50 protein-coding genes and 3 pseudogenes (1 of these 53 cut by a window edge) are annotated in these 56,593 nt (G+C 72.6%); 31 read left to right on the top strand and 22 right to left on the bottom strand.

The features are described 5' to 3' along the window. On the bottom strand, positions 1-49 hold the start of the coding sequence (locus ACFY15_RS34525; protein ID WP_390690941.1) for a hypothetical protein. The gene continues 206 nt to the left of window position 1, outside the view; the window shows 49 of its 255 coding nt (coding positions 1-49); its start codon is at positions 47-49; the stop codon falls past the left edge of the window. Between the two features lie 309 nt (positions 50-358). Between ACFY15_RS34525 and ACFY15_RS34520 the strand changes: the two genes are divergently transcribed. Continuing rightward, positions 359-1,912 carry a helix-turn-helix domain-containing protein gene (locus ACFY15_RS34520; RefSeq protein ID WP_390690942.1) on the top strand — a complete coding sequence of 518 codons (1,554 nt, stop codon included), beginning with the start codon at positions 359-361 and terminating at the stop codon, positions 1,910-1,912. Between the two features lie 200 nt (positions 1,913-2,112). Here the strand turns inward: ACFY15_RS34520 and ACFY15_RS34515 are convergent, their stop codons facing one another. Then, complete coding sequence (locus ACFY15_RS34515) at positions 2,113-2,604, bottom strand: hypothetical protein (RefSeq protein ID WP_390690943.1); 492 nt, start codon at positions 2,602-2,604, stop codon at positions 2,113-2,115. Positions 2,605-2,768: 164 nt separating this feature from the next. Further along, entirely contained in the window at positions 2,769-3,629 is an 861-nt protein-coding gene (locus tag ACFY15_RS34510) for a TIGR03619 family F420-dependent LLM class oxidoreductase (RefSeq protein ID WP_390690944.1), read from the bottom strand. Positions 3,630-3,774: 145 nt separating this feature from the next. Between ACFY15_RS34510 and ACFY15_RS34505 the strand changes: the two genes are divergently transcribed. After that, positions 3,775-4,602 carry a hypothetical protein gene (locus ACFY15_RS34505; RefSeq protein WP_390826817.1) on the top strand — a complete coding sequence of 276 codons (828 nt, stop codon included), beginning with the start codon at positions 3,775-3,777 and terminating at the stop codon, positions 4,600-4,602. Between the two features lie 139 nt (positions 4,603-4,741). Here ACFY15_RS34505 and ACFY15_RS34500 read toward each other — a convergent pair whose 3' ends face one another. After that, the gene (locus ACFY15_RS34500) at positions 4,742-6,121 is read right to left on the bottom strand and encodes an ADP-ribosylglycohydrolase family protein (RefSeq protein ID WP_390826816.1); all 1,380 of its coding nucleotides are present in this window, start codon (positions 6,119-6,121) and stop codon (positions 4,742-4,744) included. Between the two features lie 222 nt (positions 6,122-6,343). Here ACFY15_RS34500 and ACFY15_RS34495 point away from each other — a divergent pair, with 222 nt between their 5' ends. After that, positions 6,344-7,423 carry a tyrosine-protein phosphatase gene (locus ACFY15_RS34495; RefSeq protein ID WP_390826815.1) on the top strand — a complete coding sequence of 360 codons (1,080 nt, stop codon included), beginning with the start codon at positions 6,344-6,346 and terminating at the stop codon, positions 7,421-7,423. A 69-nt stretch (positions 7,424-7,492) separates the two neighbouring features. Here ACFY15_RS34495 and ACFY15_RS34490 read toward each other — a convergent pair whose 3' ends face one another. The 5 genes and pseudogenes from ACFY15_RS34490 to ACFY15_RS34470 form a co-directional block, all read right to left on the bottom strand. Next, on the bottom strand, positions 7,493-10,084 hold the full coding sequence (locus tag ACFY15_RS34490) for a bifunctional FO biosynthesis protein CofGH (RefSeq protein WP_390690948.1): 2,592 nt from the start codon (positions 10,082-10,084) through the stop codon (positions 7,493-7,495). A gap of 40 nt (positions 10,085-10,124) precedes the next feature. Then, complete coding sequence (locus tag ACFY15_RS34485) at positions 10,125-10,910, bottom strand: SDR family oxidoreductase (protein ID WP_390690949.1); 786 nt, start codon at positions 10,908-10,910, stop codon at positions 10,125-10,127. 103 nt (positions 10,911-11,013) lie between these two features. Next, positions 11,014-11,682, bottom strand: a complete 669-nt coding sequence (locus tag ACFY15_RS34480) for a hypothetical protein (RefSeq protein WP_390690950.1) — start codon at positions 11,680-11,682, stop codon at positions 11,014-11,016. Positions 11,683-11,882: 200 nt separating this feature from the next. Then, complete coding sequence (locus ACFY15_RS34475; protein WP_390690985.1) at positions 11,883-12,095, bottom strand: hypothetical protein; 213 nt, start codon at positions 12,093-12,095, stop codon at positions 11,883-11,885. 52 nt (positions 12,096-12,147) lie between these two features. Next, positions 12,148-12,846, bottom strand: a pseudogene (locus ACFY15_RS34470) (thioredoxin domain-containing protein); the annotation flags it as partial. 111 nt (positions 12,847-12,957) lie between these two features. Between ACFY15_RS34470 and ACFY15_RS34465 the strand changes: the two are divergent. Next, positions 12,958-14,634 (top strand): lytic transglycosylase domain-containing protein, encoded by a 1,677-nt coding sequence (locus ACFY15_RS34465; protein WP_390690951.1) that lies wholly within the window; start codon positions 12,958-12,960, stop codon positions 14,632-14,634. A gap of 82 nt (positions 14,635-14,716) precedes the next feature. On the opposite strand, the gene ACFY15_RS34460 is transcribed toward ACFY15_RS34465, so the two are convergent. Continuing rightward, a complete protein-coding gene (locus ACFY15_RS34460; protein WP_390690952.1) occupies positions 14,717-15,286 on the bottom strand; it encodes a hypothetical protein in 570 nt (189 codons plus the stop codon). A 233-nt stretch (positions 15,287-15,519) separates the two neighbouring features. Further along, positions 15,520-15,723, bottom strand: a complete 204-nt coding sequence (locus tag ACFY15_RS34455) for a cold-shock protein (protein WP_007265804.1) — start codon at positions 15,721-15,723, stop codon at positions 15,520-15,522. A 236-nt stretch (positions 15,724-15,959) separates the two neighbouring features. Between ACFY15_RS34455 and ACFY15_RS34450 the strand changes: the two genes are divergently transcribed. The 7 genes from ACFY15_RS34450 (at position 15,960) to ACFY15_RS34420 (ending at position 23,026) form a co-directional block, all read left to right on the top strand. Beyond that, entirely contained in the window at positions 15,960-16,823 is an 864-nt protein-coding gene (locus ACFY15_RS34450) for a menaquinone biosynthetic enzyme MqnA/MqnD family protein (protein ID WP_390690953.1), read from the top strand. A gap of 433 nt (positions 16,824-17,256) precedes the next feature. After that, positions 17,257-17,388 carry a hypothetical protein gene (locus ACFY15_RS34445; RefSeq protein ID WP_390690954.1) on the top strand — a complete coding sequence of 44 codons (132 nt, stop codon included), beginning with the start codon at positions 17,257-17,259 and terminating at the stop codon, positions 17,386-17,388. A 55-nt stretch (positions 17,389-17,443) separates the two neighbouring features. After that, positions 17,444-19,288 (top strand): serine/threonine-protein kinase, encoded by a 1,845-nt coding sequence (locus tag ACFY15_RS34440; RefSeq protein WP_390826814.1) that lies wholly within the window; start codon positions 17,444-17,446, stop codon positions 19,286-19,288. A gap of 95 nt (positions 19,289-19,383) precedes the next feature. After that, positions 19,384-20,583 carry a cyclic dehypoxanthinyl futalosine synthase gene (gene mqnC / locus ACFY15_RS34435; protein WP_390690956.1) on the top strand — a complete coding sequence of 400 codons (1,200 nt, stop codon included), beginning with the start codon at positions 19,384-19,386 and terminating at the stop codon, positions 20,581-20,583. A 16-nt stretch (positions 20,584-20,599) separates the two neighbouring features. Next, positions 20,600-21,244: a hypothetical protein gene (locus ACFY15_RS34430; RefSeq protein ID WP_390690957.1), complete on the top strand. Its 645-nt coding sequence runs from the start codon at positions 20,600-20,602 to the stop codon at positions 21,242-21,244. A gap of 159 nt (positions 21,245-21,403) precedes the next feature. Further along, positions 21,404-22,099 carry a demethylmenaquinone methyltransferase gene (locus tag ACFY15_RS34425; protein ID WP_390690958.1) on the top strand — a complete coding sequence of 232 codons (696 nt, stop codon included), beginning with the start codon at positions 21,404-21,406 and terminating at the stop codon, positions 22,097-22,099. A 15-nt stretch (positions 22,100-22,114) separates the two neighbouring features. Further along, entirely contained in the window at positions 22,115-23,026 is a 912-nt protein-coding gene (locus ACFY15_RS34420) for a glutaminase (RefSeq protein WP_390690959.1), read from the top strand. Between the two features lie 61 nt (positions 23,027-23,087). Here the strand turns inward: ACFY15_RS34420 and ACFY15_RS34415 are convergent, their stop codons facing one another. After that, entirely contained in the window at positions 23,088-23,630 is a 543-nt protein-coding gene (locus ACFY15_RS34415) for a GNAT family N-acetyltransferase (RefSeq protein ID WP_390690960.1), read from the bottom strand. A gap of 98 nt (positions 23,631-23,728) precedes the next feature. On the opposite strand from ACFY15_RS34415, the gene ACFY15_RS34410 reads away from it, so the two are divergent. Next, entirely contained in the window at positions 23,729-25,021 is a 1,293-nt protein-coding gene (locus ACFY15_RS34410; RefSeq protein ID WP_042814020.1) for a geranylgeranyl reductase family protein, read from the top strand. A gap of 48 nt (positions 25,022-25,069) precedes the next feature. Here the strand turns inward: ACFY15_RS34410 and ACFY15_RS34405 are convergent, their stop codons facing one another. After that, on the bottom strand, positions 25,070-25,324 hold the full coding sequence (locus tag ACFY15_RS34405; RefSeq protein ID WP_390690961.1) for a hypothetical protein: 255 nt from the start codon (positions 25,322-25,324) through the stop codon (positions 25,070-25,072). Between the two features lie 197 nt (positions 25,325-25,521). Continuing rightward, a complete protein-coding gene (locus ACFY15_RS34400) occupies positions 25,522-26,382 on the bottom strand; it encodes a C40 family peptidase (protein WP_390690962.1) in 861 nt (286 codons plus the stop codon). Between the two features lie 816 nt (positions 26,383-27,198). Between ACFY15_RS34400 and ACFY15_RS34395 the strand changes: the two genes are divergently transcribed. Genes ACFY15_RS34395 through nuoN form a run of 14 tightly spaced genes read left to right on the top strand, consistent with a single transcriptional unit; the run spans position 27,199 to position 43,186 of the window. Beyond that, positions 27,199-27,558 carry an NADH-quinone oxidoreductase subunit A gene (locus tag ACFY15_RS34395; protein WP_045946775.1) on the top strand — a complete coding sequence of 120 codons (360 nt, stop codon included), beginning with the start codon at positions 27,199-27,201 and terminating at the stop codon, positions 27,556-27,558. A 15-nt stretch (positions 27,559-27,573) separates the two neighbouring features. Then, positions 27,574-28,128, top strand: a complete 555-nt coding sequence (locus ACFY15_RS34390; protein ID WP_045946776.1) for an NADH-quinone oxidoreductase subunit B family protein — start codon at positions 27,574-27,576, stop codon at positions 28,126-28,128. After that, positions 28,125-28,856 carry an NADH-quinone oxidoreductase subunit C gene (locus ACFY15_RS34385; protein WP_390690963.1) on the top strand — a complete coding sequence of 244 codons (732 nt, stop codon included), beginning with the start codon at positions 28,125-28,127 and terminating at the stop codon, positions 28,854-28,856. The genes ACFY15_RS34390 and ACFY15_RS34385 overlap by 4 nt, the downstream gene beginning before the upstream one ends. Next, positions 28,856-30,193: an NADH-quinone oxidoreductase subunit D gene (locus ACFY15_RS34380; RefSeq protein WP_390690964.1), complete on the top strand. Its 1,338-nt coding sequence runs from the start codon at positions 28,856-28,858 to the stop codon at positions 30,191-30,193. The genes ACFY15_RS34385 and ACFY15_RS34380 overlap by 1 nt, the downstream gene beginning before the upstream one ends. Beyond that, positions 30,190-30,945, top strand: a complete 756-nt coding sequence (gene nuoE / locus ACFY15_RS34375) for an NADH-quinone oxidoreductase subunit NuoE (RefSeq protein WP_390826813.1) — start codon at positions 30,190-30,192, stop codon at positions 30,943-30,945. Before ACFY15_RS34380 ends, nuoE begins: the two co-directional genes overlap by 4 nt. Further along, positions 30,945-32,336 carry an NADH-quinone oxidoreductase subunit NuoF gene (gene nuoF, locus ACFY15_RS34370; protein ID WP_390690966.1) on the top strand — a complete coding sequence of 464 codons (1,392 nt, stop codon included), beginning with the start codon at positions 30,945-30,947 and terminating at the stop codon, positions 32,334-32,336. The genes nuoE and nuoF overlap by 1 nt, the downstream gene beginning before the upstream one ends. Beyond that, on the top strand, positions 32,333-34,843 hold the full coding sequence (locus ACFY15_RS34365; RefSeq protein WP_390690967.1) for an NADH-quinone oxidoreductase subunit G: 2,511 nt from the start codon (positions 32,333-32,335) through the stop codon (positions 34,841-34,843). Before nuoF ends, ACFY15_RS34365 begins: the two co-directional genes overlap by 4 nt. Beyond that, positions 34,840-36,225, top strand: coding sequence for an NADH-quinone oxidoreductase subunit NuoH (gene nuoH, locus ACFY15_RS34360; protein WP_390690968.1), 1,386 nt, complete (start codon positions 34,840-34,842; stop codon positions 36,223-36,225). Before ACFY15_RS34365 ends, nuoH begins: the two co-directional genes overlap by 4 nt. Positions 36,226-36,228: 3 nt before the next feature. Continuing rightward, positions 36,229-36,849, top strand: a complete 621-nt coding sequence (gene nuoI, locus ACFY15_RS34355; RefSeq protein WP_390690969.1) for an NADH-quinone oxidoreductase subunit NuoI — start codon at positions 36,229-36,231, stop codon at positions 36,847-36,849. Beyond that, a complete protein-coding gene (locus ACFY15_RS34350; protein WP_390690970.1) occupies positions 36,846-37,676 on the top strand; it encodes an NADH-quinone oxidoreductase subunit J in 831 nt (276 codons plus the stop codon). The genes nuoI and ACFY15_RS34350 overlap by 4 nt, the downstream gene beginning before the upstream one ends. Continuing rightward, positions 37,673-37,972, top strand: coding sequence for an NADH-quinone oxidoreductase subunit NuoK (gene nuoK / locus ACFY15_RS34345; RefSeq protein ID WP_390690971.1), 300 nt, complete (start codon positions 37,673-37,675; stop codon positions 37,970-37,972). The genes ACFY15_RS34350 and nuoK overlap by 4 nt, the downstream gene beginning before the upstream one ends. Positions 37,973-37,984: 12 nt before the next feature. Continuing rightward, complete coding sequence (gene nuoL / locus ACFY15_RS34340) at positions 37,985-39,931, top strand: NADH-quinone oxidoreductase subunit L (protein ID WP_390690972.1); 1,947 nt, start codon at positions 37,985-37,987, stop codon at positions 39,929-39,931. A gap of 1 nt (position 39,932) precedes the next feature. After that, on the top strand, positions 39,933-41,534 hold the full coding sequence (locus tag ACFY15_RS34335; RefSeq protein ID WP_390690973.1) for an NADH-quinone oxidoreductase subunit M: 1,602 nt from the start codon (positions 39,933-39,935) through the stop codon (positions 41,532-41,534). Between the two features lie 23 nt (positions 41,535-41,557). After that, positions 41,558-43,186: an NADH-quinone oxidoreductase subunit NuoN gene (nuoN, locus tag ACFY15_RS34330; protein ID WP_390690984.1), complete on the top strand. Its 1,629-nt coding sequence runs from the start codon at positions 41,558-41,560 to the stop codon at positions 43,184-43,186. Between the two features lie 60 nt (positions 43,187-43,246). Here nuoN and ACFY15_RS34325 read toward each other — a convergent pair whose 3' ends face one another. The 3 genes from ACFY15_RS34325 to fahA all read right to left on the bottom strand — a co-directional run bounded on the left by ACFY15_RS34325 (position 43,247) and on the right by fahA (position 46,040). After that, positions 43,247-43,861, bottom strand: a complete 615-nt coding sequence (locus tag ACFY15_RS34325) for a hypothetical protein (protein WP_390690974.1) — start codon at positions 43,859-43,861, stop codon at positions 43,247-43,249. Positions 43,862-43,970: 109 nt separating this feature from the next. Then, the gene (locus tag ACFY15_RS34320) at positions 43,971-44,612 is read right to left on the bottom strand and encodes a hypothetical protein (RefSeq protein ID WP_390690975.1); all 642 of its coding nucleotides are present in this window, start codon (positions 44,610-44,612) and stop codon (positions 43,971-43,973) included. Between the two features lie 201 nt (positions 44,613-44,813). After that, the gene (gene fahA / locus ACFY15_RS34315; protein WP_390690976.1) at positions 44,814-46,040 is read right to left on the bottom strand and encodes a fumarylacetoacetase; all 1,227 of its coding nucleotides are present in this window, start codon (positions 46,038-46,040) and stop codon (positions 44,814-44,816) included. Between the two features lie 141 nt (positions 46,041-46,181). On the opposite strand from fahA, the gene ACFY15_RS34310 reads away from it, so the two are divergent. Beyond that, positions 46,182-46,988: a Cof-type HAD-IIB family hydrolase gene (locus ACFY15_RS34310; protein ID WP_390690977.1), complete on the top strand. Its 807-nt coding sequence runs from the start codon at positions 46,182-46,184 to the stop codon at positions 46,986-46,988. 57 nt (positions 46,989-47,045) lie between these two features. Here ACFY15_RS34310 and ACFY15_RS34305 read toward each other — a convergent pair whose 3' ends face one another. Further along, positions 47,046-49,046 (bottom strand): CocE/NonD family hydrolase, encoded by a 2,001-nt coding sequence (locus tag ACFY15_RS34305; RefSeq protein ID WP_390690978.1) that lies wholly within the window; start codon positions 49,044-49,046, stop codon positions 47,046-47,048. Between the two features lie 260 nt (positions 49,047-49,306). On the opposite strand from ACFY15_RS34305, the gene ACFY15_RS34300 reads away from it, so the two are divergent. From ACFY15_RS34300 to ACFY15_RS34285, 4 genes are all read left to right on the top strand, one after another. Next, positions 49,307-50,317 carry a polyprenyl synthetase family protein gene (locus ACFY15_RS34300; RefSeq protein ID WP_390690979.1) on the top strand — a complete coding sequence of 337 codons (1,011 nt, stop codon included), beginning with the start codon at positions 49,307-49,309 and terminating at the stop codon, positions 50,315-50,317. A 227-nt stretch (positions 50,318-50,544) separates the two neighbouring features. Beyond that, entirely contained in the window at positions 50,545-51,753 is a 1,209-nt protein-coding gene (locus ACFY15_RS34295; RefSeq protein ID WP_390690980.1) for an outer membrane lipoprotein carrier protein LolA, read from the top strand. Between the two features lie 98 nt (positions 51,754-51,851). After that, positions 51,852-52,055 (top strand): ribbon-helix-helix domain-containing protein, encoded by a 204-nt coding sequence (locus tag ACFY15_RS34290; RefSeq protein ID WP_237293031.1) that lies wholly within the window; start codon positions 51,852-51,854, stop codon positions 52,053-52,055. Next, on the top strand, positions 52,052-52,441 hold the full coding sequence (locus tag ACFY15_RS34285) for a hypothetical protein (RefSeq protein WP_366455699.1): 390 nt from the start codon (positions 52,052-52,054) through the stop codon (positions 52,439-52,441). The genes ACFY15_RS34290 and ACFY15_RS34285 overlap by 4 nt, the downstream gene beginning before the upstream one ends. On the opposite strand, the gene ACFY15_RS34280 is transcribed toward ACFY15_RS34285, so the two are convergent. The 4 genes and pseudogenes from ACFY15_RS34280 to ACFY15_RS34265 all read right to left on the bottom strand — a co-directional run. After that, on the bottom strand, positions 52,431-53,786 hold the full coding sequence (locus ACFY15_RS34280) for a M28 family metallopeptidase (RefSeq protein ID WP_390690981.1): 1,356 nt from the start codon (positions 53,784-53,786) through the stop codon (positions 52,431-52,433). The genes ACFY15_RS34285 and ACFY15_RS34280 overlap by 11 nt on opposite strands. Positions 53,787-54,022: 236 nt before the next feature. Then, positions 54,023-55,003, bottom strand: a complete 981-nt coding sequence (gene rarD / locus ACFY15_RS34275) for an EamA family transporter RarD (protein WP_390690982.1) — start codon at positions 55,001-55,003, stop codon at positions 54,023-54,025. Between the two features lie 123 nt (positions 55,004-55,126). After that, positions 55,127-55,981, bottom strand: a pseudogene (locus ACFY15_RS34270) (SDR family oxidoreductase). Positions 55,982-56,125: 144 nt separating this feature from the next. Next, positions 56,126-56,593: pseudogene (locus ACFY15_RS34265) on the bottom strand (2-oxoacid:ferredoxin oxidoreductase subunit beta); the annotation flags it as partial.

Genomic DNA, 56,593 nt, shown 5'->3' with positions numbered 1-56,593 from the left:
CGTCGGCCTCCCGGCGGCGTTGTGCCTTCCGCTTGCGCTGGCCCGGCATCGGGTCCTCCCGTCGGCTCCCCGGCGGCCGCTGTCCGTGGCGGTCGCTACCGTGGCGGTAAGTATCAGGCAGATCTGGGCGGTGGCGGCATGGCCGGGGCGGCGACGGCGGGCACGGAGGTGACCTGCCCCGTGCGGGTGGGGCGTTCCGAGGACGCAGAGGCGGTGGGGGTCGTGGTGCCGTTGGACGGGATGCCCGAGCTCCTCTGAGGCGGCCCGGGGCCGTTCCCGTGGCGGCCTCCACAGCCGCCCCAGGTCAGGGGACTAGCATGCGCGCCGGAGGCCGGTGGACCGGGAAGGCGGGGTGGCGGTGACCGACGTGGTCGGGTGGGGAGTCGGTGCGGTCCGGGAGGCCGAGACGGTCGCCGGGCTGCTCAGGGCCGCCCGTGTCGGGCCCGACGGGAGCCGGGTCGCCGTGCGCAGGGTGCTCGGCTGGCTCGGCCGGGCCGTCGGGGGGTCCGCGCGGATCGGGGGCGGGGAGGGTGGCGGGGGCCGGGAGGCCGTGCTGGTCCGGGACGTCGCCGCCGGGCGCCCCCGTTCCGCCGGGGTCGCGGAGCCCGGGCGGCACCTGCGGGTGCTGGCGCTCGGGCAGGAACGGCCCCATCCGGTGCTGGTCGTCACCCGCCCGTCTCCCTACGACGAGACGGCCGCCGCCCTCGTCGCCCACGCCGCGACCGTCCTGGAGCTGCTCCTGCGGGCCGGTGAGGCCGAGGGGGAGCGGCGCCGGCTGGCCGAGGCGGGGGCGGGGGTGCGGCTGTCGGTGCTCCAACTGCTGATGGGCGGGCAGGTGGCCCTCGCCCAGCGGACGATGGCCGGGTTGCGGCCCGGGCTGCTGGACGCGGACCGCGCGGTGGTGTGTGTGCTGGAGACCCCCCACGGTGAGCGGCGCGAGGTGGCGCGGGCCTGTGAGGGGCTGCTCGCCGGACGGGCACTGGTCGTGCGATGTCCCGCGGACGACGGACACGTCATCGTGGTCGTGCCCGTCACCGGCGACGGCGACACACGCGGCACCGAGGCGGCCCTGCGAGGGTTCGTCGCCGGGCGGGACGGGGTGTTCCTGGGGGTCGGCGACCGGCACCCCCTCTCCCGTGTCGCGGCGGGCTACGACGACGCCGTCCGGAGCCTGGCGGCCGCGCGGCTGGTGCCCGGCCGGGTGGCCGGGCACTCCGCCCGGATCCGGCTGTCGGACGTGCTGGACGCGGGCGCGGCGGCGGGCTGGGCGGCGGGGTTCCTGCGGCCGCTGGCCGGCGTGCCGCCACAGGAGCGCGGCCAGTTGACGGCCACCCTACGGCTCGGACTGGAGTTCACCGCGGTGAACGCGGCCCGGCTGCTCGGGATCAGCCGCAACACCGTGCGGGCGCGGATGGACCGGGCGGCCGCGCTGCTCGGTGTCGATCTGGGTGACGTACGGGACCGGGCGGCGCTCGATCTGGCCCTGAGGTTCCAGGACGAGGTATCCGACCCGGGCCGGGGGTCCGTCGGCCTGGGCCGGCTCCTGGCCGCGGCCCCCGTCGGGGCGTGGGCCCGCGACCTGCTCGCACCGCTGGGCTCCGACGAGCGGGACCTGGGGCGGACCCTGCGGGACTGGGTCGGCGAGAACTGCGCGGTGGGGCCCGCGGCCCGGCGCCGGGGCGTGCATCCGCAGACGGTGCGCGAGCATCTGCGCGGGGTGGAGGGGTTGTTGCGTCGGCAGCTCGTCGCGGGCGGGGGCGGGCTCTACGAGGTGGTCCTCGCGCTCGCGGCGGAAGCCGAGGCGGGCGGCGAGGCGGGCGGCGAGGTCCTGTCCGGGGGGTGTTCGGGCCGGTCAGAGCGGGTGCACCGTGCACCCGTGACAGCCTCCTGTCCCGCGACCGTGCATCCGTGAGGTGGCGGAGGTTCCACCCGGGCTCTAGTTTTCCCCTCAGCGGCGCTCTGAGATCGGTGCCGTCAACGGGGGGATCGGAACCTCAGGTTCCGATCCAGCACGCGGGAGCGTGACGCCGAACCGGGCCCGGAGCCGCTGCTGCGCTCCGGGCCCGGTTCGTCATACCGGGCGGGCGGCCGGGTGGGCCGCCCGGCCCGCGGCTACTTCTTCGTCGGCAGCGCCGGCAGCGACGGGAGCTTGCCCGCCTCGCTCCGCTGGAAGGTGTCCTGGCCCGCGCCCTCCCAGGTGACCTTCAGGGTGGTGGCGTCGACGGAGTCGACCTTGCCCTTGGAACGGGTCGCGCCCGGAGGGCACTTCAGGTCGAGGGAGGTACCCGTCGCGCTGCCCTCGCAGGTCAGGCCGGTGGCGGCCTCGACCACGAGCGCCTTCTGGCCCTTGACCGTGAGCACCACGCCCTTGCCCGGGGTCTGCATCGAGATCCAGCCGCCGTCCAGGGTGCCGGAGCCCGCGCCCGCGCCCGTGTCCGCACCGGCGGTCGGGGCGGTGGTCGGGGTGGAGGCGGTCGGGGCCGAGGCGGCGGGGCTGGGCTTCGCGTCCGCCTTCGGGGAACCGCTGCTGCCGCAGGCGGTCAGGGTCAGGGCGGCGGCCAGGCCGGCGGCGGCGAAGGCGGTGGAGCGCAGGGTGCTGTGCACGGGAAGGTCCCCCAGGAAAGCGAGTTGATCGAGCGACGGAACGCGCCAAAGTACCAGCCGTGCGGGCGGGCCGAGGCACCCGAGGACACGCCCCGCCGCGCCGGTACGGTTCCGGCCGCCGTGTCCCGAAGGGGTCTCGGAATCGTCCCGGGGCGGTGTCCGGATCAGAGGTACCGGGCGTAGTCGTCCAGGGTGCGCAGGACCTCCTCCTCCCGGGCGGAGGGGAGTTGCAGGACGACCTCGTCGATGCCCAGCTCGGCGTAGTGGGCGAGCTTGCCGGGGTTGGGCAGGACGGCGTACGGGACCACCCGGAGGGCCTTCGGGTCGCGCCCTGCGTCCTCCCAGACCCGGCGCAGCACCGGGAGGCTCTCGGTCAGGCCGCCGCCCCCGATGGGGAGCCAGCCGTCGGCGTGGCCGGCGACGGCGGCGAAGAGCTTCGGGCCGGCCGCGCCGCCGATGAGGGTGCGGGGGCCGTACAGCCGCTCGCCGGACGGGAGTTCGCGCGGGGGCGTGGCCGGCTTGGGGTAGGCGAGGCTGGCCTGGACGGAGCCGTACGGGCCCTCGTACGCCGTGGGCTTCGGGGACCACAGGGCGCGCATGAGTGCCATGTGCGCGCCGACCCGTTCGCGCCGGGTGGGCCAGTCGACGCCGTGGTCGGCGGCCTCTTCGACGTTCCAGCCGTAGCCGATGCCGAGGGTGAGGCGTCCGCCGCTGAGGTGGTCGAGGGTGGCGGCCTGCTTGGCGAGGCCGATGGGGTCGTGCTGGGCGACGAGCGTGATGCCGGTTCCGAGATGGAGGCGGCGGGTGACGGCGGCGGCCTGGGCGAGGGCGACGAAGGGGTCGAGGGTGCGGCCGTACTGCTCGGGGAGTTCGCCGCCCATGGGGGCGGCGGTGGTGCGGCTGACCGGGATGTGGGTGTGCTCGGGGAGGTAGAGGCCGGCGAAGCCGCGCTCTTCGAGGGAGTGGGCGAGACGGGTGGGGGAGACGGTGCGGTCGGTGAGGAAGGTGGTCGTGGCGATCCGCATGGGTGGGCACCTCCGAGTCGTCGGGAGGGCCAAGGTACGGGGTCCGGGGTGCGGGTGGCACGGGCTCGGGGCGGGGTGTCCCGGGGGCGGGTGTCCCGCGGCGGGGGTGTGGTGGGCGCGGGGCGCGTGTGGTGGGGTGGTCCGTATGGACGCGATGGAGTCAATGGAGACGATCACCGTTCCGGAGAGCCTGCACGGCTACCCCGGTGTGGCCTTCGGCGGGTACGTGGCCGGGCTGTTGGCGGCCCGGGTGCCGGGCGGGGGCGGCGGGGCCGTGCGGGTGGACTTCCGCCGGCCCGTGCCGACCCGGACCGAGGTACGGCTGGGGCCCGGGGAGGGCGGGACCGGTCCCGGGGCCGTGCTGCTCGGCGCGGACGGGGTGCTGCTGGCCGCCGCGGCGCCGGCGGCCGTGCCCGGTGCGCCCGGCGCTCCCGGCGCTCTCGGCGGGGAGGTGCCGGTGGCGCCCTCCTGGGCGGAGGCCGTGAAGGCCGCCGAGGCCTATCGGGCGGACCCGCCGGACGGGCAGGTCGACTGCTTCGGCTGCGGGCTCGGGCGGACCGCGGCGACGGGGCTGCGGCTGCACTGCGGGGTGGTGCCGGGGCGGGAGCTGGTTGCGGCCGCCTGGACGCCGGACGCGGGGCTGCTGGACCGGGACGGGGCGCTGCCGGCGGAACTGGTGTGGGGGGCGCTGGACTGTCCGGGGAACGCGGCGGGGCGGCTGCTGGCGGGCGGTCCGGCCGGAGCCGTCACCGCTGCGCTGACGGCGCGGGTGTCGGGGGGCGTGCCGGGGGCCGGGTCGGGGTTGGTGTCGTACTCGTGGTTGGTGGGGGTCGAGGGGCGGAAGTGCGTGGTGGGTACCGCCCTTGCCACGGTGGAGGGGGAGGTGTGCGCGGTGGCCGAGGCGCTGTGGGTGCGGCCTCGGGGGGTGGACGGGGGGCATGCGCAGCCGAACGGGGTCCGGTCGCGCGGGTAGGCAGGAGCGGCGGGGCCCGTGCGGGCGGCCGGTGTTCCGGTGTGCCCACCCTCCCCCGGGCTCTCGGCGTCGCGAGCAGGGGCCCCCATGCCCTGCGGAACGATTGCCCGCACCGGGGTGGGCACACCGGGGCGGGCGGTCAGCCCCGGGGGTAGCGGGTGAGCCAGGCCGGGGCTGAGGCCGAGGGGCCGTGGAGGGTGGGGCCCTGGGTCATCTCCAGGGCGAAGTCGTCGGCCAGCTCCAGGATCGTGGCCCGGCCCTCCAGGTCGGCGATCCAGGCCGCCGGGAGGGCGGTCTCGCCGTGGAGGGCGCCGAGCAGGGCCCCGCACAGGGCGCCGGTGGCCGTGGAGTCGCCGCCGTGGTTGACGGCCAGACGCAGCCCGTGCGGCACGTCCTCCGCGACGAGGGCGCAGTAGACGGCGACGGCGAGGCTGTCCTCGGCGTCGTGGCCCTCGCCGGGGGAGAGGGACTCGACGGCGGCGGGGCCCGGCGTGGCCTCCGCGACGGCGGCGAGGGCCCGCCGCAGGGCGTCGGTGACGGGCTGGTGGCCGGGGCGGGCGGCGAGGAGGGCCAGGGCGCGCCGGACGGCGGCGTCGAGGGTTTCGCCCCGGGTCAGTGCGTGGACGACGACGGCGAGGGCCCCGGCGGACAAGTAGGCGGTGGGGTGCCCGTGGCTCTGGGCGGCGCACTCGACGGCGAGCTGGAGCACCAGGGAGGGCTCCCAGCCGACGAGGAGGCCGAAGGGGGCCGAGCGCACGGTGGCGGCGGCGTCGCGGGCGGTGGGGTTCTTGGGATGGTCCAGGGTGCCGAGGGTGTCGTCGGCGAAGCCGGTCAGGCAGGCCAGGCCGGGGCCGCGCCGGGCGTAGAGCCACTCCTCGCGGGCGAGCCAGCCGTCGTCCTTGCGGCGTTCGTCGGGGCCCCAGTCGTGCTGGGTGGCCGCCCAACGGAGGTAGGCGCGGTGGACGTCGGTCGGAGGGTGCCAGGCGCCGGTGTCCCGGCGCACGTGGGCCCGGATCAGGCCGTCGACGGTGAACAGGGTGAGCTGGGTGGACGCCGTGACGGTGCCGCGGCGGCCGTGGGCGGGCGCGGGCTCGGTGAGGCCGGCCGGGCCGTGGGCCTCGCGGATGCCCTCCAGGGAGAGGCCTGCGACCGGGGCGCCGAGGGCGTCGCCGATGGCGGAGCCGAGGAGGGTGCCGCGCACCCGGCTGCGGAAGTCCTGCTGTTCGGCGCGGCCCCACAGCGCGGTGGCCAGGCTGATGATCGGCCCGGTGGTCGGCCCGGTGGTCGGCCCGGTGGTCGGCCCGGTGGTCGGCCCGGTGGTCGTTCCGGTGGTCGTTCCCGTGGTCGGACCGGCGTCCTGGCCGTCGGTGGCGCCTGCCGGGGTGGTGGCGCTCGCCGGGGTGGTGGCGCGGGCGGGTTCGGGCGCGGGCGGTTCCGCCGCCCCGGCCGGCCCGGCCGTCACCGCCGCCGTGGACGTGCTCGCGGGCGTGCTCGTTGACGCGGTCGTCGTCGTATCCATGCCGTTCCCCCCAGAGTCTGGCGGGCACTGTAGTGGACACGTTCGGTCCGATTCGGACGGAGTCCGTCAGGTCGCCCGTAAGTGACCGGAGAACGGCCGGAATGCGCGCGATCCGGCCAGGGAAATGATCAATGGCACATTTTGCCACGTGTCTTCGCGGTGGCTGGTTCCCGCCATGTCCCGTTCATGCGCGGTTCGCCGGCGGCCCGGAGCCTCGACGCCATGAAGAAGGCTCTCCTTGCCGCGACCGCCGCCGTCGCCTCCGCCCTCACCGCCTCCCTGGTCGTGGCCCCCGCCGCCTCCGCCTCCGGCTGGGAATGGCCCGGCCGGCACCACGACCGCACCTCCGTCCCCTTCACCGAGGCCACCGTCACAGCCGCCGCGGACGGCTCGTACACCCTGAAGTGGAACGCCAAGGGCACCCGGCACGTCGAGATCAAGGCGAACGGCAAGGTCGTCGCCAAGGGCGGCTCCCAGGGGCGGGCCACGGTCAAGGGGCTGCCCGCCGCCGACCGCCAGTGGTTCGACTTCAAGGCCGACCACGGCCAGGGCCTGCACCTCGCCGACCGCCAGGTCACGCTGGAGGGCGCGGTCAACTTCCGCGACGTCGGCGGATACCGCACCACCACCGGCCAGTGGGTCAGGATGGGCGAGGTCTACCGCTCCGACGCCCTCGACAAGCTCACGGCCGCCGACCGGGCCAAGCTCCGGCGGTTGCGCGTGAAGACGGTCTTCGACCTGCGCACCCAGGACGAGCGCACCAAGGACGCCGACCGGGTCCCGGACGGCGCCCGCTACGTCGTCGCCGACGTCTTCGCCGGATCCGGCTCGTTCCAGACCCTGCCCAAGTCCCCCGACGAGGCCGTCCAGGCCATGATCGGCGCCGAGCGCGGCATGGTCGGCGGCCAGGGCGGCAAGAAGGCCTACACCCAGGTGCTCGACGGGGTCCGCGACGACCGCGCCCACGCCGTCCTCTTCCACTGCACCGCCGGCAAGGACCGCACCGGCTGGGCCGACGCCACGCTGCTGACCGCCCTCGGCGTCCCGCAGGAGACGGTGATGGCCGACTACCTGGCCAGCAACGACTACCGCAAGGCCGCCAACGGGGCGATCCTCTCCCACCTGCCGGCCCCGCAGGCCGCCGTCTACAAGCCGCTGCTCGACGTCCGCCCCGAGTACCTGAACGCGGGCTACGACGAGGTCAAGGCCACGTACGGCACCTTCGACCGCTACCTCAAGGACGGCCTCGGCCTGGACGCCCGCGAGCTGCGCGACCTGAAGCGGGACCTCCTCGTCGGCTGACCCCTCCCGCGGCGGACGGAGGAACGCGAGCGGGGCCCGTGGCCGCCACGGGCCCCGCTCCCGTGCGTCTCAGTCCAGGACCGGCAGCAGCTCCGGCAGGTGCCCGTCCGAGGCCCGGGCCGCGTCCTGGCGCTCCTGCGGCACCTCCCCGTACAGGGTCGTCCGGGCCTTGGCGGGCCGGCCCGCCGCCTCCGCGACCGCGACCAGGTCCCGCACGGACTTGTACGAGCCGTAACTCGACCCCGCCATGCGGGAGATGGTCTCCTCCATGAGGGTGCCGCCCAGGTCGTTGGCGCCGGAGCGGAGCATCTCGGCCGCGCCCTCCGTGCCCAGCTTCACCCAGCTCGTCTGGATGTTGCGGATGTGCGGGTGCAGCAGCAGACGGGCCATCGCCGTCACCGCCCGGTTGTCGCGGACCGTCGGGCCGGGCCGGGCGATGCCCGCCAGGTAGACGGGGGCGTTGGTGTGGATGAAGGGCAGCGTCACGAACTCCGTGAACCCCTCCACGCCCTTGGCGAGGGCGGTCTCCTGGATGCGGGCCAGGGTGCGGAAGTGGCCGAGCCAGTGCCGGGGCTGGTCCACGTGTCCGTACATCATCGTGGACGAGGAGCGGATGCCCAGCTCGTGCGCGGTCGTGACGACCTCGGTCCAGTCCTTCGTGGGCAGCTTGCCTTTGGTGAGCACCCAGCGGACCTCGTCGTCCAGGATCTCCGCCGCCGTGCCCGGGATCGAGTCCAGCCCGGCCTCCTTGGCGGCCGTCAGCCAGTCCCGTACGGACATCCCGGTGCGGGTGGCGCCGTTGACGACCTCCATCGGGGAGAAGGCGTGCACGTGCATGCCCGGCACCCGCCGCTTCACCGCCCGCGCGATGTCGAAGTACGCCGTCCCCGGCAGGTCCGGGTGGATGCCGCCCTGCATGCACACCTCGACGGCGCCCACGTCCCAGGCCTGAGCGGCCCGGTCGGCGACCTGCTCCAGGGAGAGGGTGTACGCGTCGGCGTCGGTGCGGCGCTGCGCGAAGGCGCAGAAACGGCAGCCGGTGTAGCAGACGTTCGTGAAGTTGATGTTCCGCGTGACGATGTAGGTGACGTCCTCGCCCACCACCGAGCGGCGCAGGTCGTCCGCGATCCGGCACAGGGCGTCCAGCGCCGGGCCGTCCGCGTGCAGCAGCGCCAGGGCCTGCTCGTCGGTGAGCCGCTCGGGGTCGTCGGCGGCCTGCGCCAGCGCGGCCCGTACGTCGGTGTCGATCCGCTCGGGGACCATGCCGGGGGCGGCCGCCTCGCGCAGGGCCTCCCAGTCGCCGTAGACGTGGTCGAAGTCCTCGCGGCGGTCGCCGGTGCGGCCCTCGGTGTCGACGGCGGTGTGCAGGTCGGTGCGCCCGCTGGCGGTGAAGGCCTCCTCGGGCTCCTGCCACGGGCGCCCCTCGACGGTGGCGCCGGGGCGGGCCAGGCCGGTCTCCGGGTCGGCCAGCGCCCGTACGTGGGGCAGCAGGCGGGGGTCCAGCCAGGGCTCGCCGCGCCGTACGAACTCCGGGTACACGCACAGCCGTTCGCGCAGCTCGAACCCGGCCTCCGCCGACCGCTCGGCCAGCAGGTCGATCTGCGGCCAGGGCCGCTCGGGGTTGACGTGGTCCGGGGTGAGGGGGGAGACCCCGCCCCAGTCGTCGATGCCGGCGCCGATCAGGCGGGCGTACTCGCCGTCGACCAGGTTGGGCGGGGCCTGGAGGCAGGCGGAGGGGCCCATGATGTGCCGGGCGACGGCGACCGTGGCGACCAGGTCGTCCAGTTCGGCGTCCGGCATGCCGCGCATCGCCGTGTCCGGCTTTGCGCGGAAGTTCTGGATGATCAGTTCCTGGATGCCGTGGTAGGCGCGGGAGATCCGGCGCAGCGCGAACAGCGACTCGGCGCGCTCCTCGTAGGTCTCGCCGATGCCGATCAGCAGCCCGGAGGTGAAGGGGACCGAGGAGCGGCCGGCGTCCTCCAGGACGCGCAGGCGGACGGCCGGCTCCTTGTCGGGGGAGCCGTGGTGCGGGCCGCCGGGCTCGGACCACAGCCGGGTGGCGGTGGTCTCCAGCATCATGCCCATGGACGGGGCGACCGGCTTGAGGCGTTGGAAGTCCGCCCAGGACAGCACGCCGGGGTTGAGGTGGGGCAGCAGCCCGGTCTCTTCCAGGATCCGCACGGAGATGGCGCGGACGTAGGAGATCGTGTCGTCGTAGCCCTCCGCCTCCAGCCACTCGCGGGCCTCGGGCCAGCGGTCCTCGGGCTTGTCCCCGAGGGTGATGAGGGCTTCCTTGCAGCCGAGGGCCGCGCCCCTGCGGGCGATGTCGAGGACCTCGTCCGGGGACATGAACATCCCGTGGCCCGCGCGGCGCAGTCTGCCGGGGACGGTGGCGAAGGTGCAGTAGTGGCACTTGTCGCGGCACAGCCGGGTGAGGGGGATGAACACGCTCTTCGAGTACGTGATCACGCCAGGGCGGCCGGCGGCCGCCAGGCCCGCGTCGCGGACCCGGGCGGCGGAGGCGGCGAGGTCCTCCAGGGCCTCGCCGCGGGCCTGGAGCAGTACGGCCGCCTCGGTCGCGTCGAGCGCGACGCCGTCGCGGGCCCGCCGGAGCGCGCGGCGCATCGCGTTGTCGGTCGGAGCGTCACTCGGAGTGGTCATACGGGGAGCATACGATCCGTGCTTCCGGGGCCGGGGCGGGTCACCGCATCAGCTCACCGGCGTTGACCAGCAGGGACTGGCCGGTTATCGCCCGCGCCCGGTCGGAGGCGAGGAAGGCGGCGGCGTCCGCGACGTCCCCGTCGGTGGCGAGGTCGGGCAGGGCCATCCGGTCGGTGAGGCGGGCGAGGACCTCGGCCTCGGGGACGTTCTCGGTGTGGGCGGTGAAGGTCACGAAGGCCTGGACCGGCGGCCCCCACATCCAGCCGGGCAGGACGGTGTTGACGCGGATCCGGTGCGGGCCGAGCTCGCGGGCCAGGGAGTACATGGCGGAGGTCAGCGCGCCCTTGGATGCGGCGTAGGCGGCCTGGCGGACCTCGCTCGGGGCGGCGACGGCGGACTGGGTGCCGATGAGGACGACGGAGCCGCCGCCCCCGGCCTTGAGGGCGGGCAGGCAGGCCCGGGTCATGCGCAGGGTGCCGAGCAGGTTGACGTCCAGGATCTGCTGCCAGGTGCCGAAGTCGGCGTCCTCCAGGCCGCCGAAGTAGGAGTCCCAGGCGGCGACGTGCACGACGGCGTCGATGCCGCCGAAGCGCGCGGTGGCGAGGGCGGCGAGGGCCTCGCACTGCCGCTCGTCGGTGATGTCGGTGGGGAGGTGGGCGGTGTGCGTGCCGTCGGGGTCGATCTCGGCGGCGGACTTGGCCAGGTTGGCCGGGGTGCGCGCCCCGAGGACGGCGTTCCCGCCGTCGCGGACCACGGCGGCGGCCACCTGGTGGCCGAGCCCGGCCCCCACGCCGGAGACGACGACGGTCTTCCCTCGCAGCAGCATGGCGCGCTCCCGTGTGACGGCATCATGTCTGACGGTGCGTCAGGGTAGGCGGGAGCGGCCGCGGTGGGAAGGGGTGTGGGGGCCCGGGCCGGGCGCGGGCGGCTCAGCGGCGGCCGGAGGCGTCCAGGTAGATGTTCACGGCGACCCAGGTGAACCACAGCAGCGGGACGATCGCCACGTAGGCGAGCGGCCGGGCGTGCACCGGCGGGCCCTCCTCCAGCGGCTGGCGGCCCGGCGCGGGGGTGGGGTGCGGGAGCTTCCCGAACCTGATCGAGGCGATCAGGTTCCAGAGCAGCGTGAACGGCGTGAAGATCACCAGGGAGATGGGGCTCCACCAGCCCTGGCACAGGGTCTTCGTGGTCATGATCCGGACCAGCGCCCGGCCGCACTGCCGGCAGAAGGGCCCGTTGAGGGTGTGGAAGCGCATCAGGATCAGCACGCCGACGTGGGCGCGGACCGCGAAGTTCGCCGCCTCCGGAGCCCCGCAGTTGCGGCAGCCGGGCGCGGGCGCGTGGGCGTACGGGGGCGCGTACGCGGGGTCGTGGGGCACGGCGCCCGGGGGTACGGCGCCCGGAGCGGCCGGGTAGCCCATCGGCGGCTGGCCGGGCTGGCCGGGCTGGCCGGGCTGGCCGGGCCGGCCCGTCGGCGGCCCTCCGGCCGGCTGGGCGTACGGGTTCGGCTGCTGGGCGGCGGTGCCCGCGTACGGGTTCGGCGGGACCGGGGGGCCGGAGTACGGGTTCGGTATGGGCTGCTGCGGCGGCGGGGTGGTCATGGCAGGCCTTCGGGATCGGCGGCGCGGGCTTCGAGAGCGGCGGCCGGCGGGCGGAGGCAGGGCGGCGAACGGCCCGGACCACGGCCCGCTCCTCTTTTCGGATGTCCGCACGGAAGGAGGAGGAGTCGCACACCGGCGCTCTCGTCTGGCCCGAAGCTACCAGCAGCAGACGCGACTTCAGATCACCCGGCCCCGGGCTGTCACGGCCTCCGGTTCGAGGCGGCCAGCTGCCCGAAGGCCTCCGGGGTGATCGTCTCCAGGCCCTTGCCCGTCAGCACGTCCACCTTCTTGCCGTTGACCTCCACCACCGGCGTGCCCTTCTTGCCGCCGCCGTAGAAGGCCTGCGAGACCCGGTCCACCCACGGCATGTACGTCAGCTCCTTGACCGCCTTGTCGAAGCCGGGGTTCCGCACCCGGCACCTGGTCGGCGAGGTCCAGCAGCGTGGCCGTGGAGCCGAACGTGTCGTCCGACTCCTTCTGCGGGTGGTTCTTGTAGAGCACCTGGAGGTAGTCCATGAACTTCTCCGGGCTCTCGTTCACCGCCGCCCCCAGCGCGTTCAGCGCGCGCTTGGAGCCCTTGCCGCCGAGGGCCCCGTCCAGGAAGGTGGCGAAGTGGTACTCGACCCGGTAGTCCCCGGCGCCCGCTCGCTCCTTGAAGGCCGGCCCGAGGCCCGTCTCCACGCCCGCGCAGAACGGACAGCGCGGATCCAGCCAGACCGACACGAGGTCCTTCGCGCCCTCCTTGCCGTACGGGACGACCACCCCGTCCGCGCCGACGGTGTGCGCGGGCCGGACGAACGGCCTGTCGCCCGCCTCGCTGCCGCCCGAACCCGCCGACCCCGACGCGCGGATCCCCACCCCGGCCGCGACCGCGAGCACGGCGGTCAGCGCCCCGCCGACGAGCAGCCGCCCGCGGCCGCCGGGCGCGCCGTGCCTGCGCCTCCCGCCGGGCCGCGAGCCGTTCACGGGTTTCGCGCCGCTGGTCCTTCTTGCCACCCTTCGCCATGCAAACAGGCTAAATTCCAACAATCCATGCCGGTACGGGCCTTTGGGAAGTTCCGGACAGGGCCGGAAGTCCCGTTCGGGCCGGGCCGGAGGGCCGCAGGAGGCGGGCTGGACATCCTGGGTCACAGACGGGTGAAGCCGAGACGAATGGTGCGTCATATCTGCGGGGGTGACGGCGAGTCGGATCCGAATACCTGATAGACAGAACAATCACGGCCCGACCGGCCGTGCGTCTGACTTCGCCGGCCGCCTTGGGGGGATCGCCGCACCGTGAAGCCGCTTCACCGTCATGTAGTCAACACCTCGCGGAAGGTGCTGTGCACGGCTGCCCTCGCCGCCAGCCTCACCACGGCCGCCGTCGTGACCAACACACCGGTCGCCGGCGCGGGCGAGGCCGACCCCACCCCGGACAGCCCGCAGGCCGCCGAGCGCGGTGACGCCCGCCTCGACCTGCCGGGCCAGCTCGCCGACCCCGTGGTCCCGCCCGCCGCGGGCGCGGGGGGAACGGCCGCCGAGGGGGCCGCCGGCATCCCCGCGACCGCACTCGACGCCTACAAGCGCGCCGAGCTCGCCGTCGCCGCCGCGCTCCCCAAGTGCAAGCTGCCCTGGCAGCTGATCGCGGGCATAGGCCGCATCGAGTCCGTGCACGCCTCCGGCTACGGGCTCAAGGAGGACGGCACCACCGAGCGGCCGATCCGCGGCCCGCGCCTCGACGGCAACGGCTTCGCGAAGATCCTCGACACCGACAAGGGCGAGTTCGACGGCGACACCGAGTACGACCGCGCCTTCGGCCCGCTCCAGTTCATCCCCTCCACCTGGGCCACCTGGAAGGCCGACGGCAACGGGGACGGCAAGCGCGACGCGAACAACATCTACGACGCGGCCCTCGGCGCGGGCCTCTACCTCTGCGCGGGCGGCAAGGACCTCTCCAACCCCGCCGACCTCGACAAGGCGATCCTCAGCTACAACCAGTCGCGCGAGTACGTGAACAGCGTGCTCGGCTACATGCGCCAGTACCAGCAGGACGGCACCGCCGGGATCCCGAACCCGCCCGTCGGCACCTACCCGACCCCGCCGACGCCGACCGTGCCCACCCCGCCGCACGTCCCGGTCCCGAATCCGCAGGCGCCGAAGCCGACGCCCAAGCCGGACCCGAAGCCCACCCCGAAGCCCACCCCCGAGCCGTCGAAGCCCACGCCGGAGCCGTCCAAGCCGACCCCGGCGCCCGCGACGCTGGCCAAGCTGGAGCGGGTCGGCGACGGCGCGCTGGAGGCGGAGGCCGGCAGCACGTTCGCGGACGGTACCCGCTTCAAGGCGGTGCTCAGCGACGGCAAGCCGGCCGTCGGCCAGGCTGTCGTCGTCGCCGTGGAGCAGGACACCACCGGCGGGACGGGCTTCGTCTTCGGCGACCAGTCGAGCGTGGTCGTCCGTACCGACGCCCAGGGCGTCGCGACCGCGCCGCGGCTCAAGGCGGGCCCGAAGGCGGGCACCTTCACCCTGCGGGCCACGGCCTATGACGCCAAGGGCCAGTTCACCGTGGCGCTGGACGGCAAGGTCACCGCGAAGCCGGTCGAGCAGCCCCTGGCGCTGACCCGGACGGACGGCACCAAGGCCGTCGAGGTCGAGGCCGGAACGCCGGTCAAGGGCCTCGAGTTCCTGGCCGCCCGCGGCGGCACGGCGCAGACCGGCGTCCAGGTCACCGCGGCGCTGGTCACCGGCAAGCCCGGCGCCTGGGTCCCGGTGGACCCGAAGACGGCGAAGGGCCCGTTCTTCAAGGGCGCGACGGCCGACCAGAAGCTGTTCACCCTGGAGCTGCCCAAGACCAAGGCCGACGGGAAGGTCTCCCTGCCGGAGCTGCTGACGGCGGGCGTGCCGGCGGGCACGTACCACCTGCGGCTGACCACGGCCGACGGGGCCGAGCTGGTCCTGGACGTCAAGGTGGTCTGACCCGCTCCCGCACGTACGACGGCACGGCCGGTCGCCCAGGGCGACCGGCCGTGCCGTCGTGTACGGGATCCCGAGGGGCCCCTTATACGGGGGTGTCCTGGAGGGGGGAGAAGCCGGCGCCGCAGGCGGCCGCCAGGTTCGCCGGGGTGAACGGCGTGTCCGAGGTGGTGCACCGGGCCTCGTGGACCACCCCGTCCTTGCCCAGCAGGTCGACGTAGAGGTAGCCGGGGTTGCTTTCGGTGACCGTGGCGTCGGCGTCCGTGACGCACTGGGGCGCGTTGGGGAGGATCCCCAGGTTGATCCAGACGCCCGGGTTGCGGCTGTCGTTGAGGAACGCGTGCCCGTGCCGGTCGGTCGCGAGGTGGAAGGTCACGCCGGCGGGGAAGTTGACGTAGTCCGGCGCGGTGATGCTGATGTCGCGCGAGGTGGAGCACTTCTTCTTGTGCTCGTCGTACCGGTCGTCCTCGGACCTGGCCTGCTTGGCCTGCTTGGCCTGCATGGCGGCCTTGGCGGAATGGGAGGCCTTCTTCTTGTGCTGGGGGTCGTGGTCCGCGCCGCCGCCGGCGGCCGCGGACGGCGCCATGAGCGCGCCGAGGAGCACCGCCCCCGACACTGCCGAAATCCCCCGCGCGGCCCAAGCGAGCTTCGTCATCTGATCCTCCGTGAGTTCGGGCCTGGTGTTCGCGTTCGAACATCCCCGACCCGCTCCCGGAGTGCACGTAACGTCACCGGTACATCACTCAGGGGGACCATGACTCGACCCCGAACGGCGGTGGGGCACTGCTCCGGAGGGAAAGGGCAGGAGCCCCGCCCCTTCCGTTCGCACGGAGGGGCAGGGCTCCTTGGGTACTGCGATATCCGACCGCGATCCGGTCGGCCTGGCGACTAGGCCGGGGTGACGTTCTCCGCCTGCGGGCCCTTCGGACCCTGCGTGACGTCGAAGTTCACCTGCTGGTTCTCCTCGAGGGAGCGGAAGCCAGAGGCGTTGATCGCGGAGTAGTGGACGAAGACATCCGGGCCGCCGCCGTCCTGGGCGATGAAGCCGAAGCCCTTTTCAGCGTTGAACCACTTCACGGTTCCGGTAGCCATGAGCCCTCCTATGGGCCAAAGGGTCGCCCTGCTCCAGAACCTGCTAAGAAGTCTGAAAACTACAAAAGCCTGCGGGTTACATGCTCCGCAGGCCTCGTACTGCAAGGGAAACCAAACTGCAACTTGCGTCGAGCCTAGCACGCACCATCGGGGCGAGACCAGAGGGAAAGATCACGTCACCCGGACGTTTGAGACCCGCTCGATCGCTGACGGAGAAGCGCGGCTAGTCTCGCGATGTGGACGTCTATCGCAGCCGGCCCCGGGTCGGCCACATCCAGTTCCTGAACTGCATGCCCCTCTACTGGGGGCTCGCGCGCACCGGCACGCTGCTGGACATGGAGCTGACCAAGGACACCCCCGAGAAGCTCAGCGAGCGCCTCGTGCAGGGCGACCTGGACATCGCGCCGATCACCCTCGTGGAGTTCCTCCGCAACGCCGACCAGCTCGTGGCCTTCCCCGACCTGGCGGTCGGCTGCGACGGCCCCGTGATGTCCTGCGTGATCGTCTCGCAGGTCCCGCTGGAGCGGCTGGACGGGGCCCGGGTGGCCCTCGGCTCGACCTCGCGCACCTCCGTGCGCCTCGCCCAGCTGCTGCTCGCCGAGCAGTACGGGGTGCGGCCCGACTACTACACCTGCCCCCCTGACCTGGGGCTGATGATGCAGGAGGCCGACGCGGCGGTGCTGATCGGGGACACCGCGCTGCGTGCCTCGCTGCACGACGCGCCCCGGCTGGGGCTGGCCGTGCACGACCTCGGCCAGATGTGGAAGGACTGGACGGGACTGCCGTTCGTCTTCGCCGTCTGGGCCGCCCGCAAGGACTACCTGGCCCGCGAACCCGAGATCGTGCGCGAGGCCCACGAGGCCTTCCTCGCCTCCCGGGACCTCTCCCTGGAGGAGGTCGTGAAGGTCGCCGAGCAGGCGGCCCGCTGGGAGGACTTCGACGCCGGGCTGCTCCAGCGCTACTTCACCACCCTCGACTTCCGCTTCGGCCCGGAACAACTCGCAGGGGTCAGGGAATTCGCGCGCCGTACGGGAGCGGACACGGGCTACGCGGCAGATGTGACCGTGGAGTTGCTGAAGGCGGGCGCTCCCGAACGTTGATCACCAATACCCCGGGGATCTTCCCGGGGATCTTCCGCTTCACGGCACGGGAATGTTCCGTTTGCCGGTAATTCGTTCGCCTTTCGTATTTCCGTCGCACACGTCCGAAGAAGCGGAACAAGATGTGCCGCGGGGAATGCGGGCGGGAGGGCGGGGAAGCGGACGGCATTCGGCAGGAACACGACCGGCGAGTCCTTTGGGCCGGTGCCCTGGGAGGAGATCAGCGCGGTGGCCCGGGACGGCGCCGGCGGCGACCGCCAGCGGGTGACCGACGCGTCCGGGCGCGCGGCCGGCACCGTCCACCGCACTCCGGCGGCCCAGCGGCCGGTCCGGCACGGCTGGTGGCTGGAGCAGCCCGGCCGCCCCGAGGTGGCCGCCGCGCGCCGCTGGGCCGAGGGGGAGCCGGGCGGATCGCCGGGCGGGGGAGGGGACCGTGCTCTCCTTCCGGCCCTCCCAGGGCCCCCGCTGGTACACGGTCGAGCGGGACGGCCGGCCGGACAGGCGGCCGGCCTTCGCCCTCGCGGTCCTGCGGGAGAGCGAGGTGTGGGGCGCGGACCGCCGTTGACGCCTAAGGTGCTGCTGTCCGGGCGGCCACGGAGCCCGGGGGACAGGGGGACCCGATGCAGGCGCTCGAAGACGGTGAACCGCGGACGATCGGCGCGTACCGGCTGCTCGGCCGGCTCGGCGCGGGCGGCATGGGCCGGGTCTACCTGGGGCGCAGCGCGGGCGGCCGGACCGTCGCCGTGAAGGTCGTGCACCCCCACTTCGCCTCCGACGCGGAGTTCCGCACCCGCTTCCGCCGCGAGGTCGAGGCCGCCCGCCGGGTGGGCGGGGAGTGGACGGCGCCCGTGCTGGACGCCGACCCGGAGGCGGCCGTGCCGTGGGTGGCGACCGGGTACGTGGCGGGGCCCGCGCTGGACCGGGCGGTCGCCGGGCACGGGCCGCTGCCGGAGGCCTCGGTGCGGGCGGTGGGCGCGGGGCTGGCCCGGGCCCTGGTGGCGGTGCACGCGCTGGGCCTCGTCCACCGTGACGTGAAGCCCTCCAACGTGATGCTGACGCTCGACGGGCCGCGGCTGATCGACTTCGGGATCGCGCGGGCCACGGACGGCACGGCCTCGCTGACCTCCACCGGGGTGTCGATCGGCTCGCCCGGCTACATGTCCCCCGAGCAGATCCTCGGCAAGGGGGTCACCGGGGCGTCGGACGTGTTCTCGCTGGGGGCGGTCCTGGCCTTCGCGGCGACCGGCCGGCCGCCGTTCAGCGGGGACAACTCCGCGACCCTCCTCTACAAGGTGGTGCACGAGCCGCCGGAGCTGGACGCCCTCCCGGACGGCGAGCTGCGCGGGCTGATCGCCGCCTGTCTGGCGAAGGCGGCGTCCGAGCGCCCGTCGCCCGAGGCGCTGGCGGCCGCGCTGGGCGGGGCGCTGGGCGCTCCGGGGTGGCTGCCGGCTCCGCTGGTGGAGGAGGCGAGCCGGGCGGCGGTGGCGCTGCTGGACCTGGACGCCGAGACCTCCGGCGGCGGGGCCCTGCCGGGTTCCGGGCCCGCCGCGTCCGGGTCCGGGTCCGGGTTCGGGCCCGGGTCGGTGTCCGGGTCCGGGCCGGCGGCGTTCACCGGCGGGTCCTTCGGGGGGCCGGCCGGGGTCGGGTTCGGGACGCCGGACCCCTCGTACGGGACCCCGCCCGGGTACGCCGCGACCGCGGGCCCCTACGGCTCCGGCGCGGGCGGTCCCGGAGCGGGGGCCGGGTTCGGCGGCGGGGCGTACGGGTCGGGCCCCGGCTCCACGGGCCCCGGCTCCACGGGCGGCGGGGTGTACGGGGCGCCCACCGAGACGGCGGGGCGCGGCGGGGTGCCGGGGCCGCGGACCGGTCCGGTGGACGAGCGGCGCGGGGTCACCGTCAGCGCGGCCGGCCGCCGCTTCAGCTGCACCCTGGTGCTCGGCGCGGCGGCCGCCCTGGTGGCGCTGTCCGGCGGGCTGTACGGGATGGGGCTGCTGCCCGGTCAGGGGGACGCCCGGGACGCGGCGGTGGGCAGGCCCCCGACGGCCTCGACCCCGGAGCCCGCCGCCTCCGCCCCCTCGTCCTCCGCCTCCGCGCCGAAGGGGTCCCGCAAGGACGTGCCCCAGCAGTTCATCGGCACGTGGAAGGGCAGCGTCACCACCAGCATCAAGGCCACCACCGAGTTCGAGATCACCATCAGGGCCGGCGGAATCGGCGAGGTCGTCGCCCGGGACAAGTCGGTCCTGCCCGTGCTCGGCACCGATTGCAGCGGCGACTGGAGGCTCTCCTCGGCCACCGACGGCTCCCTGGTCCTGGACAGCTCGGCCGGCTCCAATCCGGCCCCGGGCATCTGTTCCGGCGGCTCCGCCGACGAGCGCTTCACCCTCAACCCCGGCGGCACGCTGCACTACCGGTCGGGCGACCGGGGGGCCGGCAACCCCGAGGGCGACCTCGTCCGCAGCCCCTGACACGGGTCCCCGCCCCCTGGCGGAGCCGGTCCGGGGCGCTGGCGTAGGCTGGATCGGTCCGGACCCTTGACACACCGCCGAAAGGTGACCCACCGGTGACCGACCTGGCCGCACTCCAGTCCGTCCTCGACCGCGCCGCCGAGGGGGGCCGGATCACCAAGGAAGAGGCGCTCGACCTCTACCGGCACGCTCCCCTCCACGCCCTCGGCCAGGCCGCCGACGCGGTCCGCCGGCGCCGCTACGCGGGTACGGAGCACATCGCGACGTACATCATCGAGCGCAACATCAACTACACCAACGTGTGCGTCACGGCCTGCAAGTTCTGCGCCTTCTACGCGGCCCCGAAGGACACCGAGAAGGGCTGGACCCGCGGCCTCGACGACATCCTGCGCCGCTGCGCGGAGACCGTCGAGCTCGGCGGCACGCAGGTGATGTTCCAGGGCGGGCACCACCCGGACTTCGGCGTGGAGTACTATGAGGAGCACTTCTCCGCCATCAAGAAGGCCTTCCCGCAGCTGGTCATCCACTCCCTCGGCGCGTCCGAGGTCGAGCACATGGCCCGTATCTCGGGGGTCTCGGCGGAGGAGGCCATCCGGCGGATCCACGCGGCCGGCCTCGACTCCTTCGCGGGTGCCGGCGCCGAACTCCTGCCGGAGCGGCCGCGCAAGGCGATCGCCCCGCTGAAGGAGTCCGGCGAGCGCTGGCTGGAGATCATGGAGATCGCCCACAAGCTGGGCGTGGAGTCCACCTCCACCATGCTGATGGGCACCGGCGAGACCAACGCCGAGCGCATCGAGCACATCGCGATGATCCGCGACACGCAGGACCGCACGGGCGGCTTCCGCGCGTTCATCCCGTACACGTACCAGCCCGAGAACAACCACCTCAAGGGCCGGACGCAGGCGACGGTGTTCGAGTACCTGCGCATGATCGCCATCGCGCGGCTCTTCCTCGACAACGTCGCGCACATCCAGGGCTCCTGGCTGACCGTCGGCAAGGAGGCGGGCCAGCTCGCCCTGCACTACGGTGCCGACGACCTCGGTTCGATCATGCTGGAGGAGAACGTCGTCTCCTCCGCCGGTGCCAAGCACCGCTCCAACCGCCAGGAGATCATCGACCTGATCCGCAAGGCGGGCCGCGTCCCGGCGCAGCGGGCGACGACGTACGAGCACCTCGTCGTCCACGAGGACCCGGCGAACGACCCCGTCGACGACCGCGTCGTCTCGCACATCTCCTCGACCGCCATCGAGGGGGGCACCGCCCACCCCGAGCTGAAGCTCATCTCCGCGAACTGACGCGGACCGGTCCCCGATGCTGACGCTGCACACCGCCGACCTCCTCGTGACCGGCCCGGGCGCCGCACCGCTGGAGGCCGGCGCCGTTCTGGTGGAGGGTGACCGGATCGTCCGAGCGGGCCCGTACGGGGAGCTCGGCGCGGCCGCGCCGCACGCCCGCGTGCGGCGCTGGCCCGGGGTGCTGACACCGGGGCTGCTGGCGCGCGGGGCGGACGTGCTGCTGGAGGGGACGTACTACCCGGACGACCCGTACGAGGTCACCGAGCTCGGCGCCGCCCCGATCACCGGTGCCGCGGCGCTCGACGCCCTGAAGCTGACCGAGTCCCGCTGGGGCAACAGCGCCCGGCGCGGCACGCAGAAGCTGCTGGCGCGCGGGGTGGTGGCGGTCGCGGGGCGGTTCACGGTCCCGGCGGTGCGTACGGCGGTGGTCCGCTCGGGCCTGACCGTCCTCCCGCCCGCCCCCTACGAGGGCGCGCCTTCGCTGGACCCGCTCACCGGGCGGGAGAGCGCCGGGCAGGCCTTCCACGGGGTGCTGGAGGCGGGGGCCGCGGCCCGGTTCGCGGTGTTCGCGGTGGCGGACGAGGCCGAGCTGCTGGAGCGCGGGGCGACCACCTGCGTGGCGACGGTCATCGGCGGCCGGCTGCTGCACCGGCGGCGGTAGGGGCTCCGGGCGGGGGCTCCGCGGCGGGGGCCGCGGCCGCGGGAGCGCCGCCGCCCCGGCCGGGTGAGGGCACCGCTCCGCTCCGGGGGCGGGCCTGAGAGGATGGCCCCGTACGAGCCGACCGACCGGCAGACACCGAGCAGCGAGGGGCCACCGCCAGTGACAAGGGCTTCCCTGGACAAGCAGCCGCACGAAGTCGCCTCCATGTTCGACGGCGTGGCGGAGAAGTACGACCTCACCAACGACGTCCTCTCCCTCGGCCAGGCCCGCCTGTGGCGCAAGGAGGCCGCGAAGGCGGTCGCCGCCCGCCCGGGCCACAAGGTGCTCGACCTGGCCGCCGGCACCGCGACCTCGTCCCTCCCGTACGCCGCGACCGGCGCCTACGTCGTCCCCTGTGACTTCTCCCTGGGCATGCTCCGCGAGGGCAAGAAGCGCAACCCGTGGCTCCCGCTGACGGCGGGCGACGCGACCCGGCTCCCCTTCAAGGACGACGTCTTCGACACCGTGACGATCTCCTTCGGGCTGCGCAACGTCCAGGACACGGACGCCGCGCTGCGCGAGCTGTACCGGGTGACCAAGCCCGGCGGGCAGGTCGTCATCAGCGAGTTCTCGCAGCCGACCTGGGCGCCGTTCCGCACGGTCTACACCGAGTACCTGATGCGCGCCCTGCCGCCGGTGGCCCGCGCGGTCTCCTCGAACCCCGACGCGTACGTGTACCTCGCCGAGTCCATCCGCGAGTGGCCGGACCAGCCGGCGCTGGCCGGACTGCTGCAGAAGGCCGGCTGGAGCAAGGTCGCCTGGCGCAACCTCAGCGGCGGCATCGTGGCCCTGCACCGCGGCGTCAAGGCCCAGTAGCGTCCGTTGGCTCCCGTGGACTACCAGCACCTCCTGGAACGCATCGCGGCGGACGTCGCCCCGCTGATCGGCAGCGGCACCCCGGCCGAGTACATCCCGGCGCTGGCGGGGGTGGACCCGCGGCGGTTCGGGATGGCGGTCGCCGACCTCGACGGCAACGTCTTCGGCACCGGTGACTGGCAGGTCCCCTTCTCCACCCAGTCGATCACCAAGGTGTTCGCGCTGGCCCTCGCCCTCGCCGAGGGCGGGGACAGCCTGTGGGAGCGGGTGGGGCGGGAGCCGTCCGGCAACCCGTTCAACTCCCTGGTGCAGCTGGAGTACGAGAACGGCATCCCGCGCAACCCCTTCATCAACGCGGGCGCGCTCGTCGTCACGGACCGGCTCCAGACCCTGACGGGTGACGCGAGCAGCGAACTCCTGGACTTCCTGCGGCAGGAGAGCGGGAACCCGGACGTCGGCTTCGACCCGGAGGTCGCCGCGTCCGAGCAGGAACACGGCGACCGGAACGCGGCCGTCGCGCACTTCATGGCCTCGTACGGCAACATCGACAACCCCGTTCCGGCGCTGCTCGACCACTACTTCTGGCAGTGCTCGATCGAGATGACCTGCGCGGACCTGGCCCTGGCCGGCAGCTTCCTGGCCCGCCACGGGCTGCGCGCGGACGGCTCGCGGCTGCTGACGCGCAGCGAGGCGAAGCAGGTCAACGCGGTGATGCTGACCTGCGGGACCTACGACGCGGCCGGGGAGTTCGCCTACCGGGTGGGGCTGCCGGGCAAGAGCGGGGTCGGCGGCGGCATCATCGCGGTCGTCCCCGGCCGGTGCACCCTCGCGGTGTGGAGCCCGGGCCTGGACGCCCAGGGCAACTCGGTCGCGGGCGTGGCCGCCCTGGACCGCTTCACGACCCTGACGGGCCTCAGCGTCTTCTGACCCGGCCCGGCGGGACCCAGCCGGCGGGTCCCGCCGGGCCGGGTCCCGCCGGGCGGCAGGGCTACGGGCGGCCGAGCGCGAGCTCGTAGCGCAGGGCGCGGCGGTCGGGCGGGGCCGGGAACTCCTCCGCCAGCGTCATGCCGAGCCGCTCCGCCACCGCCACCGAACGCAGGTTGCGGGCGTCGATCACCGCGCAGACCCGCTCGACCCCGACCTCCCGCAGCCGCTCCAGCGTGGCCAGCGCGGCGGCGTACGCGTACCCCTTGCCCCACGCGGCCCGCCCCAGCCGCCACCCGATCTCGATCCGGCCCACCGGCCCCCACTCCTTGTGCGCCGGCCACGGCTGCGCCCCCGCGAAGCCGAGGACCTCGCCCTCCTCGTCCAGCAGGGTCCACAGGCAGTGCCCCAGCTGGGCGTCGTGCATCCGCTGCCGGGCGGTGATCTCCTCGTACGCGGACAGCTCCGCGGGTCCGCCGAGGAACTCCATCACGTCCGCGTCGTCGAAGACGCGGTGCCAGGCCCGCGCGTCCTCGTCGATCGGTACGCGGAGCCGGACCGCCGGCAGCGGCGGCAGCGGCGGCAGGGTCGTGGGGGAGGTCGTCATCGGGGCAGCCCTTCGGATCGCGATCTCTCTCGCTGCATAGACTGCGTCATGTCCTGTGCCGTTGGGCACCCCTTATCGAGCCTTCGGGAGACCCCGCAGTGACCGAGCGCACCGAGCCCCTCTCCGAACACTCCGCGGACGTGATCGTCGTCGGGGCCGGGCCCGCCGGCTCGACGACCGCCTACTACCTCGCCAAGGCGGGGCTCGACGTCCTGCTCCTGGAGAAGACGGCGTTCCCGCGCGAGAAGGTCTGCGGCGACGGTCTGACCCCGCGCGCCACCAAGCAGCTGGTGGCGATGGGCATCGACATCTCCGAAGAGGCCGGCTGGCTGCGCAACAAGGGGCTGCGCATCATCGGCGGCGGGCAGCGGCTCCAGCTGGACTGGCCGGAACTCGCCTCGTTCCCGGACTACGGACTCGTGCGCAAGCGCGACGACTTCGACGAGATCCTGGCCCGTCAGGCGCAGAAGGCCGGGGCCCGCCTGTACGAGCGCTGCAACGTCGGCGAGCCCGTCCGCGACCCGCGCACCGGGCACATCACCGGCGTGCAGGCGAAGCTCGGCGAGGAGAAGACCCCGGCCACCTTCCACGCCCCGCTCGTCATCGCGGCCGACGGCAACTCCTCGCGCCTGTCCCTCGCGATGGGCCTGCACCGGCGCGAGGACCGGCCGATGGGCGTGGCGGTGCGCACGTACTTCACCTCGCCCCGGCACGACGACGACTACCTGGAGTCCTGGCTGGAGCTGTGGGACCGGCGCGGCCCGCAGGACCGGCTGCTGCCCGGCTACGGCTGGATCTTCGGCATGGGCGACGGCACGTCCAACGTCGGCCTCGGCATCCTCAACTCCTCCTCCGCGTTCAAGGAGCTGGACTGGCGCGAGGTCCTCAAGGCCTGGTGCGCGTCCATGCCGGAGGACTGGGGCTACACCCCCGAGAACATGACGCAGCCGATCCGCGGGGCGGCCCTGCCGATGGCCTTCAACCGGCAGCCGCACTACACCAAGGGCCTGCTGCTGGTCGGTGACGCGGGCGGCCTCGTCAACCCGTTCAACGGCGAGGGCATCGCCTACGCGATGGAGTCGGGCCGGATCGCGGCGGACGTCGTCGTGCAGGCCCACGCCCGCGCCACCCCGGCGCAGCGGGAGCTGGCGCTGCACAACTACCCGAAGGTGCTGAAGGAGACCTACGGCGGTTACTACTCGCTGGGCCGCGCCTTCGTGAAGCTGATCGGCAACCCGAAGGTCATGAAGATCGCCGCCCAGCGGGGCCTGACGCACCCGGTGCTGATGCGCTTCACGCTGAAGATGCTGGCGAACCTGACGGACCCGACGGGCGGCGACGCGATGGACCGCATCATCAACGGCCTCTCGAAGGTGGCCCCGAAGGCCTGAGCCGGCCCCGGACGCCCCTGAGCCGCCCCCGGGTCCCCCGCGGGCGGCTCAGCCGTCCGCGGGCTCCTCGGCGCCCTCCGGGGCACCGTGGACGGCGCGCACGCAGCGGGCCATGAGGATGAGGCCGGTCAGCAGGAGGGCGCAGGAGACGGTCCAGCCGAGACCCAGGGTCAGGGGGGTGCCGGGCTTGCGCCAGGGGCGGGCGATGGTCAACAGCCAGCCGCCGACCGACAGGAGGCACAGGCCGAGGGCGGCGGGCAGGCCGGTGGTGTCGCCTGGCTCCTCGCACGAGGTTCCGCTCACGGGATCACCACCTCAGGGAAACGCAACGGGCGCACGGGTACGCCGTCTATCTTCGCAGGGCCCCGGAGGGTTCCGCACGGGCCCTCCGCCGGGCGGGATTCCGGGCATGCCGAAGGCCCGGTACTCCGCCCCCTGGGGGCACCTCCCAGCGGTAGCTGGGGGAAGGGGAGTACCGGACCTCGTGGAGACCGGGTGGGTCAGAGGACGCGGACCGCGCCCGTCGGCATGTCGTAGCTCATCGTGCGCTCGACGATGCCCGCGCTGGGGTTCTGCGCGCCGACGAACTTGCCGCCGCCGACGTAGATGGCGACGTGGTAGGCGCTGCCCTTGGGACCCCAGTACAGGATGTCGCCCGGCTGGAGGTTGCTCAGCGAGACCGAGGTGCCGGCCATGGACTGGTCCTGCGAGACGCGGTCCAGGGTGATGCCCGCCTGGCGGTAGGCGGCCTGCACGAGGCCCGAGCAGTCGTACGCGGAGGGGCCGGTGGCGCCCATGACGTACGCCTTGCCGACCTGGGCGTAGACGAAGTTGACGATGGCCGCGGCGGAGCCGGTGGCGGAGGAGCGGCCGCTGCTGGAGCCGCCCTTGACGACGGCACCGCTGCCGTCGTCGGAGGCGGAGGCGCTGGTCAGGGAGGAGCGGCCGCCGTTGCGGGTGGCGCGCTCGGCGTCGGCCTTGCGGTCGGCCTCCTGCTTGGCCTTCTGCTCGGCGACCTTCTGGGCGTCTTCCTTGGCCTGCTTCGCCTCGGCGGCGGCACCCGTACGGGCGCTCTCCTCCTGGGCGTTCAGCTCGCCGGTGACGGCGGCCTCGACGGCGGCGACGCGGGTGTTCTCGGCGGCCGTGTTGACCGCGTTGGAGACCTCGGTGCCGAGGTCCAGGCTGAGGACCGGCATCTCCAGCGTCGTCTCGGCCACGGGCTCGGTGGACGGGGTCGCGCTCGCGGTGCCGGCCATGGCCAGGGTGCTGAGGACGCCACCGGCAACTCCGGCGCGGACCGCGAGCTTCGAGGCGCTGCGGCGGGGCTTCCGGTGGCTGGGTATGTGAGCGGTGTGGGACATGGGACAACCGCTATCAGGGGTGCAGGGTCACCTTCAAGAAACGTGGTCTGCGCCACAGTTGCCGAAAACGGCGGGCAACCGGGCGCGCCGCGACCCTTATTGACGCCGTAACGGACGAATCGGACACCCCTTCGCAAGCCTGTGATCATGGGGTTTCAGTAATAAGTCCGAATTGATCCACGCCTACCATCCCCCCGTACAGATGGCCAAGCCTCCTTTCTGCGGGCCCTCCCGGGTGTGTCGCAGGTCACAGTGACCCGTCGTCGTGAGGGCGCCGTGGCCGGTCCGTGATCCGACCGTGAGGTGTCCGCGCGTTTCGCGGCGCGGCGGGGGTGTGCGGGTTCGTGAACCGGTGCACATCCTCCCGGCGCCGGGAGGGCCGTCCACTTCCGTACCGGCGGGCTCCCCCGGGCGGGGGAGGCGGATTCCCTTACCACCCGGGCCATCCCGTCGCCAATTTGCTCCTAGCGCCCGTTGTTTGATAGTGCAAGGCCGCCTTCACCTGCGATGACAGGGCCGGATGTCACCTTTGGTGATCATGTGGATGCCTTGCGTATGAAGATCTCCACTCGTTGGGCTTCATGATCGTTCGTCAGGTGGTGGAGATCACAAACTCGGTGTTGTTACCCGTGTCGCAGATCACAGACCGGCGGGCATAAGATGCGCACCAGTCCGGCTTGTGAACTGCCTCACATGCGATCGCCCCCGCTCCAGCGGCCGCGGTCTCCCGGGGCGGCTCCCCCCGGCCACCGCTGGGGGCCCCCAACGCCGGCGCAGCGGTCCAACGGTCAAGGACGACTGGAAGGAGCGAGGAGCGTGAATGCCTACGCACCCATCCTCGTGCTCGGCGCCATCGGCGCAGGGTTTGCGATCTTCTCCGTGGTCATGGCCACGCTGATCGGCCCAAAACGGTACAACCGGGCGAAGCTCGAGGCCTACGAGTGCGGCATCGAGCCCACCCCGATGCCCGCGGGCGGCGGCCGCTTCCCCATCAAGTACTACCTCACGGCGATGCTCTTCATCGTCTTCGACATCGAGATCGTCTTCCTCTACCCCTGGGCCGTCACCTTCGACTCCCTGGGGATCTTCGGGCTCGTCGAGATGCTGCTCTTCGTGCTCACCGTCTTCGTCGCCTACGCATACGTCTGGCGCCGCGGCGGGCTGGAATGGGACTGAGGGGCTGAATTTTCCATGGGACTGGAAGAGAAGCTGCCGAGCGGCTTCCTGCTGACCACCGTCGAACAGGCCGCGGGCTGGGTGCGCAAGGCATCCGTCTTCCCCGCCACCTTCGGCCTCGCGTGCTGCGCCATCGAGATGATGACCACCGGCGCCGGCCGCTACGACCTCGCCCGCTTCGGCATGGAGGTCTTCCGCGGCTCCCCGCGCCAGGCCGACCTGATGATCGTCGCCGGCCGGGTCAGCCAGAAGATGGCGCCGGTGCTGCGGCAGGTGTACGACCAGATGCCCGCTCCCAAGTGGGTCATCTCCATGGGCGTCTGCGCCTCCTCGGGCGGCATGTTCAACAACTACGCGATCGTCCAGGGCGTCGACCACATCGTCCCGGTGGACATCTACCTCCCCGGCTGCCCGCCGCGCCCCGAGATGCTCATGGACGCGATCCTCAAGCTCCACCAGAAGATCCAGGGCTCCAAGCTCGGCGTGAACCGGGAAGAGGCGGCGCGCGAGGCGGAGGAGGCGGCCCTCAAGGCCCTCCCCACCATCGAGATGAAGGGGCTCCTGCGGTGAGCGACGAACCCGCCGTGGAGAACGGCAACGGCAACAACGTCCCCGCCCCCCGGGGGGCCGCCCCCGGACCCGAGGTGATCGGCGTCCGCAAGGGCATGTTCGGCGCCCGGGACGGCGGCGACACCAGCGGCTACGGCGGCCTCGTCCGCACGGTGGCCCTGCCCGGCGCGAGCTCGCGCCCCTACGGTTCCTACTTCGACGAGGTCGCCGACGAACTCGAAGGCGCCCTGGAGGAGCAGGACCTGCTCCCGGAGAACGCGATCGAGAAGGTCGTCGTCGACCGCGGCGAGATGACCCTCCACATCGCCCGCGAGCACCTCCTGCGGGTCGCCTCCACCCTGCGCGACGACCCCGCGCTGCGCTTCGAGCTGTGCACCGGCGTCTCGGGCGTGCACTTCCCCGACGACAAGGGGCGCGAGCTGCACGCCGTCTACCACCTGCGCTCGCTCACCCACGGCCGGATCGTCCGGCTGGAGGTGTCGGTGCCCGACGGCGACCCGCACGTCCCCTCGCTCGTCACGGTCTACCCGACCAACGACTGGCACGAGCGCGAGGCCTACGACTTCTTCGGCCTGGTCTTCGACGGCCACCCGGCGCTCACGCGGATCATGATGCCGGACGACTGGCAGGGCTTCCCGCAGCGCAAGGACTACCCGCTCGGCGGCATCCCCATCGAGTACAAGGGCGCCCAGATCCCGGCTCCCGACCAGCGGAGGTCGTACAGCTGATGTCGAACACCCCCAGCAGCGCCGACCACGCTGCCTCCCGCGAGACCACCGAGGGCACCGTCTACACCGTCACCGGCGGCGACTGGGACGAGATCGTCCAGTCGGCCGCCAAGGCGGACGACGAGCGCATCGTCGTCAACATGGGCCCGCAGCACCCCTCCACCCACGGGGTGCTCCGCCTGATCCTGGAGATCGACGGCGAGACGGTCACCGAGGCCCGCTGCGGCATCGGCTACCTGCACACCGGCATCGAGAAGAACCTCGAATTCCGGAACTGGACGCAGGGCACCACCTTCGTGACGCGCATGGACTACCTGACGCCCTTCTTCAACGAGACGGCCTACTGCCTCGGCGTCGAGAAGCTCCTCGGCATCACCGACCAGATCCCGGACCGCGCCACCGTCATCCGCGTCCTGCTGATGGAGCTCAACCGGCTCTCCTCGCACCTGGTGTGCATCGCCACCGGCGGCATGGAGCTCGGTGCGACCACGATCATGATCTACGGGTTCCGGGACCGCGAGCTGATCCTCGACGTCTTCGAGCTGATCACCGGCCTGCGCATGAACCACGCCTTCGTCCGCCCCGGCGGCCTCGCCCAGGACCTGCCCCCGGGCGCGGTCGACCAGCTGCGCGAGTTCGTCAGGACGATGAAGAAGAACCTGCCGGAGTACGACAAGCTCGCCACCGGCAACCCCATCTTCAAGGCCCGCATGCAGGACGTCGGCTACCTCGACCTCGCCGGCTGCATGGCCCTCGGCGCCACAGGCCCGATCCTGCGCTCGGCCGGCCTGCCGCACGACCTGCGCAAGACCGACCCCTACTGCGGCTACGACACCTACGAGTTCGACGTCCCCACCACCGAGAGCTGCGACTCCTACGGCCGGTTCCTGATCCGCCTGGAGGAGATGCGCCAGTCGCTGCGGATCGTCGAGCAGTGCCTGGACCGGCTGGAGCCCGGCCCGGTGATGGTCGCCGACAAGAAGATCGCCTGGCCGGCGCAGCTCGCGATGGGTCCCGACGGCCTCGGCAACTCCCTCGACCACATCAAGAACATCATGGGCACCTCCATGGAGGCCCTCATCCACCACTTCAAGCTGGTGACCGAGGGCTTCCGGGTTCCCGCCGGACAGGCGTACGCGGCCGTCGAGTCCCCCAAGGGCGAACTCGGCGTCCACGTGGTCTCCGACGGCGGCACCCGCCCCTACCGGGTCCACTTCCGCGACCCGTCCTTCACCAACCTTCAGGCCATGGCGGCGATGTGCGAGGGCGGCCAGGTCGCCGACGTGATCGTCGCCGTCGCCTCCATCGACCCCGTGATGGGAGGCGTCGACCGATGACGGCCGATGCAGTGAATACGGGCGTCAGCCTCGGGATGCCGCAGCTGCCCGCCCCCGACTTCCCCGCCGAGGTGCGCGCCCGGCTGGAAGCGGACGCACAGGAGGTCATCGCCCGCTACCCCGACAGCCGCTCCGCGCTGCTGCCGCTGCTGCACCTGACGCAGTCCGAGGAGGGCTACGTCTCCCGCACCGGCATCCGCTTCTGCGCCGAGGTCCTCGGGCTGACCACCGCCGAGGTCACGGCGGTCGCCACCTTCTACACGATGTACCGGCGCGGGCCCAGCGGTGACTACCAGGTCGGCGTCTGCACGAACACCCTGTGCGCGGTGATGGGCGGCGACGCCATCTTCGACGAGCTCAAGCAGCACCTCGGGGTCGGCAACAACGAGACCACCCCCGACGGCAAGGTCACGCTGGAGCACATCGAGTGCAACGCGGCCTGCGACTACGCCCCGGTGGTGATGGTCAACTGGGAGTTCTTCGACAACCAGACCCCCGAGTCCGCCAAGGCGCTCGTGGACGACCTGCGCGCCGGACGCCCCGTCGAGCCGACCCGGGGCGCGCCGCTGTGCACGTACAAGGAAACCGCCCGGATCCTGGCGGGCTTCCCCGACGCGCGCGAGGGCGCGGTCGCGGCGAGCGGCGGAGCGGGCCCCGCGTCCCTGATCGGCCTGCGCGTCGCCCGCGGCGAATCCCCGCACGCGCCGATCGTGCGCCCGCGGGCCGAGACCGGTGGCGAGGGAGGGGAGTGATGTCCGTGTCGTCCAAGGAAAGTCATGGGGGTACCTCCCAGCCTGAGGCCGGGGGAGGGACGAGTCCGGAGAAGCTGCTCTCCCCCGTCCTGTCGGCGTTCTGGGACGAGCCCGAGTCGTGGACGCTGGAGACCTACCGGCGCCACGAGGGCTACGAGGGCCTGCGCAAGGCACTCGCGATGACCCCGGACGAGGTGATCGCCTACGTCAAGGACTCCGGTCTGCGCGGTCGCGGCGGCGCGGGCTTCCCCACCGGGATGAAGTGGCAGTTCATCCCGCAGGGTGACGGCAAGCCGCACTACCTCGTCGTCAACGCGGACGAGTCGGAACCGGGAACCTGCAAGGACATCCCCCTCCTGTTCGCCAACCCCCACTCCCTCATCGAGGGAATGATCATCGCCTGCTACGCGATCCGCTCGGAGCACGCCTTCATCTACCTGCGCGGCGAGGCGGTCCCCGTGCTGCGGCGGCTGCACGAGGCCGTGCGCGAGGCGTACGCGGCCGGATACCTCGGCAAGGACATCGACGGCAGCGGGCGCAACCTCGACATCACCGTGCACGCGGGAGCGGGCGCGTACATCTGCGGCGAGGAGACGGCACTGCTCGACTCCCTCGAAGGCCGGCGCGGTCAGCCCCGGCTGCGTCCCCCCTTCCCCGCGGTCGAGGGGCTCTACGCGTGCCCCACTGTCGTGAACAACGTCGAGTCCATCGCCTCGGTTCCCGCGATCCTGGGCAAGGGCAAGGACTGGTTCAAGGCGATGGGGACGGAGAAGTCCCCCGGCTTCACCCTCTACTCCCTCTCCGGGCACGTCGCCGGCCCCGGCCAGTACGAGGCCCCCCTCGGCATCACGTTGCGCCAGCTCCTCGACATGAGCGGCGGCATGCGCCCCGGGCACCGGCTGAAGTTCTGGACCCCCGGAGGCTCCTCCACCCCCATGTTCACCGACGAGCACCTCGACGTCCCGCTCGACTACGAGGGCGTCGGCGCCGCCGGCTCGATGCTCGGCACCAAGGCGCTCCAGTGCTTCGACGAGACCACCTGCGTGGTCCGCGCCGTCACCCGCTGGACCGAGTTCTACGCCCACGAGTCCTGCGGCAAGTGCACCCCCTGCCGCGAGGGCACGTACTGGCTGGTCCAGCTGCTGCGCGACATCGAGGCCGGCAAGGGCGTCGTGTCCGACCTCGACAAGCTGAACGACATCGCCGACAACATCAACGGCAAGTCCTTCTGCGCGCTCGGCGACGGCGCAGCCAGCCCGATCTTCTCCTCGCTGAAGTACTTCCGAGCGGAGTACGAGCAGCACATCACGGGAAAGCGCTGCCCCTTCGACCCCAGGAAGTCGACCCTCTGGGCTGACGGTCCTTCTCTGAACTCCGAGGTGAACGCATGACCGTCAGCACGAACGCCCCGGCGGGCGGCGGCGAGGCGGCGAAGCCGGCGCCGGACGCCGAGAACACGGTCACCCTGACCATCGACGGCGCCGAACTGTCCGTACCCAAGGGAACCCTGGTCATCCGGGCCGCCGAACAGCTCGGCATCGAGATCCCCCGGTTCTGCGACCACCCCCTCCTCGACCCGGCCGGCGCCTGCCGCCAGTGCATCGTCGAGGTCGAGGGCCAGCGCAAGCCGATGGCCTCCTGCACCATCACCTGCACCGACGGCATGGTCGTCCGCACCCAGCTGACCTCCGAGGCCGCCGACAAGGCCCAGCGCGGGGTGATGGAGCTGCTGCTCATCAACCACCCGCTGGACTGCCCCGTCTGCGACAAGGGCGGCGAGTGCCCGCTCCAGAACCAGGCGATGTCGCACGGGAACGCGGAGTCCCGGTTCGAGGGGCACAAGCGGACCTACGAGAAGCCCGTCGCGATCTCCACCCAGGTGCTGCTGGACCGTGAGCGGTGCGTGCTGTGCGCGCGCTGCACCCGCTTCTCCAACCAGGTCGCGGGGGACCCGATGATCGAGCTGCTCGAGCGCGGCGCGCTCCAGCAGGTCGGCACCGGCGAGGGCGACCCGTTCGAGTCGTACTTCTCCGGCAACACCATCCAGATCTGCCCCGTCGGCGCCCTCACCTCGGCCGCCTACCGGTTCCGCTCCCGCCCCTTCGACCTCGTCTCCTCCCCGAGCGTGTGCGAGCACTGCGCGGGCGGCTGCGCGACCCGCACGGACCACCGGCGCGGGAAGGTGATGCGCCGCCTCGCCGCCGAGGACCCCGAGGTCAACGAGGAGTGGATCTGCGACAAGGGCCGCTTCGCGTTCCGTTACGCGCAGCGCCCGGACCGGCTGACCACCCCGCTCGTGCGCGGGGCGGACGGGGTCCTCGCCCCCGCGAGCTGGCCCGAGGCCCTGGAGGCCGCGGCCGCCGGGCTCACCGCCGCGCGCGGCCGCGCCGGGGTCCTGACCGGCGGTCGGCTGACCGTCGAGGACGCCTACGCGTACGCCAAGTTCGCCCGGGTGGTGCTCGACACCAACGACATCGACTTCCGGGCCCGCGTCCACAGCGCGGAGGAGACCGAGTTCCTGGCCGCCTCCGTCGCCGGCACCGGCAAGGACCTCGACGGCACCGGCGTCACCTACGCCTCCCTGGAAGCGGCCCCGGCCGTCCTGCTGGCCGGCATCGAGGCCGAGGAGGAGGCCCCCGGGGTCTTCCTGCGGCTGCGCAAGGCCCACCGCAAGCGCGGCCAGAAGACGTACGCGCTGGCGCCCTTCGCCACCCGGGGGCTCACCAAGGCCGGCGGCACCCTGCTGGCCGCCGCCCCCGGCACCGAACCCGAGTGGCTGGACGCCCTGGCCGCCCGCACCGGCCTGGAGGCCGGCGGCGCCGAGGCCGCCGAGGCACTGCGCCGGCCCGGCGCGGTCCTCGTCGTCGGCGAGCGGCTCGCCGGGGTGCCCGGCGCGCTGACCGCCGCCGTACGGGCGGCCACCGCGACCGGGGCCCGGCTGGTGTGGATCCCGCGCCGGGCCGGGGAGCGGGCCGCGGTCGAGGCGGGCGCCCTGCCGTCGCTGCTGCCCGGCGGCCGCCCGGCCACCGACCCGCGAGCCCGCGACGAGGTCGCCGCCGCCTGGGGGCTGGACGCGCTGCCGCACCGCTACGGCCGCGACACCGGGCAGATCGTCGAGGCCGCCGCGACCCGCGAGCTCTCCGCGCTGCTGGTCGCGGGCGTCGAGGTCGGCGACCTGCCCGACCCGCGGCGGGCACGCATCGCGCTGGAGGAGGCCTTCGTGGTCTCCCTGGAGCTGCGGCCCGGCGAGGTCACCGACCACGCGGACGTGGTCCTGCCGGTCGCCGCCGTCGCGGAGAAGGCGGGCACGTTCATCAACTGGGAGGGCCGGGTCCGGCCGTTCGAGGCCGCCCTCAAGCCCGACCAGATGACCCGCAGGCTCGCCCCGGCCGACGCCCGCGTGCTGCACATGCTGGCCGACGCCGCCGACCGGCCGATCGCGCTGCCCGACGTGCACGCCGTCCGGCGGGAGCTGGAGCGGCTCGGCCCCTGGGAGGGCGACCTCGCCCCCGAGCGGTCCACCGACCCGGTGCCGGCGCCCCGGCCCGGCGCGGGCGAGGCCGTACTCGCCGGGCACCGCCTGCTGCTGGACCTGGGCCGGCTCCAGGAGGGCGACGAGGCCCTGGCCGGGACCCGGCACGAGGCCGCGGCCCGCCTCTCGGCCTCCACGGCCGCCGAGACCGGAGTCAAGGACGGCGACCTCCTCGCCGTCACCGGCCCGGCCGGCTCGGTGGAACTCCCGCTGCGGATCACCGAGATGCCCGACCGGGTCGTGTGGCTCCCCCTGAACTCCACCGGCGCCGGCGTCACCGCCGGCACCGGCGCACTGCCCGGCACCCTCGTCCGCATCGGACCGGCGCCGGCCCCGGCCGCCCCCGCCAAGGAGGTGCGAGCATGACCGGCCTCGCCCACATCGCGGCGCACCAGCCGCACGTCCTCGCCGCCGAGGACCTGAGCCTGTTCGGCAAGGACGTCTGGTGGCTCGTCCTGCTGAAGGCGGTGTTCTGCTTCGCCTTCCTGATGGTGACCGTGCTCTTCTCCATCGTGTGGGAGCGCAAGGTCGTCGCCTGGATGCAGCTGCGCATCGGCCCCAACCGGCACGGGCCCTGGGGCATGCTCCAGTCGCTCGCCGACGGCGTGAAGCTGATGCTGAAGGAGGACGTGGTCGTCAAGCGGGCCGACAAGGTGGTCTACGTCCTGGCGCCGATCATCGCGGCGATCCCGGCGTTCATGGCCATCGCGGTGATCCCCTTCGGACCGGCCGACGACGAGGTCTCCATCTTCGGCCAGCGCACCACGATGCAGCTGACCGACCTGCCCATCGCGATGCTGTACGTCCTGGCCGTGGCCTCCGTCGGCATCTACGGCATCGTCCTGGCGGGCTGGTCCTCCGGCTCCACCTACCCGCTGCTCGGCGGCCTGCGCTCCTGCGCCCAGATGATCTCGTACGAGATCGCGATGGGCGCGGCCTTCGCCTCCGTCTTCCTCTACTCCGGGTCGATGTCGACCTCGGCGATCGTGGAGGCGCAGGCCGACCGCTGGTACATCCTGCTACTGCCGGTGTCCTTCATCATCTACGTGATCACGATGGTCGGCGAGACCAACCGAGCGCCCTTCGACATGCCGGAGTCCGAGGGCGACCTGGTCGGCGGCTTCAACACCGAGTACTCCTCCATCAAGTTCGCGCTGTTCATGCTGGCCGAGTACGTCAACATGGTCACCGTCTCGGCGGTCTCCGTCACCCTCTTCCTGGGCGGCTGGCGGGCCCCGTACCCGATCAGCCACTTCTGGGAGGGCGCGAACCACGGCTGGTGGCCGATGCTCTGGTTCGTCATCAAGGTGCAGCTGCTGCTGTTCTTCTTCATCTGGCTGCGCGGCACGCTGCCGCGCGTGCGCTACGACCAGCTGATGAAGCTCGGCTGGAAGGTGCTGATCCCGGTCTCCGTCGTCTGGCTGATGCTGGTCGCCACCGTCCGGGCGCTGCGCAACGAGCGCTACGACTTCTCGGAGATCGTGCTCTACGTCGGCGGGGCCGTCGTGGCGATCCTGCTGCTGACCTCCGTCGCCGACCACTTCCGCGACAAGCGGGAGAAGACGGCGGCCGAGCGGGCCGGGAAGGCCGCGGCCGCCGAGCCCTTCGACCCGATGGCGGGCGGGTTCCCCGTACCGCCCAAGCCCGGCCAGCACCTGGCACCCGTGCCGCGCAGGCGGCCCCGCGCAGAGCGGGAGCTGATCGCCAGCGGCGGGACGCACACCGACAGTGACCGAGAGGAGGGTTGAGACGTGTCTGACGAGAAGTCCGAGAAGTGGCAGAACCCGGTGGCCGGCTTCGGCGTGACCTTCAAGGCCATGTTCAAGAAGCGCCTCACCGAGCAGTACCCGGAGCAGGAGAAGACCACCGCCCCGCGGTTCCACGGACGGCACCAGCTCAACCGGCACCCCGACGGTCTGGAGAAGTGCATCGGCTGCGAGCTGTGCGCCTGGGCCTGTCCCGCCGACGCGATCTACGTGGAGGGCGCGGACAACACCGACGAGGAGCGCTACTCCCCGGGCGAGCGGTACGGGCGGGTCTACCAGATCAACTACGCCCGCTGCATCCTGTGCGGGCTCTGCATCGAGGCGTGCCCGACCCGGGCGCTGACCATGACGAACGAGTTCGAACTGGCCGACGCCAGCCGCGAGTCGCTGATCTACACCAAGGAGCAGCTCCTCGCGGGGCTGACCGAGGGCATGGTCGACAGCCCGCACTCGATCTTCCCGGGCATGGACGAGCAGGACTACTACCGGGGTCTGGTGACGGGCGCGGCGCCCGGGACCGAGCGGCAGGTGGCGGTCTCCAAGGGCGAGGTCCCGCCGGAGTCCGCTGCATCCGGACCCGCTCCCGAGAAGGCGGCCGGCCGATGAGCGTCCTCCTGACCACCGCGGCCTCCGCCAGCACGACGTCCACGGGCGAGGCCGTCCAGTTCTGGGTGCTGGGCACCGTCGCCGTCGTCGGCGCGCTGTGCACCATCCTGATGAGGAAGGCCGTGCACAGCGCCCTGTGCCTGGCGGGGACGATGATCGTCCTGGCGGTCTTCTACCTCGCGAACGGGGCGTACTTCCTGGGCGTGGTCCAGGTCATCGTCTACACCGGCGCCATCATGATGCTGTTCCTCTTCGTGGTCATGCTCGTCGGCGTCACGGCGGCGGACTCGCTGAAGGAGACCATCAAGGGGCAGCGCTGGATGGCCGCCCTGTGCGGGCTCGGCTTCGGCATCCTGCTGATCGCCGGCCTCGCCAACGCCGGGCTGACCCACTTCAACGGCCTCGGCCGGGTCAACTCCGCGGGGCACGTCGAGGGTCTGGCCCAGCTGATCTTCACCCGCTACATCTTCGCCTTCGAGATCACCGGCGCCCTGCTGATCACGGCGGCCGTCGGCGCGATGGTCCTCACCCACCGCGAGCGCACCGAGCGGGCCGCCACCCAGCGCGAGCTCTCCGAGCGGCGCGTGCGCGAGGGCGTTCAGGTCCCGCCGCTGCCGGCCCCCGGCGTCTACGCCCGGCACAACGCCGTGGACATCGCCGGCCTGCTCCCGGACGGCTCCCCGTCCGAGCTGACCGTCAGCAGGACGCTGCGCGCCCGCGGCCAGATCCGCGACGTGTCCAGCCAGGCCCTGGACGACCTCAAGGTGCTGGAGCAGCGCTCCGCGGAGCGCCTGGGCCGCGACTCCCGTGAGGAGGCCTCGAAGTGAATCCGGTCAACTACCTGTACCTGGCCGCCCTGCTGTTCACCATCGGCGCGGTCGGCGTGCTCATCCGGCGGAACGCGATCGTGCTGTTCATGTGCATCGAGCTCATGCTCAACGCCTGCAACCTCGCGTTCGTGGCCTTCTCCCGGATGCACGGCAACCTCGACGGCCAGGTCATCGCCTTCTTCACGATGGTCGTCGCCGCCGCGGAGGTCGTGGTGGGCCTCGCGATCATCGTGTCGCTGTTCCGTACCCGCCACTCGGCCTCGGTCGACGACGCCAGCCTGATGAAGCTGTAAGGGGCCCTCACAGTGGAGAATCTGATTGCGCTGCTGGTGGCGGCGCCCCTGTTCGGAGCGGCGGTGCTGCTCTGCGGCGGCCGGCGCCTGGACAAGGCCGGCCACTGGCTGGGGACCCTGTTCGCCGCGGTCGCCTTCGTCATCGCCGTGGTCCTCTTCGTCGACATGCTGGGTCGCGGCGCCGACGACCGGACGCTTCACCAGTTCCTGTACACCTGGGTGCCGGTGGAGGGCTTCCAGGCGGACATGGCCTTCCGGCTCGACCAGCTGTCGATGACCTTCGTCCTGCTGATCTCCGGGGTGGGTACGCTCATCCACGTGTACTCGATCGGGTACATGGAGCACGACGAGCGCCGCCGGCGCTTCTTCGGCTACCTCAACCTGTTCCTCGCGGCGATGCTGCTGCTCGTCCTCGCCGACAACTACCTGCTGCTGTACTTCGGCTGGGAGGGCGTCGGCCTCGCCTCGTACCTCCTGATCGGGTTCTGGCAGCACAAGCCCAGCGCGGCCACCGCCGCGAAGAAGGCCTTCCTGGTCAACCGGGTCGGCGACATGGGCCTCTCGATCGCCATCATGCTGATGTTCACCACCTTCGGGACCTTCGCCTTCGGGCCGGTCTTCGCGAACACCGGCAAGGCCTCCGAGGGCATGCTGACGGCGATCGGCCTGATGCTGCTGCTGGCGGCCTGCGGCAAGTCGGCGCAGGTGCCGCTGCAGTCCTGGCTCGGTGACGCGATGGAGGGCCCGACCCCGGTCTCGGCCCTGATCCACGCCGCGACCATGGTGACGGCGGGCGTGTACCTGATCGTCCGCTCCGGCGCCGTCTTCAACGGGGCGCCCGACGCCCAGCTGGTGGTCGCCGTCGTCGGCGCCGTCACGCTGCTCTTCGGTGCGATCGTCGGTTGCGCGAAGGACGACATCAAGAAGGCCCTCGCCGGGTCGACGATGTCGCAGATCGGCTACATGGTCCTCGCCGCGGGCCTGGGCCCGATCGGCTACGCCTTCGCCATCATGCACCTGGTGACGCACGGCTTCTTCAAGGCCGGCCTCTTCCTCGGCGCGGGTTCCGTCATGCACGGGATGAACGACGAGGTGGACATGCGCAAGTACGGCGGCCTGCGCACCTACATGCCGATCACCTTCGTCACCTTCGGCCTCGGCTACCTCGCCATCATCGGCTTCCCGGGCCTGTCGGGCTTCTTCTCCAAGGACAAGATCATCGAGGCGGCCTTCGCGAAGGGCGGCACCGAGGGCTGGATCCTCGGCGCCACCGCCCTGCTGGGCGCGGCCATCACCGCCTTCTACATGACCCGCGTCATGATCATGACCTTCTTCGGCGAGAAGCGCTGGCAGCCCGCCCCCGCCCCCGCCGCGGACGCGGAGCCGGACATCGAGCCCGCCGCCGGGCACCACGCCGGCGAGCTGCCCCACCCGCACGAGTCCCCGAAGTCCATGACCTTCCCGATGATCGTGCTGGCCTTCGGGTCCGTCTTCGCCGGCGCCTTCTTCGTGATCGGCGACCGCTTCGTGGACTGGCTGGAGCCCGTCACCGGGTACGCGCACGGCAACTCGCCCGTCAGCGCCCTCACGGTGACGGCGGCCACGATGGTGGCCCTCGTCGTCGGCGTCGCCATCGCCTGGGCCATGTACGGCCGCCGGCCCGTCCCCGTGACCGCCCCGCGCGGCTCCTTCGCCACCAGGGCGGCCCGCCGGGACCTGTACCAGGACGACTTCAACCACGTCGTGCTGGTGCGCGGCGGGGAGCACCTGACCCGCTCGCTCGTGTACGTCGACCACAGCCTGGTCGACGGAGTGGTCAACGGGACGGCCGCCTCGGTCGGCGGGCTCTCGGGCCGGCTGCGCAGGCTGCAGAACGGCTACGCCCGCAGCTACGCGGTCTCGATGTTCGGGGGGACGGCGATCCTGATCGCCGCGACCCTGCTGATGAGGGCGGTGTGACATGACCTTCCCGCTTCTGACGGTGACGGCCGCGGTTCCCGCGGTCGGCGCGGTCCTCACCGCCGCCGTCCCGGCCAAGCAGCGGACCGCCGCCAAGTGGCTCGCGCTGCTCTTCTCCCTGGCCACCCTGGCCCTGGCCGTGCTCGTCGCGGTCCGCTTCGAACCCGGTGGCGCGCGCTACCAGCTGACCGAGTCCCACGCCTGGATCCCCGACTTCGGCGTCCGCTACGAACTGGGCGTGGACGGCATCGGGGTGGCGCTCATCGCGCTCACCGCGCTGCTGATCCCGTTCGTGATCGGGGCCGGCTGGAACGACGCCGACCCCCTGGAGACGAACTCTTCCCGCTGGCGCCCCACCCAGGGCTTCTTCGCCCTGATCCTGATGGTCGAGGCGATGGTGGTGATCTCCTTCGAGGCCACCGACGTCTTCCTCTTCTACATCTTCTTCGAAGCCATGCTCATCCCGATGTACTTCCTCATCGGCGGCTTCGGGGACCGGGCCCACGCGGGCACCGACGAGAACGCCGCCGCCCAGCGCTCCTACGCCGCGGTCAAGTTCCTCCTCTACAACCTGGTCGGCGGCCTGATCATGCTCGCCGCCGTCATCGGGCTGTACGTGGTCGCCGGGAACTTCTCGCTCCAGGAGATCACCGCCGCCCGCGCCGCGGGCACCCTGGACATGGCGACCAACACCGAGCGGCTGCTCTTCCTCGGCTTCTTCTTCGCCTTCGCGGTGAAGGCCCCGCTGTGGCCGCTGCACACCTGGCTGCCGAACGCCATGGGCGAGGCCACCGCACCGGTCGCCGTACTGATCACCGCGGTCGTCGACAAGGTCGGCACCTTCGCGATGCTCCGCTTCTGCCTCGGGCTCTTCCCGCAGGCCAGCGAGTGGGCCACCCCGGTGATCCTCGTACTGGCCCTGATCAGCATCGTCTACGGCGCGCTGCTCGCGGTCGGGCAGCGCGACATCAAGCGGCTGGTCGCGTACGCGTCCATCTCGCACTTCGGCTTCATCATCCTGGGCATCTTCGCGATGACCTCCCAGGGCCAGTCGGGCGCGACGCTGTACATGGTCAACCACGGCCTCTCGACGGCGGCGCTGATGCTGGTCGCCGGCTTCCTGATCTCCCGGCGCGGCTCGCGGCTCATCGCCGACTACGGCGGCGTCCAGAAGGTGGCCCCGGTCCTCGCCGGGACCTTCCTGATCGGCGGCCTCGCCACCCTGTCCCTGCCGGGGCTGGCCCCCTTCGTCAGCGAGTTCCTGGTCCTGGTCGGCACCTTCGCCCGGTACCCGGCCGTCGGCATCATCGCCACCATCGGCATCGTGCTGGCCGCGCTGTACACTCTGGTCCTCTACCAGCGGACCATGACCGGCCCCGTGAAGCAGGAGGTCCGCACCCTGCCCGACCTGCGCGCGCGGGAGCTCCTGGTGGTCGCCCCGCTGATCGTGCTGCTGATCGGACTGGGCGTCTACCCGAAGGTGCTGACGGACATCGTCAACCCGGCGGTGCAGTACTCGCTGTCGGACGTGAAGAAGACGGACCCCAAGCCCGAGGTCGCCGTCGAAGCCCAGCACACCGAGAAGGAGGCGGCGGCGAAGTGAGCACCGCGACTGCTGCCCAGGGCCTGCTGACACTGGCGGCCAACGGTCCCGCCGACAGGATCCCGGCCCCGCACATCGAGTACGCGCAGCTCGCGCCCACGCTGATCGTGGTGGGCGCGGCCGTCCTCGGCGTCCTCGTCGAGGCCTTCGTCCCGCGCAGGTCCCGCTACCACCTCCAGGTGTTCCTCTCCGTCGCCGCGCTGGCCGCGGCCTTCGCGGCGGTCGTCGGCCTCGCGGCCGGCGGGTACGGGAACACCAAGGCCCACATCGCGGCCATGGGCGCCATCGCCGTCGACGGCCCGGCGCTGTTCCTCCAGGGCACCATCCTGCTGGCCTCGATCGTGGCCGTGTTCACCTTCGCCGAGCGCCGCCTCGACCCGAAGGCGCACGGCAAGCGGGTGGACTCCTTCGCCGCCCAGGCCGCGTCCGTACCGGGCAGCGACAGCGAGAAGGCCGCGGTCAAGGCCGGGTTCACCACCACCGAGGTGTTCCCGCTCGCCCTGTTCGCCATCGCCGGGATGCTCATCTTCCCGGCCGCCGACGACCTGCTGACCCTGTTCGTCGCCCTGGAGGTCTTCTCCCTCCCGCTGTACCTGCTCTGCGCCGTCGCCCGCCGCCAGCGGCTGATGTCGCAGGAGGCGGCCGTCAAGTACTTCCTGCTCGGCGCCTTCTCCTCGGCGTTCCTGCTCTTCGGCATCGCCCTGCTCTACGGCTACGCGGGCTCCGTCTCGTACGCCGTGATCGCCGACGTCGTGGACGGCACCGTCGCCACCGTCGACCCGGCGCTGGCCTCGACCATGGGCAACGACGCGCTGCTGCTGATCGGCGGTGCGCTGATCCTCATGGGCCTGCTCTTCAAGGTCGGCGCCGTCCCCTTCCACATGTGGACCCCGGACGTCTACCAGGGCGCCCCGACCCCCGTGACCGGCTTCATGGCCGCCGCGACCAAGGTGGCCGCCTTCGGCGCCCTGCTGCGCCTGCTCTACGTGGTCCTGCCCGGGCTGCGCTGGGACTGGCGGCCGGTGATGTGGGGCGTCGCGATCGTCACGATGCTCGCGGGCGCGGTGATCGCCGTGACCCAGACCGACGTCAAGCGGCTCCTGGCGTACTCCTCGATCGCGCACGCCGGGTTCATCCTGGCCGGTGTGATCGCCACGTCGGCGCAGGGCGTCCAGTCCGTCCTCTTCTACCTGGCCGCCTACTCCTTCGTGACGATCGGCGCCTTCGCGGTGGTCACCCTGGTGCGCGACGCGGGTGGCGAGGCCACGCACCTGTCGAAGTGGGCGGGGCTGGGACGGCGTTCGCCGCTCACCGCGGCCGTCTTCGCGGTGTTCCTGCTGGCCTTCGCCGGCATCCCGCTGACCTCGGGCTTCGCCGGGAAGTTCGCCGTGTTCAAGGCGGCCGCCGAGGGCGGGGCCGGGGCGCTGGTCGTCGTCGGTGTCATCTCGTCGGCGATCGCCGCGTTCTTCTACATCCGGGTGATCGTCCTGATGTTCTTCAGCGAGCCGAAGGTCGACGGGCCGACGGTGGCGGTGCCCTCGCCGCTGACGATGACCACCATCGCGGTCGGCGTCGCCGTCACCCTGGTGCTGGGCCTCGCGCCGCAGTACTTCCTGGAGCTGGCCGGACACGCGAGTACCTTCGTGCGCTGACCGCGCGCGGGCCGCGGGCCCGGCTCCCCCTCGGGGAGCCGGGCCCGTGTGCGTCCGCCCCTAGCCGTGGTGGGCGTGGGCCGGGTCGACGGGGGTGGAGGCGGCGGCCGCGGGACACTTGAGGGCCGTGTTCCAGTTGTGGAAGCGGCCGGCCGGGTTGTCCTTGTACGCCCACATGTGCAGGTCGTAGTGCTTGGGCATGCCCGCCCAGTGGCCGGGCATCGGCCCGTCGAAGGGCAGGCCGAACATCGACGGGCGGTCGTCCTTGGTCGTCAGGTCCTGGTCCCGGTCGCGGACCATCCACTCCACGGTCTGGAGCCTGCGCCGGCCGTTTCTGTCCTTCTCGGTGCTGTAGAGGAGCGCGGTCGGCCTGGAAGGGTCGGTCGAACCCCAGTTGGCCTCCTTGACGTAGTGGTAGCCCATGGAGCCCGCGCCGAAGGGGTTGGTCATGCACTCCTGGCCGTGCGGGACGTATCCGTCCTTGATCGCCTCCCGCTCGTCCACGTACTTGGCGGTCACCGCCATGGCCGTGGCCATGTCGCGCATCGCCTTCACGTCGTGCGGGTCGGGCGCCGGACCGTCCACGGCGTGGGCCGGAGGGAGGGCGGCCAGGACGACGGACGCCCCGGCGACGGCACAGGCGGACAGGGCCTTGAGGCCGCGGGCTACGGGCATGGGAGCTCCTGGTGCTCGGGGGTCCCGGAGGGCTGTCGTTCCACCATCCCGGCGGTGCGCGGGCCGTGCACGCGGCGGGCCGCCGAACGGGGGCCGCCGAACGGGGCCGCTACGGGGAGGTGGCCGCGGGGGAAGGGGTGACGGGGGAGGGGGTGGCGGCCGGGGCGACCGGGGCGGCCGGGGCGACCGGGCGGGGGCGGGTGGTGCCGGGGCGGCAGACGACGCGCGGGTTGAACGGCTCGAAACGCCCGGCCGGGTTGTCCTTCCACAGCCACAGGTGCAGGGAGTAGTGCACCTTCTGCCCCTTGTAGCGGGCGGGCAGGGGGCCGCGGAACGGTTCGCCGAAGAGGCTGGGGCGGTCGTCGTCGGTGTCCGTCCGGCCGTCCTTGTCGACGACCATCCATTCGAGCCCCACCAGGTTCCAGTGGCCCTTGCCGTCGCCCTCGTAGAGCAGGGCGGTGGGCTTCTTCGGATCCACGGAGCCGTCGTAGGCGTGGTTGAAGTGCGGGTAACCCAGCGCCCCGGGGCCGCCGTTCGGGTTCACGACGCAGTACTGGTCGGGCACGTAGCCGGCCTCGACGCCGGCGCTGTGGCGGTGGAACTTGGCGGTCGCCCGGTAGGCCAGGGCCAGTTGGACGGAGGGGGTCAGCCGGGGGACGGGCGCGGCGGCCGCGGGAGCCGACGGCGCGGCCGCCAGGGTCGCGGCCGCCGCGAGGGCGAGGGGGGCGATTCTGCCGGTACGAGGGGACATGCAGGCAGCGTCACCTCACCGCCGGGGGCCCGCCACTCAGGCGGCGCGGGCGGCGTACGCCGCCGCCCGCGCGGGGCCGCGGGCGCCGCCGTGCGGTCCGCGAGGGTGGCGGCAGGTCCGTGACCTGCGGGTTCGCCGGGACGGTGCGGCGGGGTGGCGGGAGGGCCCGCCACCCCGCCGGTCGCGTGGTGACCGGTGCGGCTAGCGGGCGGCGACGATGCGGCCGGTGACCTCGCCGAGGCCGACGCGGGTGCCGTCCGGGCCGGGGGCCCAGGCGGTGAGGGTGACGGTGTCGCCGTCCTCCAGGAAGGTGCGCTTGCCGTCGGCGAGCTCGACGGCGTCGCGGCCGTTCCAGGTGAGCTCCAGCAGCGAGCCGCGCTGGTCGACCTCCGGACCGCTGACGGTGCCGGAGCCGAACACGTCGCCGGTGCGCAGGGAGGCGCCGTTGACGGTCATGTGGGCCAGCTGCTGGGCGGCGGTCCAGTACATGGAGGCGAACGGCGGCCGGGCCACCTCCTGCCCGTTGATGGACACGGTGATGTGCAGGTCGAAGCCGCCGGGGCGGTCGGTGGCGGAGTCGTCGAGGTAGGGCAGCAGCGGGAAGTCCCGGGCGGGCGGGGCCACGCGGGCCGCGTCCAGGGCCTCCAGGGGGGTCACCCAGGCGGAGACGGAGGTGGCGAAGGACTTGCCGAGGAAGGGGCCGAGCGGCACGTACTCCCAGGCCTGGATGTCGCGGGCCGACCAGTCGTTGAGGAGGAACAGGCCGAAGACGTGCTCCTCGAAGTCGGCGAGGGCGACCGGACGGCCCAGCTCCGACGGGGTGCCGACGACGAAGCCGACCTCGGCCTCGATGTCCAGCTTCACCGACGGGCCGAAGACGGGGGCCGGGTCGGTGGGCGCCTTCCGCTGGCCGGCGGGGCGCGCGACATCGGTGCCGGAGACGACGATCGTGCCCGAGCGGCCGTGGTAACCGATGGGCAGGTGCTTCCAGTTGGGGGTGAGCGCGTCGCCGTCGGGCCGGAAGATGCGGCCGACGTTGGTGGCGTGGTGCTCGCTCGCGTAGAAGTCGACGTAGTCGGCGACCTCGTACGGCAGGTGCAGCTCGACCCCGTCCAGCGGCAGCAGGTGCGGCTCCACCGTCCCGCGGTGGCCGGGGTCGGTGACCCAGGCGGTCAGCGCGCGGCGCACGTCGCGCCAGGCGGTGCGGCCGGCGGCGAGCAGCGGGTTGAGGGAACCCTGGGCGAGCAGCCCGGCGTACGGGGACCCGAGAGCGACGGCCACGGCCCCCGCGTCGAGCACGTACCCGCCGATCCGCACACCGACCCGGCGGCGCTGCGGCTCGTGCGGGGTGGAGAAGACGCCGTACGGGAGGTTGTGCGGCCCGAACGGGTCGCCCTCGGGGACATCGAGGGGGCTCTGCTGGGGCATGGGGTACTGCCTCGCTTTCGACGCGGTCCGGGGGTGTCCCGGGGGCTGGCTGACACGTTACGTGGCGCATGGGGTCTGTGGGAGGCCGGATTCGGGCGCTATTTGTAGGACTTGTCCAAGGGGGTCCGTATCCTTGGCGCCGTGACTTCCGCCCTCCCCTATGCCTTGATCGCCACCGACCTGGACGGGACTCTGCTGCGCGCCGGTGACACCGTCTCCGCCCGCTCGTGCGCGGCGCTCGCGATGGCGCGCACGGCCGGCGCCCGCCACATCGTCGTCACCGGACGCCCGGTCCCCCAGATCCGGCACGTCCTGGACGACCTTGGGTACACGGGGCTCGCGGTGTGCGGGCAGGGCGCGCAGGTGTACGACGCGGCGCGCGGCCTGCTGTTGCACTCCGTCTCCATGGACCGGGGGCTGGCCGAGATGGCCCTCGGCAAGATCGAGGCGGAGATCGGCGAGGTGTACACGGCGGTCAACCAGGAGGGCCTGGACGCGGAGATGCTGATAGGGCCGGGCTACCGGATGTGGCACCCGCACCTGCCGACGGTCCGGGTCCCCAAGCGGGAGGACCTGTGGTCGGCCCCGATCACGAAGGTGCTGCTCCAGCACCCGCGGCTGGACGACGACGAGCTGACGCGGGTGGCGCGGTCGGTGGTCGGGGACCTGGTCAACGTCACGATGGCGGGCGAGTACACGGTGGAACTCCAGCCGCCGGGCATCGACAAGGCGAGCGGCCTGGCCCGGGCCGCGGAGGCCCTGGGCGTGGCGGCCGCGTCGACGATCGCCTTCGGCGACATGCCGAACGACGTGCCGATGTTCGCCTGGGCGGCCCACGGGGTGGCCATGGCGAACGCGCACCGCGAGCTGTTCGCCGTCGCGGACGAGGTGACGCTGTCGAACGAGGCGGACGGCATCGCGGTGGTGCTGGAGCGGCTGTACGGGTGAGGGTGAGCGGGCCGGCTCCCCGCCCCCCTCACCCCACCCCGCCCTGCCCCGCCGGGATCAGCCCGCCGCGCGGGGGAGGCGGCGCTGCCAGGTGCGGTGGTAGAGGACGTCGTCGGCCTCCCGGCACACCACCTCGTTCGACGTGACGAAGCCGCCCTCGTCGCAGGAGATCTCGGAGCGGGTCTCGATGCGGACGTCCCAGCCCTGTTCCGGGCGGTGGAGCCGGATGCGCCAGTCGGAGCGGGTGCGGGCGGAGAGGGGGTCCGACTGCTGGATCTCGTAGACCTCCCGCGCCTCCTCCTCGTACTCCAGCCCGTCCGGGTACACCCGCGTGCCCCCGTGGCGGGGGTCCACCTCCAGGCGCCAGGTGCCGCGGGCGACGTCCCGGACGACGAGGCGTTCCGGGCGGGGGTCGTCCAGCGTGGCGAGGTGGGAGACGCCCAGGGGTTCCGCCTGTTCCGGGGCTTCGAAGACGATCCCCTCCGGGGCGGGGGAGGAGGCTCGGACCGGGAGTTCCAGGGTGCTTCCCGCCGGGTCGAGGGTCCAGCCGGCCTCCGAGCCGGCCCGCGGCCAGATCCACGGCCAGTACGCCGAGGAGAGGGAGAGGCGGATCCGGTGCCCCGGCGGGAAGCGGTGGCCGATGCCGTTCAGCTCGAAGGTGACGTCCTCCCAGGCACCGGAGGGCCACGGCACCGCGTGCGACCGTCCGCTGCGGGAGGAGAGGTTCAGCGTGCCCCGCGTGACCAGGGTCGAGGCCCCGTCCGGGGCCACGTCGCACAGGCGGGCCGCGACCTGGCCGTACGGGACGTCCATCCGCAGCCGCAGGGTGACCGACGGGCGGCCCAGGATCTCCACCGGCTCGGCCGCCACCGGGAACTCGAAGCAGGCCGACTTGGCGTCCTCCTCCCGCTGGTCCGGCGGCAGGTCGGCGTCGTTGCCGAGGGGGAGGAAGCGGCCGGCGTCCAGCCCGGTGTGCTGCGGGGAGGCGACGGTCACCGGCGCGCCCTGGAGGCCGTACGAGACGGGCACGATCGAGGGCGAGGGCCAGGTCCTCTCGCCGACCCAGCGGCCCGGGAGCTCCTCGTACGTGGTGGCCGGCGGGTGCGAGTCGCTGATCCAGGCGCGCAGGAGGGGCTCGTCCACGATCCCGGTGTCCGCGTCCTTGAGCCAGTGGTCCCACCAGCGCAGGGTCTCCTGGAGGAAGCCGATCGCCGGGCCCGGCGGCAGGCCGCGGTCCGGGTACTGGTGCGACCAGGGCCCGATCAGGCCCCGGACCCGGCCCGCGGGCAGGGCGGAGGCCAGGCGCAGCACGGTGTCCCGGTAGGGGTCGTGCCAGCCGCCCACGGCGAGGACCGCCGCGCGGATCGCCCCGTAGTCCTCGCGGACGCTGCCGTGGCGCCAGTAGGCGTCGCGGGTCTGGTGCGCGAGCCAGGTGTGGACCAGCGGTTCCAGGCCCTCCAGCCGGTCCAGCCACTGTCCCCGCCAGCCGTCCCCGGCGTACAGGGGGTCCGGCGGGCGGGCGGAGAGGGCGAGCATGGCCGCCGACCAGGCGTGCGTGTCCACGGCCAGGACCGAGCCGCCCGAGTAGTGCGCGTCGTTGTCGAAGCGGTCGTCCGTGGAGCAGACGGTGACCACGGCCTTGAGGGCCTCCGGTGCCAGCGCGGCGATCCGGAGGCTGTTGGAGCCGCCCCAGGAGATGCCGAACATGCCGACGGAGCCGGTGCACCACGGCTGCGCGGCCAGCCATTCCACCACCGCGACCCCGTCGGCCGACTCGCGCGCGTCGTACGCGTCGCCGGGGCGGCCCCCGCTGCACCCGTGGCCGCGTACGTCCACCCGTACGGAGGCGTAGCCGTGCCCGGCGTACCAGGGGTGGCGCTGCCAGTCGCGCGGGGCGGTCCAGTCGGTCAGGCGGTACGGGAGGTACTCCAGCAGGGCCGGGACGGGCCCGTCGGTCACCGGGCGCCAGATCCGGGCGTACAGCTCCACCCCGTCGGGCATCGGGATCCGGACATCCTCGTGGGCGGTCGCGTAGGGGAACTCGGTACGGATGATCATGGGGGTTCGGCACGCTCCCTCAGCCCATAGCGGTCGCCAATCCGGATGAAACGGATTCTTCGGCTCTTTCGGCTCTCACCGAACATACCGGTGTGCATCGGGCGGTGCGCGCGCGTCCGCCGGAGGACCTCCGGGCGGCTGCCGGGCAGGTGCTCTGCGTGATCGAAAACGGACCCGATACGCTGGCTTGAGTGATGGCAGCGACACATTGACAATCCATGTGATCGTCATCGGATCGTCAGCAGACAGGAGTACCCCTCGTGACCGTCGTCGGGCCGTTCGGACTGAGCGTGCGGGACCAGGCTCTTGAGGCCGATGTCCAGGCCGGACTGGCCGCTGTCGAAGCGGGTCTGCTGGAGGCCACCAAGAGCGAAGTCCCCTTCATCACCGAGGCCGCGCAGCACCTGCTGCGCGCCGGGGGCAAGCGGTTCCGGCCGCTGCTGGTGATGCTCGCGGCGCAGTTCGGTGACCCCTACGCGCCCGGAATCGTGCCCTCCGCCGTGGTCGTGGAGCTGACCCACCTGGCCACGCTCTACCACGACGACGTCATGGACGAGGCGGACGTGCGCCGCGGGGTCGAGAGCGGGAACGCCCGCTGGGGCAACTCGGTGGCGGTCCTGACGGGTGACTTCCTCTTCGCCCGTGCGTCGCACATCCTCGCGGACCTCGGGCCGGAGGCCGTGCGCATCCAGGCGGAGGCCTTCGAGCGGCTGGTGACGGGCCAGATCCTGGAGACGGCCGGTCCGCGCGACGGTCGCGACCCCGTCGCCCACTACCTGGACGTCATCGCCGGCAAGACCGGCTCGCTGATGGCCGTGTCCGGCCGCTTCGGCGCGCTGATGTCCGGGGCCGACGAGTCGGTGGTGGACATCCTGACCCAGTACGGCGAGCGCCTCGGTACCGCCTTCCAGCTGGCCGACGACGTCCTCGACATCGCCTCCGACTCGCACGAGTCGGGCAAGACCCCGGGCACCGACCTGCGCGAGGGCATCCCGACGCTGCCCGTGCTGCGGCTGCGGGAGACGGCCGAGCGCGAGGGCCGGGCGGAGGACCTGGAGCTGGTGCGCCTGCTCGACGGGGACCTGACGGACGACGCCCGGCACGCCGAGGTGCTCGCCCGGCTGCGGGTGCACCCCGCCCTGGAGCAGGCCCGCCGCGACACGATCCAGTACGCCCAGGACGCGCGGGCCATGCTGGCCCCGCTGCCCGACTGCTTCGCGAAGTCGGCCCTGGAAGAGCTGTGCGACGCGGTCGTCCACCGCGCGGGCTGACCCCCGGCGCCACCGCTCGTGGAACGGGCCCCTCTGCCCCCGCGACCCCTACGGGTCGGGGGAGGGGGGCCCTTCCCGTGTCATCCCACGGTCGTACGCGGAGTTGATCCCGGGGACTGACGCCCCTGGGCCCCCGTTTTGGTGAGATGGATCCATCGAAACCCCACCGGATCGGGTGAGTGCGGCGGCAACGGTCGCCGCCCTGGACAAGAGGGCAGGGCTCAGAGATGGCAGCGAACACGAAGACCTCGCGCAAGGCCGCGCGGTACGCCGTACCGGTCGCGGTGGCGGGGGTCGCCGCGGCGACCGTCGCGATGGTCCCGGCCTTCGCCAACGCCGGCAGTCCGGACCTTCCCAAGGTGACGGCGCAGCAGTTGATCGAGAAGGTCGCGGCCTCCGACGTGCAGCAGCTCTCCGGCAGCGCGCGGATCACCACTGACCTGGGCCTGCCCACCCTGGCTTCCGGGCTGCTGGGAGGCGCCGGGGTGACGGGCGGCTCCGCCGACCCGGAGGACAAGATCGCGCAGCTGGCCAACGGCACGCACACCCTGCGCGTCGCGGCCGACGGCCCGGACCGCCAGAAGCTCACGCTCCTGGACGGCAAGGACGAGTACACCCTCGTCCACAACGGCAACGACGTCTGGGGCTACGACAGCAAGTCCAACGAGGCCTTCCACGACAAGGCCGACCGCTCCGGCCAGGACCACAAGGCGGCCGACCGGCTCGCGGCCTCCCCGCAGCAGGTCGCCCAGGAGATCCTGAAGAACGCCGGCCCGACCACCGACATCAGCATGGGCGAGACCGCGCAGATCGCCGGGCGTGACGCCTACCAGCTGGTGCTGAAGCCCAAGCAGAGCGGCTCGACGGTCGGGTCCGTCCAGATCGCGGTCGACGCGAAGAACGGCGTGCCGCTGCGGGTCCAGCTGCTGTCCAGCCAGGGCGGCAAGCCGATCGTCGAAGCCGGCTTCACCCAGGTGGACTTCGGGAAGCCGGCCGCCGACTCCTTCGCCTTCACCCCGCCCAAGGGCGCCAGGCTCACCGAGGGCGCGGACAAGAGCAAGGACGGCAAGCACGGCCGGAACGGCAAGGACGACGAGCGCTTCAAGGCGCTGGAGTCCCTGCCGGGCCTCGGCGGGCTGGCCGGCGGACCGCAGGGCAGGGGCGACGTCAAGATGCTCGGCGAGGGCTGGTCGACGGTCGCGCGGATCGACTCCGGCGCGGGCAAGGGCCTCAAGGACATCGAGAACGACAAGAACGCCCCCAAGGAGGCCAAGCAGTTCCTCAACTCCCTCGGGGACAAGGTCCACGGGAAGTTCGGCGAGGGCCGGGTCCTGTCGACCCGCCTGGTCAACGCGCTGATCACGGACGACGGCAAGGTCTACGTCGGCGCGGTCACCAAGGACCAGCTGGTGAAGGCGGCCGACTCCGCCCGCTAGCCGCCACGGCGTACGAGGGTGGCCCGGGACGTGTGTCCCGGGCCACCCTTGTGCTGTTCCCCTCCTGCGTACAGCGCGGCCGCTGTACCGTGAGGGACATGTCGAGACACGTCACCATCCGCCTGGACGAAGAGTTCCACGACCGCCTCAAGGCGCGAGCGGCGGCGCTGGGGACGACGGTCACCGCGCTGATCACCGAGGTCACCGAGCGCGAACTCGACGAGGACCGGAAGAACTTCCTTTCCGGGATAGAGGAGTTCGCGGACCACTGGGGCTACTTCCAGGAGCGGTTCGGCCATTGAAGATCACCATGGAGTGGGCCTGGACCGCACTGGCCCACCATCTGCCGTCGGACCCCGCCGTATGGGACCCCTCCGGAGTCGCCGCCGCCGTCGCCCGGCACCAGAACGACCTGGTGCTGGTGCCCGAGCAGCCCGCCCCCGACACCGCGTGGCGGGCCGCCGCGTTCCTGCACACCCTCGCCGTCTGCCCGGCGCTGGAGTCCCCGATGAACGAGTTCTACGCGGCCGCCGCGACCCGCTCGTACCTGCGGGTGGCCGGTGCGCGGCAACTGCCCTCGCCCGAGGAGCTCGGCGACCTGGTGGAGGACGCGAAGCTGGGCCGCGCGGACGTCTCCGCGGTCGCGCAGCAGCTCCGCGCCCTCATCCAGGAACCGGTCAGAAGGTGATCCTCCAGCTGTTGATGTAGCCGGTGTCCTGCGCCGCCACGTCCTTGACCTGGAGCTTCCAGACCCCGTTGGCCACCTCGCCGGACGCGTTCACCGTGTAGCTCGCGACCACGTTGTCGGCCGAGTCCGAGCTGGAGGAGTTCTTCAGCCGGTACGCCGTGCCGTCCGGGGCGATCAGGTCGATCACCAGGTCACCGCGGTAGGTGTGGACGATGTTCACATCGACCTTGGTGGTGGCCGGGGCGTTGCCGCTCACACCGGAGACCGTGATCGGCGAGGTCACCGCGGCGCCGGGGGAGTCAGGGATGTTCACATCCGCCGTGTTCTCGAAGGACGGGCCCGGCGGGACCGGGACGGCCGCCCCGAGGTTCCAGATCGCGTAGGCGATGGCGTCGGAATTGCGGTCCAGGGCGGTGTCGTTGATGTTCGCCGTGGTGTCGCAGGAGGAGTGGTAGCAGGCGTCGAAGGCCCTGCCGGAGGTGCCGCCCCACTTCTGGGCCTGCGCCGCCGTCTTGATGTAGTCGGCGCCGGAGAACAGGCCGCCGACCGGGACGCCCGCGTTCTTGAACGGGGCGTGGTCGGAGCGGCCGTCGCCCTCGGTCTCGATCTCCGTGGGTATGTTCAGGCCCGCGAAGTACGTCTTGAAGGTCTGCTCGATGGTCGGGTCGTCGTCGTAGACGAAGTAGCCCGGGTTCGGCGAGCCGATCATGTCGAAGTTCAGGTAGCCGGAGATCTTCGACTTCTCCGCCGCCGGCAGGCTGTTCACGTAGTACTGCGAGCCGACCAGGCCCAGTTCCTCCGCGCCCCACCAGCCGAAGCGCAGGTGCTTGGTGGGCTGGAGCTGTGCGCGCGAGACGGCCAGCGCCGCCTCCAGTACGGCCGCCGAGCCGGAGCCGTTGTCGTTGATGCCGGGGCCGGCGGTCACCGAGTCCAGGTGGGAGCCGGTCATCAGGACCGAGCCCGGGTCCCCGCCCGGCCAGTCGGCGATCAGGTTGTAGCCGGTGGCGCCGCTGGAGGTGAAGGTCTGGAGCGTGGTGGTGAAGCCGGCCGCGTCCAGCTTGCCCTTCACGTAGTCGATCGACGCCTTGTAGCCGGCCCGGCCGTGGGCGCGGTTGCCGCCGTTGGCGGTGGCGATCGACTGGAACTGCGACAGGTGCGCCTTGACGTTGGCCAGCGGGATGTCGGGCGGCGTCGGCGCGGCGGAGGCGGTGAAGGCGGCCGGCGCCGCGGGCGCCGCGGGTGAGGCCGGCGCGGCGGCGAGCGCGGCGGGGGCGGTGGTGGCGAACAGACCGGCGACCGCGAGCGCGGTCACGGCGGTCAGGCGCCGGGAGACGGACAGGCTCATGTGGGGGCTCCGGGATTCCGTGGGGGATGAACCGTCGGGGGATACGACGGAACGCGTGGGAATCGTGCAGGTGAGCGTTAGTGCGTCAGTGCGAGCCCGATGTTCGGCGAGAGCGTGACTGACCGTCAAGGGCGCAATCCGGTCAAGGTCGTTCGGAATACGGACGATCCCCGGCACGGGGGGTCCGTACCGGGGATCGCGGGGTGTAGGGGGCCCGGGAGCCGAGCCGGGAAGTGTTACGCGGGTTCGCGGCTCGGCGCAGGTGCGGAACCGGGGGCAGCGGTCGCGGCCGCCTCCCCGGCCTCGGCTCCGGCCCGGGCCAGCCGGGCCCGGGAACGGCGGGAGGTCCGCAGCGCGTCCCAGGTCAGCACGACCAGGGCGACCCAGACCAGACCGAAGCCCGCCCAGCGCTCGAGCGGCATCGCCTCGTGGAAGTAGAGGACGCCGAGGGCGAACTGGAAGACCGGGGCCAGGTACTGGAGCAGCCCCAGCGTGGACAGCGGCACCCGGATCGCGGCGGCCCCGAAGCAGATCAGCGGGATCGCGGTGACCAGCCCCGTCGACGCCAGCAGCGCGGAGTGTCCGAGCCCCTGTGAGGTGAAGGTGGAGCGTCCCTCCATCCCCAGCCACAGCAGGTAGCCGAGCGCGGGCAGGAACAGCAGGGCCGTCTCGGCGGTCAGCGACTCCAGGCCGCCCATGTCGAGCTTCTTCTTGATCAGCCCGTACGTGGCGAAGGAGCAGGCCAGCGCCAGCGAGATCCACGGCGGCCGCCCGTAGCCGACGGCCAGCACCACGACGGCGGCCAGGCCGACCCCGACCGCCGCCCACTGGGCCCGGCGCAGCCGCTCACCGAGGACCAGCACGCCGAGCGCGATGGTGACGAGCGGGTTGATGAAGTAGCCGAGGCTGGCCTCGACGACATGGCCGTTGTTGACCGACCAGATGTACAGGCCCCAGTTCACGCTGATCACGGACGCGGCCAGCGCGGTCAGCCCCAGCTTGCGCGGCCGGCGGACCAGCTCGGCGATCCACCTCCAGCGCCGCAGCGCGAGGAGCGCGACCGCGACCACCGCCAGCGACCAGACCATGCGGTGCGCCAGGATCTCGATCGCCCCGGACGGCATGAGCAGCGGCCAGAACAGGGGGACCAGCCCCCACATCCCGTACGCGCCGAATCCGTAGAGCAAACCCGTGCGCTGCTCGTTCTCCGCCTTCACGGGACCTCCAGTACGACTTCCGGCCAATCTCACAACCTCACGAAGGTATCGCCGGACCGGGCTGCTGTCATGCCCGTTCCGGCGAGATGCTCATGACATTGCGGAATCGCCGCCGGGTGCCCGTCAGGCCAGGGCCGCCGCGATGGCCTCGGCCACCGGGGTCGTGGGGCGTCCGATCAGGCGGGCCAGGTCGCCGCTGGTCCCGGCCAGCCGGCCGCGGGAGATCGCCGCGTCGACGTCGACGAGGACCGCCGCGAAGCCCTCGGGCACCCCCGCGCCGGTCAGCACGGTCAGGTGGGTGTCGCCCGGCACCGCGGAGTACGCGACCTCGCGCCCGGACTGCCGCGCGACCTCGGCGGCGTACTCGGCCAGGCTCCAGGCGGTGTCCCCGGAGAGCTCGTAGACCCGGTTCAGGTGGCCCTCGCCGGTCAGCACCGCAGCGGCGGCTGCCGCGTAGTCCGCCCGTGCCGCGGAGGCGATCCGGCCCTCGCCCGCGCTGCCGACGACCGCGCCGTGTTCGAGGACGACGGGGAGCTGCGCGGTGTAGTTCTCGTGGTACCAGCCGTTGCGCAGGAAGGTGTAGGGCAGGCCGGAGTCGAGGATCGCCTACTCGGTGGTCTTGTGCTCGGCGGCCAGCTCGAAGTCGGCCTCGGGTCCGCCGAGGATCCCGGTGTAGGCGAGCTGGGCGACCCCGGCGGCCTCCGCGGCCTTGATCACGGCGGTGTGCTGCGGGACACGGCGCCCGACCTCGCTTCCGGAGATCAGCAGGACCCGGTCGCCGGCGCGGAAGGCGCCGGCCAGGCTCGCGGGGTCGTCGTAGTCGGCGACCCGCACCTCGATGCCACGGGCGGCCAGGTCGGCGGCCTTCTCCTCGTTGCGTACGACGACGGCCAGCTCGGCGGCGGGGACCCGGGTCAGCAGTTCCCCGACGACGAGGCGGCCGAGGGCTCCGGTGGCTCCGGTGACGACGATGCTCATGATGCGCTCCTGTGGTGGGTGCGGGGTGTTCACTATCGCACAGAAAGCGCTAACTTTTAGAAAGTGACTGGGGGATGGTGCGGCGAAGCCCGGACCCCGTGGAACGGGATCCGGGCTTCGTGGGTGCCGTCGGCCTGTGCCGGCTCAGCCGATCACGGTCCAGGTGTCGCTGCCGGTGAGCAGCGTCGCCAGGTCCCCCTTGCCGCGCTGGTCGACCGCCTTCTCCAACTGTTCGGCCATGAGGGTGTCGTAGACGGGCCGCTCGACGCTGCGGAAGACGCCGATGGGCGTCCGGTGCAGGGTGTCGGGGTCGGCGAGGCGGGAGAGGGCGAAGGCGGTGGTGGGGGTGGGGGCGTGGGCGTCGTGGACGAGGATGCGGGTCTCGTTCTCGGGGGTGACGGTGACGACTTCGAGGTCGCCGGTGCGTTCGTTGCGGATGACGCCCTTGGCGCGGTCGGTGCCGAAGCGGATGGGCTGGCCGTGCTCCAGGCGGATGACGGCTTCTTCGGCCTGGTCTTTGTCCTTGAGGGCTTCGAAGGCGCCGTCGTTGAAGATGTTGCAGTTCTGGTAGATCTCGACGAGGGCGGTTCCGGGGTGGTCGGCGGCCTGGCG

Origin of the sequence: Streptomyces sp. NPDC001373 (assembly GCF_042895815.1) — a bacterium.
Taxonomy (GTDB): Bacteria; Actinomycetota; Actinomycetes; order Streptomycetales; family Streptomycetaceae; genus Streptomyces.
This window is presented reverse-complemented; position numbering and strand designations above follow the sequence as displayed.

Bases quoted from the DNA above. Each gene is read 5' to 3' on its own strand.
- ACFY15_RS34510 (WP_390690944.1), bottom strand. From the start codon at position 3,629: ATGCGGATCGCCACGACCACCTTCCTCACCGACCGCACCGTCTCCCCC.
- ACFY15_RS34505 (WP_390826817.1), top strand. From the start codon at position 3,775: ATGGACGCGATGGAGTCAATGGAGACGATCACCGTTCCGGAGAGCCTG.
- ACFY15_RS34500 (WP_390826816.1), bottom strand. From the start codon at position 6,121: ATGGATACGACGACGACCGCGTCAACGAGCACGCCCGCGAGCACGTCC.
- ACFY15_RS34495 (WP_390826815.1), top strand. From the start codon at position 6,344: ATGAAGAAGGCTCTCCTTGCCGCGACCGCCGCCGTCGCCTCCGCCCTC.
- ACFY15_RS34490 (WP_390690948.1), bottom strand. From the start codon at position 10,084: ATGACCACTCCGAGTGACGCTCCGACCGACAACGCGATGCGCCGCGCG.
- ACFY15_RS34485 (WP_390690949.1), bottom strand. From the start codon at position 10,910: ATGCTGCTGCGAGGGAAGACCGTCGTCGTCTCCGGCGTGGGGGCCGGG.
- ACFY15_RS34480 (WP_390690950.1), bottom strand. From the start codon at position 11,682: ATGACCACCCCGCCGCCGCAGCAGCCCATACCGAACCCGTACTCCGGC.
- ACFY15_RS34460 (WP_390690952.1), bottom strand. From the start codon at position 15,286: ATGACGAAGCTCGCTTGGGCCGCGCGGGGGATTTCGGCAGTGTCGGGG.
- ACFY15_RS34455 (WP_007265804.1), bottom strand. From the start codon at position 15,723: ATGGCTACCGGAACCGTGAAGTGGTTCAACGCTGAAAAGGGCTTCGGC.
- ACFY15_RS34440 (WP_390826814.1), top strand. From the start codon at position 17,444: ATGCAGGCGCTCGAAGACGGTGAACCGCGGACGATCGGCGCGTACCGG.
- ACFY15_RS34430 (WP_390690957.1), top strand. From the start codon at position 20,600: ATGCTGACGCTGCACACCGCCGACCTCCTCGTGACCGGCCCGGGCGCC.
- ACFY15_RS34415 (WP_390690960.1), bottom strand. From the start codon at position 23,630: ATGACGACCTCCCCCACGACCCTGCCGCCGCTGCCGCCGCTGCCGGCG.
- ACFY15_RS34400 (WP_390690962.1), bottom strand. From the start codon at position 26,382: ATGTCCCACACCGCTCACATACCCAGCCACCGGAAGCCCCGCCGCAGC.
- ACFY15_RS34390 (WP_045946776.1), top strand. From the start codon at position 27,574: ATGGGACTGGAAGAGAAGCTGCCGAGCGGCTTCCTGCTGACCACCGTC.
- ACFY15_RS34380 (WP_390690964.1), top strand. From the start codon at position 28,856: ATGTCGAACACCCCCAGCAGCGCCGACCACGCTGCCTCCCGCGAGACC.
- nuoE (WP_390826813.1), top strand. From the start codon at position 30,190: ATGACGGCCGATGCAGTGAATACGGGCGTCAGCCTCGGGATGCCGCAG.
- nuoF (WP_390690966.1), top strand. From the start codon at position 30,945: ATGTCCGTGTCGTCCAAGGAAAGTCATGGGGGTACCTCCCAGCCTGAG.
- ACFY15_RS34365 (WP_390690967.1), top strand. From the start codon at position 32,333: ATGACCGTCAGCACGAACGCCCCGGCGGGCGGCGGCGAGGCGGCGAAG.
- nuoH (WP_390690968.1), top strand. From the start codon at position 34,840: ATGACCGGCCTCGCCCACATCGCGGCGCACCAGCCGCACGTCCTCGCC.
- ACFY15_RS34350 (WP_390690970.1), top strand. From the start codon at position 36,846: ATGAGCGTCCTCCTGACCACCGCGGCCTCCGCCAGCACGACGTCCACG.
- ACFY15_RS34335 (WP_390690973.1), top strand. From the start codon at position 39,933: ATGACCTTCCCGCTTCTGACGGTGACGGCCGCGGTTCCCGCGGTCGGC.
- ACFY15_RS34325 (WP_390690974.1), bottom strand. From the start codon at position 43,861: ATGCCCGTAGCCCGCGGCCTCAAGGCCCTGTCCGCCTGTGCCGTCGCC.
- ACFY15_RS34320 (WP_390690975.1), bottom strand. From the start codon at position 44,612: ATGTCCCCTCGTACCGGCAGAATCGCCCCCCTCGCCCTCGCGGCGGCC.
- fahA (WP_390690976.1), bottom strand. From the start codon at position 46,040: ATGCCCCAGCAGAGCCCCCTCGATGTCCCCGAGGGCGACCCGTTCGGG.
- ACFY15_RS34305 (WP_390690978.1), bottom strand. From the start codon at position 49,046: ATGATCATCCGTACCGAGTTCCCCTACGCGACCGCCCACGAGGATGTC.
- ACFY15_RS34295 (WP_390690980.1), top strand. From the start codon at position 50,545: ATGGCAGCGAACACGAAGACCTCGCGCAAGGCCGCGCGGTACGCCGTA.
- ACFY15_RS34290 (WP_237293031.1), top strand. From the start codon at position 51,852: ATGTCGAGACACGTCACCATCCGCCTGGACGAAGAGTTCCACGACCGC.
- ACFY15_RS34280 (WP_390690981.1), bottom strand. From the start codon at position 53,786: ATGAGCCTGTCCGTCTCCCGGCGCCTGACCGCCGTGACCGCGCTCGCG.